Raw genomic sequence first — 54276 nt, 5'->3', positions numbered from 1 at the left:
GCCGGCGGCCCTCGACCCGAGCCTCCTCGATCCCGGGGTGCTCGGACGCATCGTCCTGACCTTCGTCATCGGCTTCTGCGCCTTCTACCTGCCCCGGCGCATCAGGCATTGGGGCACCTACCCGACGGTCATCCTGGTCAGCCTCGTCGGCGTGCATCTCGGCCTTGCCGTGCAGGGCATCGACACGGCCGCCGCGCAGGCGGCCGGATGGCTGATCGAGGCGCTGCCGACGGGATCGATGCTGCAGGCCCCGGCCGCGATGGCGCTCCAGGCCCTCGACCCCGCCCTGCTCCTGCCGATCCTGCCCCGGATCGCCACCGAGATCGTCGTCGCGATCATCATCCAGATCCTCTACGTCATCAGCGTCGAATTGGAGATGCGGCGCGATCTCAACATCGACCGGATGTTCGTCGCGTCGGGGGCGGCCAACCTGGTCGGCAGCCTGTTCGGCAGCCCCGCCATGGGCTTCGGCCGGACCTCGACTCTGCTGCTGCACAATATCGGCGGCAGCCACTGGCTCGGCTGGTGGCTCACGCTCGCCGTGATGGCGGCGCTGCTGGTGTTCGGCGCGAGCCCGCTGGCGCTGCTGCCCCGCCCGCTGGCCGGCGGCGCCCTGATCGCCATCGGCCTCGGGCTGCTGGTCAACCTCGCGCTGGCCTGCCGGACCTTCCCGGTGTGGGAGACCGGCATCGCCCTGGCGGTGTGTGCGGCGACCGCCCTGTTCGGCGCCACCACGGGCTTTTTGGTCGGCGTCGTGCTGGCGATCCTGATCTTCGCAGTCCAGTACGGCCAGATCCCGGCGGTACGCCGGTCGCTGTCCGGTTCGGAGCGGCGCAGCAGCATCATCCGCGCGCCCGACACCGCCGAGCTGCTGCGCGAATCTGGGGACCGGACGCGGATCTACGCGCTGCAGGGCTACCTGTTCTTCCTCAACGCCCAGACGATCTATCGCCGGGCCGCCGCGGAGCCCGGCACCCTGCGCACCCTGATCCTGGACTTCCGCGATTGCGTCGGGCTCGACAGCTCGGCCTTGATCGCGTTCCGCAAGATCGGGCAGCTCGCCGAGCAGCGCGGCTTCGACGTGCTGCTGGTCCATCTGGGGGCCGCGGCGCTCAGGCAGATCGAGCGCGGCGGTCTCGCCGGTCTGCGGCTGCGGACGCGCCACACCCTGGACGAGGCCCTGCGCGAGGCCGAGACGCTGCTGCTCACCGAGACCGGCTCAGCCGGGGAGGGGGCCGTCGCGCACTTTGCCGAGCACATGGCCGACCGTCTCGGTTGCAGTCTCGCGCAGGCCGATTTCGCGCCGTATCTCAGCGTCCGCACCCTGGCGGCCGGCGAGGCGCTGCTCCGCCAGGGCGAGGCGGCCGACACCCTGTACTTCCTCGAGCAGGGCGTCGTGTCCATCGAGATGGAGGTGTCCGGCCGGCCCAACCTCCGCCTGCGCACCACGACGGCCGGCACGGTGATCGGCGAGATCGGACTGGTGAAGGGCGGGCGGCGCACCGCCACCGCCCTCGCCGAGAGCCCCTGCCGGGTGATCGGCGTCGACCGGGCCGCGCTGGCTCGGATGGAGCGCGAGCGCCCCGACCTCGCCCTCGCGCTCCAGCGCTTCCTGATCCTGGAGCTCGCCGGCAAGGTCGCCGACACCAACCTGCTGCTCGAGGCCGAGCTGACCTGAGGATTGGAGCATCGTCCCGAAAGGTGGCCGCCGCCTTTCGGAAAGAGACGATGCGAAGCGAAGACCTCGCGCATCGTGCCGGTGCCGATATCCGGCACGATGCGCTAGGCCGCGGCCAACACGGCGGCGAGACCGATATGGGTGACCTGGTGGAGGAACTGATCGACCCCGATCAGCCACGAGAACCGCGCGTCCGAAGCCGGGAAGCGGGTCCGCTGGCCGATCAGCGCCTTGCCCCGGTCGATCCCCGTGTGGATCGCGAAATCCACGAGCGCCAGCCACCACAGGGCCGGCTCGACCGCCAGGGCGATCAGCAGCGTCCCGAAACCGTGCAGGCCGGTATGGGCGCAGAGCGGCCAGGCCCAAGCCGAGGCCCGGTCCTTGCCATGGGCCATCCAGTTGGTCTGAAGCAGGAAATCCGCCGCGAGGTGCTTCACCGCGAAGGCGACGAGCAGGAGCGCGAAGAAGCCCACAGGAACGGGCGTGTCGACGGACGGCATTCCGGCCCTGTCACTCCTGGCGCGCCCCTGGCGCGACCGCGCGGGACGATCCGCTCCGAGCGTCGAATCGTGCACCGTCCATACACCCGTGCCGCGATTCGGGCAGCGCGACGCCGCACGCGGGCTGTCGATCGACACGCGGAAAACCGGGTTTCCGACGGATCCGCAGCCCTCGGTCGAAGCGGGGCGGAAGGCTCTAAACCGTAAGGATGACGCTGCCCGTGGTCAGGCCGCCCTCCAGGGCGGCATGCGCGCGGGCGGCGTCCCGGAGGTCGTAGGCGGCTCCGATCGGGTTGATCAGGCCGACCTCCAGGGCGGCGATCAGGTCCGCGGCGCCGCGGCGATACAGGTCCGGATCGTTGGCGTAGGCCATCACGCTCGGTCGCATCAACGCGACCGACCGCCCGCCTCCCAGCGTCTCGACGCGGACAGGCGGGATCGGCCCGGCCGGCTGGCCGAGGCTCGCCACGGTCCCGAACGGCCGGACCGCCGCGAAGGTCCGTGCCAGCATGCCGCCGCCGATGCCGTCGATCGCCAGATGCACGCCCTGCCCATCCGCCAGGGACCGCGCCCGCTCGGCCCAGTTATCCGCGCCGTGCAGGAGCACCGCGTCCGCACCGGCCTCCAGGGCCGGCGCGCGCTTGCCCTCGGAACCGACCGTGCCGATGACATGCGCGCCGAGGCGCTTCGCCCAGCGGGTGACGATCTGGCCGAGCCCGCCCGCGGCGGCGTGGACCAGGATCCAGTCGCCGGGCCCGACCGCCCGGACCTTGTGCAGCAGCATGTGGGCGGTCAGGCCGCGCAGCATCGTGCCGCCCATCAGACGGTCGGGGAGGGTGGCGGGCAGCAGCACGAGGCGTTCCGCCGGTAGGATACGCGCCTCGGCATAGGCGCCCATCGGGGCGCCGTGATAGGCGACCCGGTCGCCAGGGCTCGCCGACACGACCCCCGGGCCGACGGCCTCCACCGTCCCGGCCGCCTCGAAACCGAGCACCGCCGGATAGGCGGCGACCGGATAGAGGCCGGTCCGGAAGTAGATGTCGACGAAGTTCACGCCGATCACGGATTGCCGGATGCGGACTTCGCCTGCACCGGGTTCACCGATGTCGATCTCGGCCGCCGTCAGGACATCCGGCGCGCCGGGCCGGGTCATCGTCATCACTGTCGTCATGATCAACCTCCTGTCCCGACAGAGAACCGCGTTTTAGTCTGTGGGAGAATTCGGTGCCTCTTCACGGGCCTCGTGCGAAACTTCACCGATGATCGATTGGCAGGATCTCCACCACTTCGCGGTGCTCGCCCGGACCGGCTCGCTCTCGGCTGCGGCGCGGGACCTCGGGGTCGATCACGCGACGATCGGCCGGCGGGTCGCGTCCCTGGAGGACGCCCTGGCGCTGCGGCTGGTGGAGCGCCTGCCGCGCCGGGTCGCGCTGACTCCGGAGGGGACCGCCATCGCGGCCCTGGCGGCGGAGATCGTCCGAACCGTACAGGCGATCGAGCGCCGCGCCCTTGGCTACGCGGCGGCACCGGTCGCCACGGTCCGGATCAGCGCTCCGCCGGCCGTGGCAGCCCGCCTCATCGCCCCGCAGGTCGCGCGTTTCCACCGGGCGCATCCCGGCATCACCCTGGTCCTGTCCGGTGCCGCCCGGATCGCCGCCCTCGACCGCGGAGAGGCGGAGATCGCCGTGCGTCTGACCCGCCCCGACGACCCGGATCTCCTGATCCGCCGCATCGGGGTGATGCGGTTCGCCCTCTACGCAAGCCCGGACCAGGCCGCGCGGCCGCCGGCGGATTGGACCTTCATCGGCTACGATTCCGCGCTGGACCACGTTCCCCAGCAGATCTGGCTGCGGACCCTGCTGGGGAGCCGTCCGATCGTATTCCAGGCCAGCGACCTGTTCGGCCAGCAGGAGGCGGCCCGGGCCGGCCTGGGCGCCGTCGTCCTGCCCCGTTTCCTGGGCGATGCCGACGGGGTCCTGGCCCGCCTGCCGGCCCAGCCGGAACCGCCGAACCGGGATGTCTGGCTTGCGACCTATCCCGACCTCACGCGCTCGCCCGTGATCCGCGCGGCGCTGGATTTTCTGGCTCGGGTGATCGGCCTGGGATGCCCGATTGCCGCACCGGCGGATCCGGGTCGCGCCGCCGCGCCTGAGAACGCGGTCTCGCCGTAGCCGAGCGGGGGTGATCCGGTCGAGGATCGGCGCGCAGCGTCATGGGCGCAGGCCCCAGGCCGCGGCGTGGAGCCCGCGCAGGCTGCCCGCCGGGACCGCGGCGCGCTTCCGGGGCGCGGGCGGGGCCGGGTCGAGCGCGACCAGGCGGATCACCTCAGCGGCCAGCCGGGTGTAGTCCGCCAGGTGTACGCCGTCCGGGTCGAGGCCCGTGCGGGCGAGACCCGTGCAGGCAAGACCCGTGCAGGCAAGACCCGTGCAGGCGAGACCCGTGCAGGCGAGACCCGTGCAGGCGAGACCCGTCCCGGCGCATCCCGGACCGCCGTCGCGCAAGCCCGCGAACGGGTCGAAGAAGCTGTGGCCGCCGGCCCGGCAGAGGCCTTCGAGGCGGTCCGAGAAGGCTGCGACTGCGGCGGGGTCCCGGCCGGTCGTCCAGGCGCCGATCGGCGGGACGGACGCGACGAAGACCTGGGCCGCCCAGGCGTCCAGAACCCGCAGGATGCGCCGGACCGCAGCCTCGAACCGGCGCTCCGTACCCACCCGCTCCGGATGCCGCCAGCGCATGATGTCATTGGTGCCGATGATCAGGATTGCGGCCGCGCAGCGGGCCGGGGCCCGGAGGCCCGCGAGGTACGTCGCGCAATCGGCCGCGGTGCTGCCGCCGAGGCCGAGATTGATGCTGGGCCGGCCACCGAAATCCGGATGCCCGAGGAACTCGGCATGCGAGTTCCCGACCAGCAGCACGCTCTCGGGAGTGGCTTTGCGGAGTGCCGCCTGCAGGGCCGGGCCGCGCTCGGCCAGACGATTGCGGACGATTCGCCCGTGCCGCCACTGCCGGGCGGAGGTCTCGATCCATGACTCGATCCGTGTCCCGATCCGTGGCGCGTGCATGGTGGTCCTGAGCAGGCATGAGGGATCGGCCGCCCGCGGGAGGGCCCGGGCACGGGGGACATATTGGATCGTATCGAGACCTAGTCTTCGGCCAAATTTTTCGTCTTAAGGCCGCAGAAACACTTCGTTACTTTCGATCATGCGCGCAAAGACAGATTAGAGAACCGCGCTCTGACGCCCGATGACCTTCATCTAAATATGTGGGAATTATTCACACGTCAATGGTGAAGCTGGTCCGGGGCGACGTCGTCGGGCCGGCCTTCCGGACTTCACGATCCCGCGCTACGCCGGGCCTCCGACACACCCGGGGGAGCCAGGATGATCAAGGATCGCGTCTACATCGTCACCGGTGCCGGCTCAGGGCTCGGCGCCGCCGTGGCGCGCAGCCTCGTCGCGGCCGGCGCCAGCGTCGTGGTGGCGGACATCGCCCGGGAGGCCGGGGCCGGGGTGGCGGCGGAGCTAGGCGCGCGGGCGCGCTTCGCGGCCACCGACGTCACCAGCGAGGCGGACGGGCAGGCGGCGGTTCAGGCGGCGCTGGACGCGTTCGGGCACCTGCACGGGCTCATCAACTGCGCCGGGATCGCACCGGGCGAGAAGGTGGTCGGCCGCGAAGGCCCGCACCGGCTGGACAGCTTCGCCCGGGCGGTGACGGTCAACCTGGTCGGCACATTCAACATGATCCGGCTGGCCTCCGCGGCGATCGCCCAGGAGGCGCCCGACGCGGAAGGCGCCCGCGGCGTCATCGTCAACACCGCCTCGGTCGCGGCGTTCGACGGCCAGATCGGACAGGCGGCCTATGCGGCCTCGAAGGGCGGCGTCGTCGCGATGACCCTGCCGATCGCCCGGGAGTTGGCCCGGCACGGCATCCGGGTCGTCACCATCGCGCCGGGGATCTTCGAGACGCCCATGATGGCGGGGATGCCGCAGGAGGTGCAGGACGCCCTCGGCCAGAGCGTGCCGTTCCCGCCCCGGCTCGGCCGCCCGTCGGAATATGCCGACCTCGTCCGGCACATCTGCGAGAACCCGATGCTCAACGGCGAGACGATCCGCCTGGACGGGGCGCTGCGGATGCCGCCCCGCTGAGAGGACACGGGCGCATCGCCTCATCCCGGACGCCGGCAACCCCCATCCGGAGCGCGACTCTAACCGATCGAGACGCTGGTCAGGAGTTCGGCGGCCCGGCGCACCTCGGTGACGATCAGTTCCTCGCTCGGCCCCTCGATCGGCATGTCGGACAGGATCGCGGCGACGTCGCGCTTCACGTCCTCGCGGATCTCCGGGTTCTCCTCGGACAGGCGCCCGATCAGGACGCCCAGGACGATCTCCAGCGCGGAGAGCTTCGCGTGCACGCGGGTGAAGTCGTCCAGCGGTTCCGGCTCGTTCGCGTTCATGAGGTGCTCCCGGTGTCGAGGCACCGCACCGTCCGGATGGCGGGCGACGCCTCGGGCCAGCCATACGCTCCCGCGGCCCGCCGGGTCGATCCCGGGACGCGCCGCGATCAGGCGGCCGGGCTCTCGTTCCAGGCGGCCAGGGCCGCCGCGACGCCGGCGCCCGGCGGAACGGTGAAGCCTTCCGCCCGCAGGACAGCCTCCAGGGCACCCAGGGTGATCAGCACCTTGTGCTTGCGGGCGTTGTAGCCCATCGCGCCGATCCGCCAGACCTTGCCGGCCAGGGGCCCGAAGGCGGTGCCGATCTCGATCTCGAAATCCTCCCGCATCCGGCGCCGCACCGCCTCGCCGTCGATCCCGTCCGGGATGTACAGCGCGGTGACGTTGGTCATCCGGTACCGGTCGTCGCCGAACACGGTGAGCCCCATCGCCCGGATGCCGGCCGCGACCGCGCGACCGGCGGCCGCGTGCCGGCGATAGCAGGCCGCCAGACCCTCGCCGAGCAGGACCCGGGCGCATTCGCGCGCGCCGTACAGCATGGTGGTCGCCTCGGTGTGGTGGTTGAGGCGCTTCTCGGACCAGTAATCCATGATCATGGCGAGGTCGAAGTAGTTCGAGCCGATCCGCACGCCTAAGCCGTCGTCGATGTCGTCCCGGCGGATGCCGTGCTCGACGTGGCGCCGGGAGAAGATCCGCTCGGCCGCCGCCGGCGAGACGGTGATGGGCGACGAGCCCGACGGGCCGCCGAGGCATTTCTGCAGGCCGCCGGTCACCACGTCGATGCCCCAACGGTCGGCGGCGATCTCCATGCCCCCGATGGTCGCGGTGGCGTCGACGTACGAGAGGGCGCCGGCCCGGCGGCAGAGGTCGCCGAGCCCGTCGAGGGGCTGGGCCATGGTGGTCGAGGTGTCGCCATGCACAGTGGCCACGACCTTCGGGCCGAAGCGCTCAACCGCGGCGGCGATCGCCTCCAGGGGCACGACCTCGCCCCAGGGCGCATCCACGGTCTCGACCACGGCGCCGACCCGCTCCAGGATCTCGGTGAGCAGCAGGCCGAACCGGCCGAAATTGACCACCAGCACCCGCTCGCCGGGGGCGACCAGGCTCACCAGGGCGGCCTCGATCCCGGCCCGCGCCGTGCCGTCGACCAGGAAGGTCCAACGGTTCTCGGTGCCGAAGACCGGGCGATAGAGCGCCATCACCTCGTTCATGTAGGCGGTCATCTCGGGGTCGAACTGCCCGAGCAGGTCGGCCGACATGGCGCGCAGTACGCGCGGATGGGCATTGACGGGGCCCGGCCCCATCAGGAGCCGCTGGGGCGGGTCGATCTCGCCGATCTGCTCAAGCACGGGCTGGCTTCCTTCGCTGTCGCGCATTCCGGGCGGGCCGACGCAATCCTTCGGCCAGCCGCCTCCGCCCTGTCGCCTCCGACCCTGCAGCGGTCGAGAGTGGTGCTAGGGACCCGCGGCGCTTCGATCAAGCCAAGCGTTTTTCCTCAGGGCCGGAAACCCCATCCGGGCCGCGGCGTTTCACGGTCCCGAGACAGAACCCGCAAAGGGAAACACGCCATGATCAACCGCCTCGCCACCGCGGCCGGCCTGCTCGCGCTCTCGACGAGCTTCGCCCTGGCCCAGACCGCAACGCCCGCGCCGGCTCAGCCGGCGACCCAGACCGACAGCAGCATGAAGGAGTGGCAAGTCGCCAAGGTCGCCAAGGTCGGCCTCGCCCAGGCCCTGACGACCGCCCAGGCGCAGGGCGACGAGAAGGGCGGCCGCGCCATCGACGCCGATTTCGAGAAGGCCGACAGCAAGAACCCGGCGCACTACGCCATCAAGGTCGTCTACCCGAGCGGCAAGCTGGTGGAATACGGCATCAACGCCGATACCGGCGCCCTGTACAAGACCGAGAACCAGCCGATCGAGCGCTACTTCACCCGGCTGAAGCCCGCCGACTTCCAGAACGCCAAGACCCCGTTGAAGGACGCGCTCTCCATCGCCGAGCAGAAGGCCGGCGGCGGCAAGGCCTACGAGGCCGAGGTCGAGAAGGACGGCTCGACGGTCCAGTACGAGATCAAGGTGGCCGGCGCCGACAAGGAGCAGACGGTGAAGGTCGGCCCGGACGGCAAGGTGGTCGACTGATCCCGTAGGGATGCCATCCGAAGCGGCGGGGCCGCTCCAAGACCGCCCCGCCGCTGCACGGTGTCGCCCCGCCGCCCGGCCGCGGAGCCGGGCGGCCGCTTCGGCGATTGCTCCCGGGTGAGACTGCGGACCGGGAGCGCGAACATGAAATCAGGCACGCAAGACTCCCGAAAAATCCTCGGAACGGCCCATACCCGGGTCGAGGGGGCCGACAAGGTCACCGGCCGGGCGCTCTACGCTTCCGACCGGCCCGGCCCGGAGGCGACCGCCCACGCCGCCCTGGCCACCAGCACCATCGCCCGGGGTCGGATCATCGGGTTCGATCTCGCCGCAGCCGAGCGGGTGCCGGGGATGCTGGCGATCTTCACCCACCAAACGTTTGCCGGGGCGGTGGCGCCGGTGAAGCACCTGATGGCCGGCGGCTACGCCAACAGTTCGCACCGGCCCCTCGACTCCGATGCGGTGGCGTATGCCGGCCAGATCGTCGCGTTGGTAGTGGCCGAGACCCAGGAGGCGGCCGAGGAGGCGGCCGGCGCGGTTCGGGTCTCCTACGCGGAGGAGCCGGCCTCCGGCGGCTTCGACGCCCCCGGGGCCGAGACGGTCCGGCTCGCGGACCTCAAGGCCCAGCACGCCGACATCGCCCGGGGCGACGCCGAGGCCGGGATGCGGGAGGCCGCGATCCGGGTCGAGGCGCGCTACGAGACCCCGATCCAGCACCACAACCCGATCGAGCTGTTCACCACCCGGGCGGCCTGGGACGGCGACCGCCTCACGGTGCACGAGCCGACCCGCTACGTCGGCGCCGTGCAGCACGGGCTCGCCGCGCAGCTCGGCCTCGATCCCGCACAGGTGCGGGTGGTGTCGGGGCTGATCGGCGGCCATTTCGGCTCGAAGTTCGCGCTGTCGCAGCACACGGCCCTGGTCGCCCTGGCGGCCCGCCGCATCGGCCGGCCGGTGTCGCTGGTGCCGACCCGGCGGCAATGCTTCACCATCGCCAATTACCGGCCGGAATCGCGCCATGCCATCCGGCTCGGCGCCGACCGGACGGGGCGGTTCACCGCCCTGGTGCACGAGGCCGAGACCGTGACCTCGCGGTTCGATCCGTTCGTCATGGAGGGGGCCGAGGTGACCGCGGGCCTCTACGCCTGCCCGAACATCCGGACCGAGGAGCGGGCCGTGCGGGTCGACCGCAACACCCCCGGGCCGATGCGGGCGCCCCCGGAGGTGCCGTTCCTGTTCGCCCTGGAAAGCGCTGTCGACGAGGTGGCGGTGGCCCTCGGAATGGATCCGATCGCCCTGCGTCGGATCAACGACACCGCGGTGGATCCCGTCTCCGGCAAGCCGTTCTCGACGCGGCCGCTGATGGCCTGCTTCGATGCCGGGGCGCGGGCCTTCGGCTGGTCGCGCCGGGATCCGCGCCCCGGGGCAATGCGCGACGGCCCCTGGCGGGTGGGCCTGGGCTGCGCGGCCTCGGTGCGGCCGGTGAAGATCGCCGCCGCGACCCTGCGGGTGCGGCTCGCTCCGGACGGCAGCGCGGAAGTCGCCTGCGCGCATCACGAGATCGGCAACGGCATCACCACGCTGCTCGCCATGGGCGCGGCCGAGGGCCTCGGCATTCCGGTGGAGCGGGTCGCGGTCCGGCTCGGCGACACGGCGCTGCCGGCGGCCGGCATCTCCGGCGGATCGAGCACGACGACCAGCCTGATGAACGCCCTCGCGCTCGGCTGCGGTCAGATCCGCGAGGCCCTGGCGCAGGCTGCGACGGGGCAGGGCGGTCGCCTAGCCGGCCGGGATCCGGGCACCTTGCGCCTCGCGAGCGGGCGGCTCGCGGCCCCGGACGGGAGCGGAATCGCGCTGGCCGAGGCGGTCGGCCCCGAGGGCGTCGAGACGCTCGCCGCGTTCGTACCCGCGGGGGCCGACCGGGAGAAGGCGCTGGCGGCCCTGCGGCAGGGTCATATCGGGCTGACCCTCGGCGGGGGCGGGCACGCCGTGTCCTGGGGTTTCGGCGCGCAGTTCGCGGAGGTCCACGTCCACGCCGAGACCGGCGAGATCCGGGTGCCCCGCCTCACCGGCGCCTTCGCGGCGGGGCGGATCCTCAACCCGCTGACCGCCCGGAGCCAGCTCATGGGCGGGATGATCTGGGGCCTCGGCTCGGCGCTCCTGGAGGAGACGGTTCTGGACGGTGCCGCCTATCGCAACCCGGATCTCGCCGAGTACCTCGTCCCGACCTCGGCCGACGCCCCGGCGGTCGAGGCGGTGCTGGTGCCGGACCCCGACGATCAGGTCGACGCCCTCGGGCTGAAGGGGCTTGGCGAACTCGGCATCATCGGGGTCAACGCAGCCATCGCCAACGCCGTCCACCACGCCACCGGGCGCCGGATCCGCAAGCTGCCGATCCGACTGGAGGATGTGGCGTAAGGCGACGCACGGCGTGTCCCTCGGGGAGCGGCTACTCCATCGTCGGCGCCAGCTTCTTCACGCTCTGCACGTCCTCGCCCAGCCAGGCGGCGTTCTTGGCGGTGCCGTCGAAGGTCGCGCTCGTCTTGAACAGCTCGTACTTGCCCTCCAGCGCGTAGGGCTTGGAGCGCGACAGCAGTTCGGCCACCGTGGCCTTGTCCATCGGCTTGAACGTCTTCACCGCCTCGAACGCCTGATCGAGGTCGCGCTGGTTCTGGATGCCGGTGATCACCACCGAGACCGGCAGGTTCAGCGAGAAGTGCAGGTATTCCAGCGGCTTGATCGGCGCGTCGGCCTTCAGGATCACCCCGTCGCCGAAGGTCTTCATGGCGAGCGGCGCGATGCCCTCGGCCACGAGGTGCGGCAGCACGAGATGGCCGAACGAGCGGAAATGCGCATCCATCACGTTGAGCGGCATCTGGCAGGAATCGAAGTGGAAGCCGCGCTCCTGCGCCACCGCCAGCATCTGCAGGTGGATGCGCGGGTCCTTGTGGCCGGTGAAGCCGATGTAGCGCAGCTTGCCCTGCTTCTTGGCCTCCAGGAATCCCTCCATGGCCCCGCCTTCGGCGAAGACGCGGTCGGGATCGTCGTAGCGCAGGATCTCGTGGTGCTGGACGAGGTCGATCCGGTCGGTGCGCAGGCGCAGGAGCGACTGGTCGATCTGCTTGAGCGCCTCCTCCTTGGTCCGCCCGTCCATCTTGGACATCAGGAAGACCTTGTCGCGGTAGCCGCCCTCGGCCAGGGCCGCGCCCATGCGCAGTTCGGAGCGGCCGTCGTTGTAGTCCCAGCAATTGTCCATGAAGGTGATGCCGCGATCGACGCCTTCGTGGATCAGCCGCGTCGCCTCGGCATCCGTCACCGCGCTCTTGCCGAGGTGGAACCCGCCCATCCCGATCGCGGAGATCTTTTCGGACGTCCGCCCGAACGGGCGGTAGAGCATCTCACCCCGGAGTTCGCCGGGATCGGTGACCAGCGGCAGGTCGGCCGGGTCCTGCGGCCGGGTGTTCGGAAGCGGCGGGACGCTCACGGCCGCACCCGCGCTGCCGGCGCCGGCGAGACCGGTGCCCGTAAGCCCCGCGCCGAGCACGGCGCCCTGGATGAAGCTGCGGCGTTCCATCGGATATCTCCGTTCGGGAAGGTGTCTGGTTCGGACGGTAACGGGTGGCGGGACATCATCGTTCGGCCTCCTGGGCGAGGCGGCTCGCCGCGTTGAGCAGGCGCAGGGCCGCGCAGGCGGCCCCGTAGCCGTTGTCGATATTGACCACCACGATCCCGGGGGCGCAGCTCGCCAGCACCGCGTCCAGGGCTGTGCGCCCCCCTGCGGCGACGCCGTAGCCCACGGAGGTCGGGACCGCGATCACCGCCCCGGCGACGAGGCCGCCGACCACGCTCGGCAGCGCCGCATCCATGCCGGCCGCGACGATCACCACCGGATGCGCCCGGATCTCCTCCAGACGCGTGGTCAGACGCCACAGGCCGGCGACACCGACATCGGCGAACAGCGTCGCGGATCGTCCGGCATAGCCGAGCGTCCGTAAGGCTTCCCGGGCGACCGGGACGTCCGAGGTGCCGGCCGCGACCACGGCCACCCGGGCCGGACCGGCAACCGGCGGGCCCTGCCCGAACACCGCCGTGCGCGAGACCGGACAGTAATCGAGCCGCGCCGCGTGCCCGAGCCGGGAGAACTTCTCCGGGTCGAGCCGGGTCAGAAGCAGCGAGGCACCCCGCTCGCGTGCGGCCGCCAGGATCGCGTCGATCTGCTCGGGGCTCTTGCCGGCGCAGAAGATGGCCTCCTCCAGGCCGATCCGCTCGGGCCGGGCGAAGTCGAGGGTGAATTCGTCCGCCACGCTCATGCGGGGAATGCTCCGGTCAGGAAGGCGCTGCCGACCCGGTAGGGTGCGAACCGGACGGCGCCTGAGAGGCGCGGCGGCGCGATCTCCCGGATGCCGGATCCCAGGGCGGCGCGGCGCTCCGCGTCGAGGGCGGCGAGGCTGCCGGGGTCGAGCTCCACGACCACGCCCTCGGCGCGCACCCGGCAGCGAACCGCCCGCTTGGGGCCCGCCCCGGCATCGAGGGCGCCGCCGACCAGACGCTCGACCGCGTGGATGAAGGCCAAGGTCTCCGGCTCGATCGGGATGCCGGTCTCGACCCGGCTCGACAGGCAAGGCGCGGCCGGCAACTCGGCCACCGCGCCGAGACCGAGGTCGCGGGCCAGCGCCCGCACGGCCGCCTTGTCGAACCCGGCCTCGACATAGGGGTGGCGCACCGCATGCTCCCGGGCGGCGTCGAGGCCGGGTCGGTACTCGCCGAGGTCGTCGCGATTGGCACCCGACAGGATCTGCCGGTCGGTGACGTGCCGGACCGCGCCGTACAGATTGGTCTTGCAGAAGAAGCAGCGGTTCACGGGATTGGCCCGGTAGGCCGGGTCGGCGAACTCGCCGGCTTCGATCACCCGCAGGTCCCAGCCCTCCCGGGCGGCCTCGGCCCGGACCCGCGCGGTCGCCTCCCCGGGCACGGCCGGGGAGACCGCGTGGACCACGAGGGTCGCGGCCGGTGCCAGCCGGTGGGCGAGGGTGGCCAGCGTCAGGCTGTCGACCCCGCCGCTCACCGCCACCGCGACGGGACCGAGCCCCGCCAGCACGGCTTCGAGATGCGCGCGCGTCACCGCTCCTCCTTCGTGGTCTCTCGCAGGGCGAGGCGCTCGGCCTCGCGGCGCACATGCGCCCGGGCAGTGTGGTCTCCCTGGCCCAGCGTATCGTCGGCCTCGGCCTTGGCGGTGCGCCCGCCCGGCCGGTCGACCACCTTCACCCGCACCGGCCGGCCCTCCGGCGCGACCGTGACGGCCTCCCGGCCGAGCACCGCGCGCGCGACCCGGTGGTGGCGCAGCCCGATCGTGGTGGTCTCGCGGAAGCAGGCCGCGATCGCCGCCTCCAGGTTCTCGGGCTGCACCAGGGCCTGGATATGGGCCATCATCCGGCCCTTCTTGCCCAGCACCGGCATCTGCACGACGTCGCGCATGCCGGGCTCCGCGCGCAGGCGGTCGAGGCCCATTGCCAAATCCTCCCCCGACTGGTCGTCGATCTCGAATGCGATCACCACCAGGTCGTCCCGGCCGGGATGAGCGGCGGGCGCCTCCTCCAGCACGAGGGCGCGCAGGCAATTGCTCAGGCCCGGCAGGACCCTCGTGCCGAAACCGATCCCGCTGGGCCCGAGCGTGCCGGCGGGCCGGCCGCGCCCGGGCGCCTCACCGCAGAGATGGCGCAGGATCGCCGCGCCGGTGGGGGTCACGCGCTCCCCCGGGATCCCATCGTCGAGGGTCGGAAAGCCTTCGAGCAGGAGCGTGGTGGCGGGGGCCGGCACCGGCAGGGGGCCGTGCTGGGTCCGGACCCGGCCCGAGCCCAGCGGCAGGGCCGAGACGCTCCAGTTGCGCACCTCGAGGGCGGCGATCAGGTGGGCGGCGGCGACGATGTCGGCGATCGAATCGAAGGCGCCGACCTCGTGGAACGCCACCGCGTCGACCGCGATGCCGTGGACCCGGGCTTCGGCCTCGGCGAGGTGCCCGAAGATCGCCAGCGCATGCGCCCGGACGGCCGGCGCAAGGTTCGCCCGGTCGAGATCCCCGCGGATCTCGGACCAGGGCCGGTGGCCGTGATGCGGCAGGTGGTCCGCGTGCCCCTGCGTCGGGTCGTGGGCGTGATCGTGCGTGGCATGGTGATCGTGGCGGTCCGGATGGGCCGCGTGGCCGCCGTGCCGATGCGGCGCAGGCATCTCAGCCTCGGGGGCCGAGACCGCGAAGCGCAGGCCCCGCAGGATGCCGTCGTTGTGCTGCGACGTGGTGCAGGCGATGCGCGGATCGACGGCCCGCACGCTGGCGCGCACGCCCTCGAGATGCTCGGGAAAAGCATCCAGCAACGCGGCGGCGAACATGTCGCCGGCGACGCCGCCGAGTGCGTCGAGATGGATGTGCATGGTCTGTCGGTCGGCTCGAACCGGTTGCCTGATGCGGTTCAGATCGGCCGCCGCCGGCCGAAGGCAAGGGACGCGGACCCATCGCGGCGACGCGGCGTATCGCCGTCGGTCCGGGCGGAGCCGTCGTCCGTCGGCGCGGCGGCTCCGGATTGCGCGCCGCGGAGCGGTTGGAGGGGCCCACCGAGGGTCAGCTCCGGCCGACGCGTCCTGTAGAACCGGGCCGCTGAGGCCTGACGATCCATCTCAGTTCGGGACCAGCCGCCTTATCGTCTTCGCGGGCACGCCACCGACCAAGACTCCCGCCTCGACATCCTTGGTCACGACAGATCCAGCCGCAACTATAGATTGTTCTCCGATCGTAACGCCGCACAAAATGATTGCCCCGGCTCCGATCCAGACACCGTCATGCACGATGATGTCTTTGTGGAATGTCTGACGCGTTATGCTTGTTCTATCGTGGAACGCGTCGATGACGAGATCATGCGTCGATGTTTCGAAGCTTACCCTGGAACCGACCATGCATCGATTACCGATCTCGATCCGCGCGTTCCGGCAGGCAAATCGGACATCGGAATTGATGAATGTTTGATACCCAATCGTAAGACCTCTTATAGCCTCGTCGTTGAGACTTTGTTCAAAAATGATGGGACTGGAAATATGTGATTTTGCTCCGATTCGGACGCCAATATTGCGCAACAGCGCTCGCCGCGCGCCGTTGAGCCCGTAGAAATTCGGAATCCGGTTATATACGATTAGTATAAAATAACTATATAACCGCAATAAGTAGAGCACACTCAATTCAATCGCCCATATATATCCGCCGATTGACGGCATTTGGTTAAATACTATCCTGAAAATCAATCTTTGAGCAAGCGTATCCCGCCATGGCTCAGGCGCGGATCCCGGCAGCTGCCCCGTCCGAGCGCATGTTACAGCCGCCGGCGGGGGTCCGGGCCGGTACGCCGGTCTCATGCCAGGTGTCTCAGGCCAGGTGTCTCAGGCCAGGTGTCTCAGGCCAGGTGTCTCAGGCCAGATGCAGGTAGGCTGGGTCGAACAGGCCGCGCTCCATCAACCCGTCAAGGTCGTGGATCGTCAGGCGCCGGCCCCGCAGAGCGATGAGGCCGCCGGTGCGCAGCGCCTTCAGGGTACGGTTGATATGCACGCTGGTCTGGCCGAGGGCGTCGGCGAGGTCGGGTTGGGTGATCGGCATCGGGATCGTGTTTCCCTCGGCGAGGCCGACCCGGGCGAGCCGCAGGTACAGCTCGCAGAACAGGTGCGCGAGGCGCTCGATCGCCGAACGGCGCCCGACGCTGGCGATCCACTCGCGCTGGAGCGCCGTGGTGTCGCGCATCTCGCGCCACAGGCACTCCTCCACCGCCGGCCGGGTCCGGATCGCCTCGCCGATCTGGTCCGGCGCGATCCGGGCGACCGTGACCGGCGTGATCGCCCCGATGGCGTGGTCAAGGCGAGGCCAGCGGGCCGGGGAGGGGTCGCACAGGTCGCCCGGCAGGAGCAGCGAGACGATCGCTCGCCGACCGTCCGGAAACTGCTTGTAGCGGCAGGCCCAGCCGTCGAGGATCAGGTGGGTGTGGTGCGGGTCTTCGTGCTGCCCGACGATGTCCTGACGCGGCGCGACGGGGCGGATATGCTGTCGGGCGAGGCCGTCGAGGGCGGCGCGGTCCTCGGGCCCGAGCCGGACGTGCCGCTCCATCTTCCGCACGAACGGGTTGTTCACGGCGGCCTCCGGTCAGAGGCCGCAATGCCGATGCGGTTCCGAACCGTCCGTCCATCCGTAGCTGGATCGTCCCGCCCGCGGCCGGCACGCGGCGGGTGGGCGGGCGTGAAAAGAGGGATCCGAGCAGTCGCGGCGCGCCCCAAACCACGCGACGACGCTGCCGATGGATGCCCACCGCACGAAGACGACTGTTGTCACAGGTATATTGCGGCCCGAGCGTCGAAGTCTGGTTGCACGCGACGGCTTATGCCGCGACCGGGCGTGCCCGCGCTAACCTGTGTTAACCACCGCTGAGCCCTTTGGCCGCCCCGTCACGCGGCGGCGGCTCCCACGGAATCGGCCATCTGGGCGCGTCGCGTGCCCAGGGGCTGCGGCTCACCCACGGTGGTGTCCTCGGCGGTCTGATGCTCCATCTCGGCGTTCAGCTGGGCACCGGCGAGCACGATCATGGTCGAGATCCAGATCCAGGTCATGAAGCCGATGGCCGCGCCGAGGGAGCCGTAGGTCTTGTTGTAGCTGCCGAAATGGGCGACGTACCAGGAGAACAGCAGCGACGCGACGAGCCACAGCAGGGCCGCCGCGGCGCCCCCGGGGGTGACCCAGCGCCAGCGCGGCGCGTCCCGGCTCGGACCGTAGCGGTAGAGCAGGGCGAGCCCGAGCAGGACTGCCACGAGCAGCGCCGGCCAGCGCAGCAGGGTCAGCCACCAGGCATCGGTCCCGAGCCCGACATAGGTCAGCACCACCGGCAGCACCACGACCGCGGCCAGAGCCAGGATCAGGAACGCCAGCGCCCCCGCGGTGAAGCCGAGGGAGACGACGTTGAGCAGGACGAAATTGCGCTTCTCGCGCTCGTTGTAGACGATGTTGAGGGCGTCGAAGACGTGCTTCACGCCGCCGTTAGCGCTCCAGACCGACAGGACGATGCTGACGACCAGGCTCAGGCCCAGCGCGGTGTTGCCCTTCTCGTTCAGGCGCTTGACTTGGTCGCCGATGATCTCAAGGGCGCCCTGGGGCAGGACGCCCTGAAGGCTGGCGAGTTGGTCGTTGATGGTCGAGGCGTCGGCCACGAGGCCGTAGCAGGAGACCAGCGCGGCGACGGCCGGGAAGATCGCCAGCAGGGTGAAGAAGGTGACGCCGGCCGCGATCAGCGACAGGCGGTTCTCGCCGATGTCCCGGTAGGTGCGCAGCGCGATGTCCTTCCAGCCCTTGGCGGGAATTTCGGCCGGATGGCTGGCGCCCCGCCCGCGATCGGCCTGGCGGCTCGCGACCGCCCGGGCCTCGCCGCCCTCGTGCGCGGGCGCGGGTTCCGAGGAGCCCGCGAAGGCGGACCGGCGGCCCGGCTCCGCGCCGGCCGGGGCGGAGGCAGGAGCCGGGGCGGCAGACCGCCGCGGGAACGCAACCAGGCCGACGAGCGCGGTGGCCAGCGCCAGGGTCCAGACCGTCGAGGCGTGCCCCCCGGTGTCGCGGGGCACGGTGCGATCGGGATCGGGGGAAGCCATCGACACGCCTCGCTACGGGTTCAGGAACCAAGTCCGGTCGGCCTCCGGAAGGAGACGGATCCGACAGGGAACGCCGTTGCGAGCCCGCCGGTTCGCGGGTCCGTTCGTCTTCGGCCCCGACACCTCGGCCCGTCACGCTTGCTTGTATTGGTTCGTCTCAGTGTCGCGGCAACACGGTCTAAACCCATGTTGGCGCGAGAGCCGCGTGGGCGCGCCACAAGCGAATGCGACGGGCGCGATAGGCCCGCCGTCGATGCCCGGACCTGATGCCAGACACCGAAGGCCACACCCTGCCCGATCCGGCCCGCGACATCCGGCATGGCCTGCCGGACGCGATCCGCATCCACCTCGGGACGCTGCTCGGCCTGACCTACGACGCGGTCGGCCCGACTCCGGCGGCCGCCTCGGATCGCTTTGCCGACCTGTTGGCGCGCCTGGACGCCGCGCTCGCCAAGGACCAGGCCTCAGAGCCGGTCTCGGGGGAGGTCGAACGGGAGGCCGACTTCCGCGCCGGCCTGCTGAAGGTGGTGCCGGCCCTACACCGCTTCGCCGTCTCGTTGACCCGAGACCCCGCCGCGGCCGATGACCTCGTGCAGGACACGCTGCTGCGGGGCTGGCGCGGACGAGCCGGCTTCACCCCCGGGTCCAACCTGGAGGCTTGGCTTTTCACGATCCTGCGCAACGTGTTCTACAGCCAGCACCGCAAGCAGGGTCGCGAGGTCGCGGACACCGACGGCAGCTACGCTGAGCGGTTGACCAGCGTGCCGGAGCAGGGCGGCCATCTCGACCTGCAGGACGTGCGCGCCGCCCTCGACCGGCTCGCCCCGGTGATGCGCGAGGCACTGGTCCTCGTGGCGATCGAGAACCTCAGCTACGAGGAAGCCGCAGCCGTCATGCAGTGTCAGATCGGCACCGTGAAAAGCCGGGTGTGGCGTGCCCGCGAGCAGCTCGCCCGGATGCTGGGCTACACCGGTGCCGAGATCGGCAACGACGGGGTGATGCTGTCGGTGACCGGGACGTCGGCCTGACGCCGCAGCCACGCTCTCCACCGACGAATACCCATCTTCGTCACATCACCCTCTGTATTCGACAGAAAATTTGACTTAGGTGAAGGCGCCCGGGGTCGTTCCTGGGCGACATAGGACGGGTTGGGTCGATTCGTCGTCCCGGCTCAGCTCCCGTCGGTGTGACATCCCCCCGATCCATCGACGGGAGCCCCATCCCGGATCCCCTCAGCGTCCGGTCTCGTCCGCGCGATCGGCGTCGAGCTGCTGCAGCAGCTCCGCCAGCCTCGGATCCAGCACCTCATCGATCACCGGGTCATAGAGCGCGCGCAGCTGGCGCCCCAGGCGCGTCCGCGTCTGCGCATCGAGGACCGGGGCCTCGCTTGAGACCGGGAAGACCCGCAGGGCTGTGGGGGCGGATCGCGGGGCGGCGTGCTGGTGATCGGGACGTGGCATTCCACCTACATCGGCCTGGACCGGCGCGACGGCAACCACACGCCGTCACGAAGTCCCGGGCGGCACGCGATTCCGGCGCATCGTCTTCGTCCGAACGCCGGCGGCTACGGTTCGGGACGAGGCTTCAAGCGTCGTCCTCCGGGGCGAACACTTCGCCCTGCTCGGCCAGCACGGCGTCGGCCTCGTCATGAGCGAGGACATCTGGATCGGCCCGGTCCAGGGCCCGGGCCAGCGCGCGCTCCCAATCCGGCGGCGGGGGGCTGCCCTGCGCGGTCAGGATCTCGGCGGCGCGGGCGCGCAGCCGCGCCCAGGATTCCGCATCCAGCTCGGCAAAACTGCTCCCGAGCCCGAGATCGGCGGCGGCTCGCGCGGCGGCGGCCGTCCAGGCGGGCGGAGCAAGGGGTTCGGTCATAGCGGCCTCCCGTGGCGATCGCGATCCGCTCCGGCACATAGGGCGGCCACACGAAACGACGCGGCCCGGAATTGAGATCGCGGTGCCCTCCGCGGAGGTCAGCGCAGCCCGTGCCGGGCGATCTCCTCCGGCACCAGCTCGGCCGCGTCCTGGCGCGCCAGGATGGCGTCGAGGCCGACCGGGGTGTCGTCCCAGGCATCGACGCCGACATCGCAGGAGCGGCTGGTATCGGGCAGCCAGCCGTGGCTGTGCCCGTAGAGGTGGCGGGTCTCCCGCCACAGGCCCGGCCAGGCCCGGTGCGCGTAGTGCGACAGGAACAGGCGGTGCTGCCGGCCCTGGGAATCCAGGGCCGAGATCCGGGCGCTGTCCGCGGGCGGGTCCGCCCAGGGCAGATCGAGCACGCGGTTGGAATCGTGGTTGCCCCGGATCAGCCGCTTGGTGCCGTTGAGCTGGGCGAACATCGCCGCGCAATGCTCCCGGCTCGCCCCCGCGGCGAAATCGCCGAGATGCCAGACCGCGTCGTCGGGGCCGACCACGGCGTTCCAGGCCGCGGCCAGGGCCGCGTCATGCGCCGCGACGCTGTCGTACCGCGCCTGGCGGTGGCGGAGGATGTGCGGATCGCCGAAATGCGTGTCCGCGGTGAAGAAGAGCGCCATACCGTGAGCTGTCACCGCATCCGAGGGCGCCGTCCATCATGCCCGCCTTCGCGTCCGACGCCGCTCCGAAGTGGATCGGGGCGGGCGCCCAGCAAGGCGCGCGCGGCATCGTGCCCGCCACCGGGGGATCGCACCGATCGCCGCATCGGCGGCCGGTCCCTCGGCGCTGCTCCAGATCGCGTTGCAATCGGGACCGGCTCTCAATCCTTGTCTCAACGCGCTCGCTTGCGCCGAACCGGTCTCCACTTCGGCGGCGCGCGCTCTAATCTTCGCCGCGATGCTCGACCCCACCGCCTACGCGCACCTGCTGGACGCCGCCCGGGCGCATCCACGCCTGGAGGCCGCCATCCGGCAGGCCGGCCCGCTCCGGATCGACCCGCCGCCGCACGCCTGCGTGGCCGACCGTCTGTTCGTCGAGGTCGTGAACCAGCAGCTCTCGACCCGGGCCGCGGCGGCGATCTGGTCGCGGGTCGAGGCCGCCGCGACGGCGGCGGGGTCGAGCCCGCGCGGGCTGTTCGAGGCCGGAGACCCGGCGCTGCTGCGGGGCTGCGGGATCTCGGGCAACAAGGTCCGCGCCCTTCAGGCGATCGTCGCCGCCGAGGCGGCGGGCCTGCTCGGCCCCGAACTCGCTGGACTGCCGCACACCGAGCGCGCCGCGATCCTGTGCGGCATCCGGGGCGTCGGCCCCTGGACCGCCGACATGGTCGGGATCTTCCACTTCCACGACCCGGACATCTGGCCCGAGGGCGACGTGGCGGCGGTGGGCTGCCTGCGCCGGCTCACCGACAGCACCGACACGCGCGCCGTTGCGGCCGCTTTCGCGCCGTACCGCTCGATTCTGGCCCGCACCCTGTGGCGGATCAAGGACACCACCCCGGTGGAGCCCGCAAGTCCGACTGCAAGTCCGACCGCAAGTCCGACCGCACCCCGCCCCCGGCGCCACCGCGCTCCGACGAAATCCGGGTGACGGGCGCCCCCCGATCGGCTATCCGTTCGGCTGGGCGCAGGGCCTGTAGCTCAATGGTTAGAGCCGACCGCTCATAACGGTCTGGTTGCAGGTTCGAGTCCTGCCGGGCCCACCATCCGTCCCGCAGAACCTTGCGGCCCGACAGCCTTTTCGGCCCCCTCGCGCAACCAGCTGTGTCAGCCTCGCCCGGCATCGGCACGGTTTCCAAGGCACGGGCCGGACCATCTGCGACCCTGAGACAACGTCCGCCCGCGGGGCGATCGGAGTGCTCCGGCGTTGGATCAGGGCCTGCACCGAAACCCGGTCGCTGCCGGCCCACCTCTCGTGCTGCGGGCACGGGGTGAGGTGTCGCCCGGCAAACCATGAGCGCTGATCCGATGAGCTCCGACCTGACCGTCTACTACGATGGCGGCTGCCCGCTCTGCCGGGCCGAGATCGGCCATTACCGCGACTGCCGCGGGGCCGAGCGGATCGCCTTCGTCGATATCGGGCGCGATGCGCCGGCGGCCGGCCTGGGGCCGGATCTCGACCGGGGCGACGCCCTGCGGCGCTTCCACGTGCGCGGCGCGGACGGCCGGCTCGTGTCGGGGGCGGCGGCGTTCGCGCGGCTGTGGCGCGTCCTGCCGAACTGGCGCTGGCTCGGCCGCCTCGTCGAGCTGCGCGTCTTCGGGCTGCGGCCCATCCTGCCCGTCGCGGAGGCGGCCTACCGGTTGTCCCTGCCCCTGCGGCCGCGGCTGGCGCGGCTGATCACCCGCCGAGGACGCTCAGACTGCGCGCGCGACCCGCGCGAACCGGCATCGGATCGCCGGTGAACGATGAGGCGCTTCCGCCTCGCCCCGAAAGCTGGCATCCTGACACCGTGATCCTCTGGCTGGCCCTTCGGCGGCTGCTTCCGCTTCTGGCGGTTCTCAGCCTCGCCCTGCTTCCGGTCGCCGCCCCTGCGGCGGTCGCCGGCATGCATGCGCCGACGATGGCCCGAGCGGAGCGGGCCGCGCCGCATGAGCACGGCCAAGCGATGGCGCAGAAGGACTTGGCGCAAAAGGACTTGGCGCAAAAGGACAACATGGCGGGCGCCGCCATGGACGCCATGCCCTGCTGCCCGCCCGAGGCCGCGACCCCGCCGGACCAGCAGCCCGGGGACGGGGACGGGTCCACGGGCTGTCTCAAGGGCTGCCCGCTGATGGCCCTGTGCCTCGCCGGCCTCGCCTCCTTGCCGCCGTCCGGGGTCGGCCTGCCGGTGCCGTTCGCCACCGGAGCGCCTCTGTTCGCCCGGAAGGCGGCACGGTTCGCCAGCGTGACCGGAACGCCGCCGCCCGAGCCGCCCCGAGCCTGAACCCGATGCCGCGGGCCATGACGCCCGCGTGAGGCTGCACGCCCGTGCGGCCGGCCATCGTGTTCAGGAGATTCTGTGTGACCTGCCAATCCGTTGCCCGATCCTTGGCGCGCGCCTGCACGGCCGCGCTCGTCGGCACTGCCCTGTGCGCCCCGGCCCGCGCCGCGCCGGCGGATTACCGGTTCGAACTCGTCACCCGGGAGGCCAAGGTCGGCGAGGCGGTCCTGACGGTCCGCCTGGTCGACACGCGCAGCGGCCAGCCGGTCACCGACGCGGTGATCTTCGCCAAGCGCATCGACATGGCCCCGGACAGCATGGACGAGATGACCTCGACCCTCGCGCAGCTCCCGTCCACGGAGCCGGGCCTCTACCGGTTCAGGACCAAGCTCACCATGGCGGGGGGCTGGCGGCTGTCGCTGGGCGCGAAGGTCCAGGGCGAGGCCGGCACCGTCAGCGACAAGCTCGTCTTCCAGGCCGTGCCGTGAGCCGCCCGGTTTGGCTGGCCGGAACCGTCGCCGCCCTGGCGGCGGGGGGCGCCGGCTATGGGGCGGGACGCATGGGCGGCCCCGATCCGATCCCGCTGTTCGCGCGGGCCTGGGCGGGCTTCGCCGCCGAGCCGTCCGCCGCCACCGGGCCGGTGGTCTATTACCAGGATCCGGACGGCAAGCCGGTCTATTCCCTGTCGCCGATGATGACCGAGGACGGGCGCCTGTTCCGGGCCGTCCAGGCCAGCGAGGATCTCCGATTCGACCGGCCCGCCACGGAGGACGTTCCGGGTCGGGCCGGGCCGGAGGAGGGCGACGGGCCAAAAAAAGATCCCGGCCGGACGGTGCGCTACTACCGCAACCCGATGGGCCTGCCCGACACCTCGCCGATACCCAAGAAGGATTCGATGGGGATGGACTACATCCCGGTCTACGCCGGCGGCGACCCGGACCCGGACACCGTCACGGTCTCGCCGGGCCGGATCCAGCGCACCGGCGTGCGCAGCGCCGTGGTCGAGCGCCGGGTCGTGTCCCGGCCGGTGCGGGTGCCGGGCACGGTGGCGCTCGACGAGCGCCGGGTCACCGTGGTGGCGACCCGCGCGGACGCCTATGTCGACCATGTCGAGGACGTCACCACCGGCGACCGGGTCCGGAAGGGGCAGAATCTGGTCTCGGTCTACGCGCCGGAGATCAACGCCGCCGCCGCGCAGCTCATCGCCAATCCGGGCTTCGACGGCGCCCGGCGCCGCATCCGCAACCTGAACGTCTCCGAGGCCGTGATCGCCGAGATGGAGCGCACCCGGACGGTGCCGCGGGCGATCACCTGGGCCTCGCCCCGGGACGGGCTGGTCCTGGAGCGCCGGGCCGTGGAGGGCATGAAGGCCGCGGCCGGCGACACCCTGTTCCGGATCGCCGACCTGTCGCAGGTCTGGGTGCTGGCCGACGTGCCGGAGCGCGATCTCGCCGGCATCCGCGTGGGCCAGGCCGCGACCGTGCGGGTGCCCGGCCGGACCGCCACCGGCCAGGTCGGGATGATCTACCCGCAGGTGAACCGCGAGACCCGCGCGACCCGCATCCGCATCGCGCTGCCGAACCCGGACGGGCTGCTCCTGCCCGACATGTACGCCGATGTGGAGATCGCCACGGGCTCCACCGAGCCGGTGGTGGCGGTGCCCGAGGGGGCCGTGATCGAGACCGGCGCGCGCCAGGCGGTGCTGATCGAGGCCGGGGAGGGGCGGTTCGCGCCCCGCGCGGTCGAGATCGGGCGGCGCGGCGAGGGCTACGTCGAGATCCGCGCGGGCCTCCGGGCCGGCGAGCGGGTCGTCACCGCGGCGAATTTTCTGATCGACGCCGAGAGCAACCTGAAGGCGGCGCTGGCAAGCCTCGCCGCCCCGCCGGCCGACTGGGAGGCCGGGCGATGATCGCCCGGCTGATCGCCTGGTCGGCGCGCAACCTCGTGCTCGTGCTGATCGGCACCGTCTTCGCGGTAGCGGCGGGAGTCCAGGCCCTGCGCACCCTGCCGCTGGACGCGATCCCGGATCTCTCGGACGTGCAGACCATCGTCTACACCGAGTATCCGGGCCAGGCGCCGCAGGTGGTCGAGGACCAGGTCACCTACCCGCTGACCACCGCGATGCTGACCGTGCCGCGCGCCAAGGTCGTGCGCGGGGTCTCGATGTTCGGGGTCTCGTTCGTCACCGTCATCTCCGCAGACGGCACCGACCCGTATTGGGCGCGCTCGCGGGTGCTCGAGATCCTCAACGGCGCCGGCGGCCGCCTGCCCGCCGGGGTGATCCCGACGCTCGGGCCCGACGCCACCGGGATCGGCTGGGTCTACCAATACGTGATCCTGGCCCGGCAGCGAACGCTCGCCGAGCTGCGCTCCCTGCAGGATTGGGTGGTCCGGTTCGCGGCCTCGCGCGGGGAGGGGGTGGCGGAGGTCGCCCCGGTGGGCGGCTTCGTCAAGCAGTACACCGTGGTGGTCGACCCGAACCGCCTGCGGGCGCAGGGCATCAGCCTGAACCGCCTGCGCGAGGCCATCCGGGCGAGCAACGCCGATGTCGGCGGCCGCACGGTCGAGCTGTCCGAGTTCGAGGTGGTGGTGCGCGGCCGGGGCTACCTCAAGGGCACCGCAGACATCGGCGCCGTCGTGCTCAAGACCGACAACGGCACGCCGGTGCGGGTGCGCGACGTCGCCCGGGTCGAGATCGGGCCCGACGAGCGGCGCGGGATCGCCGAACTCGACGGGGCCGGCGAGGTCGCGGGCGGCATCGTGGTGCAGCGCTTCGCCGCCAACGCCCGCGCCGTCATCGCGAGCGTCAAGGATCGCCTCGACGAGATCGCCAGGAGCCTGCCGTCGGGCACCGAGATCGTGCCGGTCTACGACCGGTCGCAACTCATCGACGCCGCGATCGCGACGCTGACCCACACCCTGGTCGAGGAATGCGCGATCGTCGCGCTGGTCTGCGTCGTGTTCCTGCTGCACCTGCGCAGCGCGCTGGTGGCGATCCTGATGCTGCCGGTGGGGATCCTGATGGCGTTCGCGGCGATGCGGGCGCTCGGGCTCGGCGCCGACATCATGAGCCTGGGCGGCATCGCCATCGCGGTCGGGGCGATGATCGACGCCGCCATCGTGATGATCGAGAACGCCCACAAGCACCTGGAGCGCGCGCCGCCGGGCCGGCCGCGCGCCGAGATCCTGGTCGGGGCCGCCGCCGAGGTCGGGCCGTCGCTGTTCCTGTCGCTCCTGGTGATCACCGTCTCGTTCCTGCCGATCTTCAGCCTGGAGAGCCAGGAGGGCCGGCTGTTCGGGCCGCTCGCCGTCACCAAGACCTTCGCGATGGCGGCGGCGGCGCTGCTGTCGGTGACCCTGGTGCCGGCGCTGATGATCCTGTTCGTGCGCGGCCGGATCGTCCCGGAGCACCGCAACCCGGTGAATCGGCTGCTGATCGGGGTCTACCGGCCGCTGATCGCCGCGGTGCTGCGGGCGCGGATCCTGACGCTCGTCCTGGCGCTCGGGATGCTGGCCGCCACGATCTGGCCGGCGCGCCAGCTCGGCTCGGAATTCATGCCCGAGCTCAACGAGGGCACGCTGCTCTACATGCCCACGACCCTGCCGGGCCTCTCCATCACCAAGGCGGCCGAGCTGCTGGCGACCCAGGACCGGATCATCAAGACGTTCCCGGAGGTCGCCTCGGTCTACGGCAAGGCGGGACGCGCCGGCACCGCGACCGACCCGGCGCCGCTGGAGATGTTCGAGACGATCATCCGGCTCAAGGCCCCGGAGGCGTGGCGGCCCGGGGTGACGCTGGCGAGCCTGCGGGCCGAGATGGACAAGGCCCTGCAGTTTCCCGGCGTGTCCAACGCCTGGACCCAGCCGATCCGGGCCCGGATCGACATGCTGGCCACCGGCATCCGCACCCCCGTGGGCGTCAAGCTGTTCGGCCCGGACCTCGCCGCCCTGGAACCGGTCGCCCGGACGGTCGAGGCGGCAATCCGCACGGTCCCGGGCACCGCGAGCGCCTATGCCGAGCGGGTGGTGGGCGGCACCTTCCTCGACATCACCCCCGATCGGGATGCGCTCGGCCGCTACGGGCTCACCGTCGGCGACGTCCAGGACGTCGTTGCCACCGCGCTCGGCGCCGCGACCGTCACCACAACCGTTGAGGGGCGCGAGCGCTACGGCGTCAGCGTGCGCTACCCGCGGGCCCTGCGGTCCGACCCGCAGGCGATCGCCGATGACGTCCAGGTGGCGCTCCCGGGCGGGGGGACCGTGCCGCTCGGGGCGGTCGCGACGATCCAGCTCGTACGCGGGCCGACGTCGATCCGGAGCGAGAACGGGCGGCCCGCGCTCTACCTCTACGTCGACATCGCCGGGCGCGACCTCGGCGGCTACGTCGCGGAGGCGCGGGACGTGGTGGCGCGCGCGGTACCGCTGCCCGAGGGCGTGACGCTCCAGTGGAGCGGCCAGTTCGAGGCCCTGGAGCGGGCCGAGGCCCGGCTGCGGATCGTCGTCCCGGCGACCCTGCTGGTGATCGTGCTGCTGCTCTACCTCGTGTTCCGCCGGGTGACCGAGACGCTGATCGTGCTGCTGTCGCTGCCCTTCGCGCTGGTCGGCGGCGTCTGGCTGATGTGGGCGATGGGGTTCCACCTGTCGGTCGCCGTGGCGGTGGGCTTCATCGCGCTGGCCGGCGTCGCCGCCGAGACCGGGATCCTGATGCTGGTCTATCTCGACCAGGCGCTCGCCGAGCGGCGCGCGGAGGCGGCCCGCGCCGGGCGGCCCCTCACCCGCGCGGACCTGCGCGCGGCCATCATGGTCGGGGCGGTGGAGCGGGTCCGCCCGAAGATGATGACCGTCGTGGCGATCATGGCCGGCCTCCTGCCGATCCTGTGGAGCACCGGCGCGGGCTCCGAGGTGATGCAGCGGATCGCCGTGCCGATGATCGGCGGCATGGCCTCCTCGACGATCCTGACCCTGATCGTGATCCCGGCGGTCTACGCCCTGGTCAAGGGCAGGGGCCTGCCGGCGGAGGCCGACCCGCCGGGTGCGGAGGCGGTCCGGGCCGCGGCGTGATGGGGTTCACGCCGCCTGGATATCCCGCAGGAAGCCGTCGACCGCCTGTTTGACCTTCAGCGATTGCGCGGTCAGTTCGGCGGCGGCGTTCAGCACCTGTGCGGCCGCGCTGCCGGTCTCGCCCGAGGCGGAGAGCACCCGGGCCACGTTCGACGAGACGTCCTGCGTACCCCGGGCCGCCTCGCCGGCATTGCGCGAGATCTCGCTCGTCGCCGCGGTCTGCTGAACCACGGTCGAGGCGATCGAGCCGCTGATCTCGTTGACCGTCGCAATCGTGCGGGCGATCTGCTCGATCGCCTCCGCGGCCTGTCCGGTAGCGGCCTGGATCGCCGCGATCTGGCCGCTGATCTCCTCCGTGGCCCTGGCGCTCTGCCCAGCCAGCTCCTTGACCTCGGCGGCGACCACCGCGAAGCCGCGGCCCGCCTCCCCGGCCCGCGCCGCCTCGATGGTCGCGTTGAGCGCCAGCAGGTTGGTTTGCCCGGCGATACCCGAGATCGTCGTCACCGCGGCGCCGATCTGCTCTGCGGCGAGCCGCAGGCTGGCCATGGCGGCGTTGGTGGTCTCGGCCTCGTGCGCGGCGGTACCGACGACCTCGCTGGCGCGGACGACCTGGCGCTCGATCTCCTGCAGGGACGAGACCATCTCCTCGGCGGCCGCCGCCACGGTCTGGACATTGGCCGAGGTTTGCTCGGCAGCGGCGCTGGAGGCCACCGCCTGGCTGTTGGTTTCGTCGGCGACCTGGGTCATCGAGCGCGCCGTCGCGTCGAGCTCGGTGGCGGCCCCGGTGACCACCTGCAACGCGGCGGACACGTCCTGCTCGAAGGTCTTGACCAGTTGATCGACCCGCTCGACCCGGCTCAGGCGGGCCGCCTGCTCGGCCGCCTGGGCGGCCTCCAGCTCGGCCCGGGCGATGGCGTTCTGGCGGAACACCGCCACCGCCTTGGCCATGGCGCCGATCTCGTCCGTGGCGTCCTGAGACGGCACCGCGACGGCGGTGTCGCCCTCGGCCAGACGGCGCATCGCCTGCGTCATCCCGGCCACCGGGCCGATGATGCTGCGCCCGATCACGAGGCTCAGCCCGCCGCCCAACACCAGCGCAAGCCCGACGAGCACCATCTGGACGGCCCGCGCCCACGCCACCGCGGCGTCCACGACGCGAGCATTCTCCGCGACCGCGGCGTCGATCATGGCGCGCGCGGCGTCACAGCGCTCGCCGATCGTGGTTGCGGACGGCTTGATGCTGGTCTCGAACACCGTCTTCAGCCCGTCCAGGGCCGTCACGGTCGTCTGGAAGTTGGTGCGATAGGCCGTCAGATTCTCGATCACCGCCTTGGTCAGGGGGGCGAAGACGACGGCGCCCTCGGCCTCTTGGAAGACCTTGAGGGCCACCTCGGCCGTCTCGACATTCTTCGCGAAGGTCGCCGGCCCCACCGGATCGAACGTCGCCAGGAAGCGCCAGTTGGCGACGCGGACCAGGAGCACGGCGCTCTCGACGGCCTGCGCCCGGACGAGCAGCGATTCGCTGGCCCGCGCGCGCACCGCGGCCACCAGGGTGTTGGTCGCGCTGGTCAGCGCGTCGCCGCCGGTGAACAGGTGCGCCTTGGCCTGGGTCAGGGAGCCCCCGGCCGTCGCGAGGCGATCCAGCTCCGGCTTCAGGGCGCGGGCATGGTCGCGGATTTCGCGATAGATCTTTCGACGCGTCTCCACGAGCGAGCTTTCGATGAGCTTCTCGCCAGTCTCCTCAATCTCGCGCCGCGTCTGCTCCAGGACGGTGATTTGCTCGGGCGAAGGCGCGAGGCGGTACTGCTCGGCGAGGGCGGTCAGGCGTCCGGAAAGGCCATTATCCACCAGGATCAGGCGCGCGATCTGCTCCAGGTGGCCGCGGGCAGCATATTGCTCGTTAACGAGCCCCTGCTGATAGATGGAGTATCCCCCAATAGAGCCAGCGATCAAAACGATGAGTGCGAACCCCGCATAGAGTCTCCGCCGAATACCGAATCTCATTGGGAATTTACTCTGAAGACTACCGCAGCTTATTCGCGATTCGCTTAGAATATTTCACGCTAATTTGACAACTTGTCAAGTCCCAGACATGACTTTGTGAAATTTTGATCATTCCATCTGAGTTTCGTTACGACCATTTTTCGCCGTGTTAAATTTAGACAATTCACTATAGATCCGAATCATTAAATATATTCAGAAAAAATCCCAATATTCATACAAATATCCGGACCGGCACCGGCGGATGCAGGGTCAGTGCATGCCTCCTTTGATCGCGTCGTCCGTCCTATGCTTCGTAGGGCCTGAACCATCGCCCCGGCCGAATCGCGCGTAGAGGGCCGGCAGGACCACCAGGGTCAGCAGGGTCGCGCTGATCAGGCCACCGATCACCACCGTGGCGAGCGGCCGCTGCACCTCGGCACCCGTGCCGGTGGCGAGCGCCATCGGGACGAAGCCCAGGGACGCGACCAGGGCGGTCATCGCCACAGGCCGCAGGCGGGTCACGGCCCCCTCCAGGATCGCCGCCCGCAGGGGCCGGCCCTCGGCGACGAGCTGCTTGATGAAGCTCAGCATCACCAGGCCGTTCAGCACCGCGACGCCCGAGAGCGCGATGAACCCGACCGCGGCCGGCACCGACAGCGGCATGCCCCGCAGCCACAGGGCCGCGATCCCGCCGGTGAGCGCCAGCGGCACCGCGGAGAACACCAGGAGCGCGTCGCGCGCGCTGCCGAGCGCCGAGGTCAGCAGCAGGAAGATCAGGCCGAAGCAGACCGGCACCACCAGGGTCAGGCGCCGCCGGGCCGAGGCGAGGTTCTCGAACTGGCCACCCCAGGTCACGTAGGAGCCGGCCGGCAGCGCGACCTGCTCGGCGACCTTCGCCTGCGCTTCGTCTACCAGCGAACCGATGTCCCGGCCGCGCACGTTGGCGGTGACGACGACACGCCGCTGGCCGTTCTCCCGCGAGATCTGGTTCGGCCCCTCGGTCACCGAGAAGCTGGCGACCTGCCGCAGCAGCACGGAGGCGACCTTGCCGTTCGGTACCGGGGGGAGGGGGACGGGCAGGTTCTCCAGGGCCTCGCGGTCCTCCCGGACGGCGTCGGTCAGGCGCACCACGATCGGGACGCGCCGGTCGCCCTCGAACACGGAACCGGCCTCCCGGCCGCCGATCGCGGCGCCGATCACCTCCTGGATCGCTCCGGTGCTGAGGCCCAGCCGCGCCGCCTCGGTCCGGTCGATCCCGATCTCGAAGACCGGCAGGCCGGCGATCTGCTCGACCTTCACGTCGTCGGCCCCGTCGATGCCACGCAGGATCGCGGCGATCTGGTTGGCGGTCTTGAGCATCGGCTCGAACGCGTCGCCGAACACCTTGACGGCGAGGTCGCCCCGGGTCCCGGCCAGCAGCTCGTTGAAGCGCAGCTGAATCGGCTGGGAGAACTCGTAGATGTTGCCGGCGAGTTCGCCCACGGCCGCCTCGATCTGCGCCTGCAGGGCCGCCTTGGTGAGCGTGGGATCGGGCCACTCCGCCTGCGGCTTCAGGATCACGAAGGTGTCCGAGGCGCTCGGCGGCATCGGGTCGGAGGCGATCTCGGCGGTGCCGGTCTTCGAGAACACGGTGGCCACCTGCGGGAAGCCCGCCACGACCTCCTCGACCTTGAGCTGCATCGCCTGCGACTGGGTCAGGGAGGTCGAGGGGATCCGGCTGGCGTTGAGCGCGATGCTCTTCTCGTCAAGGAGCGGGATGAACTCGGTGCCGAGCCGGGCCGCCAACAGGCCGGCCCCGGCCAGCAGCAGCAGGGCCGCCCCCAGGAACGGCGCCGGCGCCCGGATCGCCGCGGCGAGCAGCGGCCGGTAGGCCGCCTTCAGGCCCCGGATCAGCGGGTTGTCGGCCTCGGTGACCTGGCCGGTGATCACGATGGCGATCATGGCCGGCACGAAGGTCAGCGACAGGACGAACGCGCAGGCCAGCGCGAGGATCACGGTCAGCGCCATCGGCTCGAACATCTTGCCCTCGACCCCCGTGAAGGTCAGGAGCGGCCCGTAGACCAGGATGATGATCGCCTGCCCGTACAGCGACGGCCGGATCATCTCCTCGGCCGAGGCCCGGACCGTCTGCAGGCGCTCCTCCAGGGTGAGTCCGCGGCCCAGCGCCTGCTGGCGCTCGGCGAGGTGGCGCAGCGCGTTCTCGGTGATGATCACCGCGCCGTCGACGATCAGGCCGAAATCCAGGGCGCCGAGGCTCATCAGGTTGGCCGAGATTCTGGCCTCGACCATGCCGGTCACCGTCATCAGCATGGCGACCGGGATCACCAGGGCCGTGACCAGGGCCGCCCGGATGTTGCCGAGCAGCAGGAACAGGACCGCGATCACCAGGGCCGCGCCCTCGGCGAGGTTCCGGGCCACCGTGCGGATCGTGGCCTCGACCAGGACCGTCCGGTCGAGCACCGTCCGCACCACGATCCCGGGCGGCAGCGTCCGCCGGATCTGAGCCATGCGGGCCTCGACCGCGGCCGCGACCGTGCGGCTGTTCTCGCCGATCCGCATCAGGGCGGTGCCGATCACGGCCTCCCGGCCGTCCACGCTGCCCGAGCCGGTTCGCAATTCGCGCCCGAACCGCAGGGCTGCCACGTCCCGGACCCGCACCGGCACGCCACCCCGCGTGGCCACCACCACGTCGGCGATCGCCTCCATGCTCTCCAGCCGGCCCGCGGCGCGCACGACGTAGCCCTCACCGTTATCCTCGAGGTAGCGGGCGCCCTGGTTGGCGTTGTTGGCCTCGAGCGCCCGGACGACGTCGCCGAAGGACAGGTCGAGAGCGGTCAGCTTCGTCGGGTCCGGCTGGACGTGGTACTGCTTCTCGTAGCCGCCGATGCCGTCGACCCCGGCCACCCCCGGCACGGTGCGGATCTGGGGCCGGATGATCCAGTCCTGCACGGTGCGCAGGTAGGCGTTCCGCTCCAGCTCGGTGGCGAGACTCTGGCCCTCCGGGGTCAGGTAGCTCCCGTCCGGTTGCCAGCCCGGCCGGCCCGCGGGGGCGACCGTCCGGCCGCCGGGCTTGGCGTACTGGACCGACCACATGGTGATCTCGCCCAGCCCCGTGGAGATCGGGCCCATATGCGGCTCGGCGCCGGGCGGCAGGTCGCCCTTCACCTGCGACAGGCGCTCGGCGACCTGCTGGCGGGCGAAGTAGATGTCGAGCCGCTCGTCGAAGACCGCGGTGACCTGCGAGAAGCCGTTGCGCGAGAGCGAGCGGGTGTGGTCGAGCCCCTTGATGCCGGCGAGCGCGGTCTCGACCGGATAGGTCACCTGACGCTCGATATCGACCGGCGACAGCGACGGCGCCAGGGTGTTGATCTGCACCTGGTTGTTGGTGATGTCGGGCACCGCGTCGATCGGCAGCCTGGTCAGCGCCGTGGCGCCGAAGCCGGCCGCCAGCAGCACGAGGAGCAGGACCAGCCAGCGCTGGCGGATCGCGACGTCGAGGATGCGGCTGAGCATGTCCGGCGCCTCAATCGTCGTGGCCGGCTTCGGCCTTGCCGAGCTCGGCCTTCAGCAGGAAGGTGTTGCCGACCGCGATCTCGGTGCCGGCTGCGAGGCCCGCGGTGACCGCGTAGGATTCGTCGTCGGAGCGCCCGAGCTCGACCGAGCGCATCGCGAAGCCCTCCGGCGTGCGGACGAAGACCACACGCGCACCCGCCACGGTCTGGAGCGCCGCCTTGGGCACCCGGACCGGCACGGGATCCCGGTCGATCTCGATCTCGGCGGTGACGAAGGTACCGGGGCGCCAAGCCAAGTCGGCGTTGGGCAAGGCGACCACGACCCGGGCCGAGCGGGTCTCCGGGTTGAGGAACGGGCTCACGAAGATCACCCGGCCCTCCTGGTGGCGGCCGCCGCCCTCCCGGCCCGGGGTGACGGTGACGCGGGCGCCCTCCTGCACCCGGGCGAGGTCGAGGGTCGGCACCGACAATTCGATCCAGACGGTGGAGAGGTCGGCCACCAGGTAGATCTCGGCCGGGTCGCCCTCCTTGCCGACCGCCGAGCCGACATCGACCTTCCGCTCGACCACGCGACCGGCGAACGGCGCGCGCAGCTCGTAGCGGCGCAGGGTCGAGAGCATCGGGGTCGCCTCGTCGCGCTTCTGCGCGGCCGCGACCGCGGTGGCGTCGAGCCCCAGCGCCGACAGCTTCTGGCGCGCCAGGTCAGCCCGCAGCCGGGTCTCGAGGAACGCCGCGCGGGCGCTCTGGAACGCCGATTCCGAGGCCGAGCGCGAGGCCAGCAGCTTCTGCTGGCGCTCGAAGTTGATCGTCTGGAGTTCGACCTGGACCAGGGCGGTCAGGTACTCGCTCTTGGCGTCGGCGACCTCCCGGCTGTCGAGCACGGCCACGACCTCGTCCTTCTGGACGGCGTCGCCCAGGCGCTTGCGCATCTCCGCGACGGTCCCGACCACCCGGGCGGGAACCCGGGCGATCCGGTCGGTATCGGGGGTGATGGTGCCGGGGACGAGGAGGTGTCGGGCCAGCGTGCCGCCGGTGACCGGCGCGACCGCGATGCCCTGCGCCGCGACCTGTTCGGGCCGCATCCGGATCACGCCCGCCTCGGCGTGCTCGTGGTCCGGATGCCCTTCACTCTGGTGCGCCTGGTTCTGGAATTCTCGCCCTTCCGGCGCGGCGGCCCGCGTCGGGCCATGATCGTGATCGTGCCCGGCGGGCTCGGAGCCGGGATGGCCGGTGGCTCGGGGCAGGCCGACCGCCCCGAGGCTGTCCCGGACGAAGCCGGACACGCCCGGAACCGCGGCCCCGACGACGATGCCGGCGGCCAGGAGGAGAGCGGAGAGGAGGAGAACGGACATACGGAGACGCATGGAGGCCTGCTCGGCCGGGACCGCGGCGCGCCGCTCGGCGGCGTCCGGGGAATCCCGTTCAGATGACGCGTGAGGGCGAGCCGGACGCCCGCGCGGGCAGGCCGGCCAGGACGCGCGCCGAGACCGGCGGCGTCGGCTCAGGCGCGGGGGGGCCGGGGCAGGCGGTCGGGCACGACCGAGGGGAGGGCGCCGGAGATCCGGACCGCGACCGGACGGACGGGAACCACCGGCGGCGCCAGGGCTCCGGTCTCCAGGGGCGCGACCTGGTGGCAGCCGCAATGGAGGTGCTCGGTCACGCCGGGATCGACGCTGGTGCCGGCCTCCGCGAGCGATGGCCCGTCGACGCGGTCGTGATGGCCGCCGGCATGGAACGCCAGGTCCGCCGCGAGGCCGACGCCCGGTCCGGCCAGGCAGAGGGTCAAGACGAGCGCGAGCATGCGGGCGGCGATCGCCCACCAGCCGCGCCCCGAGCGCCCGTGCCGAATCCGAGACTTCATCGGGGCCGTTATGGGCGATCCGGCCCCGGGCGCACAAGGGCCGGCGCGATCGAGGTACCGTTCGGCCGTCCCGCGCCCCGAAGGAGCGGGGCGAGGCGGCTCACGCCGACAGCCGCAGGATCCAGTCGTAGAAGTCGGCCCAGCCCTGGCGCGCCGGGAGCGGGGCGGGCGGCGCGCCGGCTTGGATCTGGGCGCGGGTCTGGGCGCGGACGTCCCGGGGGGCGCAACCGAACGCGTCCCGGAAGGCCTGCGTGAAATGCGCGGGGTTCTCGAAATGCCACCGGTAGGCGACCTCCGAGATCCGCGCGAAGCGGCCGTCCCCGGGGCGGGCGAGGTCCCGGTAGGCGCGGTCGAGCCGGCGCTGGCGGATGTAGCCGGCCACGCCGCCCATCGGGGCGAACAGGCGGTAGAGCGTGCTGCGCGAGACGCCGAACCGCCCGCAGAGCGCCTCGGCGGTCAGGCCCGGGTTGGCCAACTCGGCCTCGATCACCCGCCGGATGACGAGGAGGATCGGTGCGCGCTCCGGCGCCCGGTCGGTCCGCTCGCCTCCGGACAGGCGCGGCACGGCAGCGCCGAGCAGCGTCGCGGTCGCTTCCGCGGCCGCCCGGGCCTCGCGTTCCGAGAACCCGTCGGCATGGGCGCTGAGCGAGCGGAGATGGTCTGCGAGCAACTTGCCGAACGGCGTCGTGCCGTGCAGGACCGTCCCGTGCAGCGTGTCGAGATCGACCGCCCCCGCGCCGAACAGCGGCCGCGGCAGGACCAGCGTCAGGGCGCGGTAATCCGTGGAGCGGGCCGCCAGGGGCCGGGACAGGTCGAACAGGCACATATCGCCGGGCCCGCAATCGTATTCGCTGCCGTCGATCTCGATCCGGGAGCGGCCGGAGACGCGGACATGCGCCAGGATGTGATCGACGCCCATCCGGGCGACCAGGGCGCGCGAGCGCTCGAACCGCAAACCGGAGGCCCCCGCCCGGCACAGGATGGCGTTGCCCAGGTGCCGGACCTGCGACTGCCCGCGGAAGTCGGCGACATCCTCCGGCCGGATGGCGAACTCCCAGAACGGCGCCACGGCCTCACGCCAGGCCGCGGCTTGAAGCAGACCAGGCCCGTCCCCGCCCATCTCCAGGACTGATTTCGACCGCATCGCCCGAGTCGTGCATCCCGACATGCGCGTGCGCAGCCGGCCACGTGCTGATGTCACGTGCTGGTTTGCAGATGAAAGGTCAAGCTTCCACGATTGGGATACCGGATTTATGCAGCGATACCAGGACGTAGAATATAATCCTCGAGAACGCCGGCATCTAAGGGATCGAACCTCAGTCCATCGCGCAAGACAAGCGAGCCTTCGTGTCACGGATTCCGAATTCGGGCCGATCTCTATCGGGAGCCGACGGGCGCTCGCTCGCTTCCGCAGGCGGATGGTCTCGCGGCGTGTCACGCCAGGCGCGCTCCGCTCCTCCGGGGCCGGCGCACGAAAAACCCCGCGGACCCGGTCGGGCTGCGGGGTTGAAGGCGGCACGGTCGTCGGAGCACGGGGCTCCGGGATCGACCGATTACATGGCGCTCAGGGTCGAGGCCGGGTCACTTTCCGCTGGGCGCCGCACCGCTGCCCGTGGCCCCGTTCCCGGTGCTGTTGCTGCCGGCCGGCGAGCCGGAGGTCGAGGTGTTGCCGTTGGGCGTGCTCTGGGCGGCCGCCATCCCGGCGCTGCCCGCGACGAGGGCGAGGGCGAGAAGCGTGGACTGAAGGGTACGGCTGGTCATGAAACGCTCACATCCCGAAGGACCGGCCGGGGCCGGCATGACCTGGACAACGGTGACGGCGCCGGGGCTGTTCCGGGGCCCCGCCCCCCGCCGGAGGGCACAGACCCGCAGCGCGGCGGCTCTGACGGGCTTGCGGAGCGGGCAGCCGTTCTGCGCAGCACGGAATCCCGCCGAGGCCGGGTAGACTGCCCGGCGCGCCCGCATGATCGAGCCGAGCGGTCGGAGCGCCGCCAGCCCGTGCCACGGGCTGAAGACGGGGCCGTCCGTCGTCCAGGCCCGAAAACCCCGTTCCGTGCCGTCCTGGCCATGTTCAACGACAAACGCCCCGGGCGCGGAAGCACCCGAGGCGTTTGCCGGCACAATGTCCGCCCGGCCTGATCGGCCGGGCGGCGTTGGTCCTAGTACGAGCCGAACTTGTAGTTCAGGCCGGCGCGGACGACGGCGAACTCGTCGTCGCGGCGGCCGATGGCGCTGTAGAAGGCCGGAACGTTGTTGGCGGCGTTGATCACGAACGCACCCTGGTTGCGGGTGTTGCGGTCGAGGTTGACGTACAGGCCTTCGACCTTGAGCGTCACGGCCGACGAGCGGAAGAAGTTCAGGAACGAGTCGACCGGGAGGGCGTATTCCATGCCGCCGCCGACGGTCCAGCCGGTGCGGAAGCTGTCGTTGCCGGCGAAGCCGCCGAACGAACGGTCAGCGCTGCCCGAGCCGTAGGCGAAGCCGCCGGTGCCGTACACCAGGACCCGGTCGAAGGCGTAGCCGAGACGGCCGCGCACGGTGCCGAAGAAGTCGAGGCTCGACAGGCCGCGCGGGTCGGTCACGTAGAAGCCCGGACGCAGCCCGCCACCGGTCACGAAGGCGTTGTTCCGGCCACGGCCGAAATCGAGGTACTGGGCGTCGGCCTCGACGCCGATGACCACGCCCGAACCCGGGGTGAACTGGTAGTTGTAGCCGACCTGGCCACCGCCGGAGAAGCCTTCCTGGTTCCGCTGGCTGAAGTTCGCCGTGGCGACGCCGGTGGCGAACGCGGCCGGGATGCCGAAGCTGGAGGTGCTGTTGCTGCTGGCGTCGAACGCGTAGCCGGCGTTGATACCGAAGTAGGCGCCGGTCCAGGTGAACACGGGCACCGGGGTGAAGATCGGCGGCGGGGCGGCGCGGCGCGGCAGGTCGGCGGCCGAGGCGGCGGCGGTCAGGGCAGTAAAGGCGGCCAACGAGGCCAGAAGCGTCTTCATAACTGGTCTTTCCCCAGCGAATGTTCCTATCGAGCGGGAAATTACCCGGTTTTCCACACTCAAGCTGTATCGCCACGGCCACAGGTGCCGCGGAAGGGAATTTTGGCGCCATCGGGCCGCCGACCTGAACCATCCTGCCACCGGCCCGTTGGCGCCGGACGCTCTCGGGAACGACGGTGCGTCGCCCCACGCGGAGGCCCCATGACGAAGCTGTTCATCGCCCAGATTCGCGACGCGGACGGAGACAAGCCCCTCGTGACGGTGCGGGCGGAGGCCGAGGGCGAGGCGCGCCTGTTCCTGGCGGCGGCCTACCCGGAAGCGGAGATCGCCGGCCTCACCGAGCCCAGCGACTGGACCAGCGACGCCGATACCGGGTCCCGGGCCGGCGACATCCGCGAGCATCCCGGCACCGCCTGGCAGACGCCCTCCAGCCTGGCGGATTGACTCGCATTCGAGTGATTCCTTTCACCGGCCGTCAGTCCGCCTCAGTGAGGATGGAGCGGTGATGTCCGGTGATCCCACGCCCCGGCTGCTCGCGGCCGCTTCCGCCCTCACGGGCGCCGCCTCCCTGATGGTCCGGTCGGAACCGTCCTGGACGGGCGTGCTGGTCGGCCTGTCGTGCCTGGCGCTCTGGGCCGCCGGCACCCTGGCGTCGAGACCCGGCAAGCCGCTCGCCCTGACCAAGCCCGCCCGACCGGTGGTATTGGAGGCGGTGATCGTCGAGCGGCCCCGGCCGCCGCTGCTGCCGCCGCCCCCTCGGGTGGCGGATGGGCATGCGGCGGATGTTGGGCAGGTGCCGACGCATCGCCGAACCCGCGGCTAGCGTTGGCCCCGCTCCGCGCGGCGCCATCAACGCGAGCTTCTGCCGCAGCACCAAGGCTCGAGGATCCGCGTTGCCCGCAGCCAACACGGAGACAGGCATGGCCGACACCGCTGACGTGACCACCTACACCATCAAGCAGGCCCTGGCCGCCCAGGTCGGGGACCATATCGAAATCGCGGTCGAGGCCGAGGACGGCACCAAGCTGAAGCTGAAGGCCACCGCCGACCAGCTCGACGCCCTGGTGGGCGACCTGGAGACCATCCTGGACGCGGACGATTCGGACGGCGAATCCGCCTGACCTCACATGCGGGGCCGCCGGCCCTTCGGCGGCCCTCCCGGCGATCCGGGCCTATCGCTTCGCTTCGAGGGCCGGCGCCTCGATCAGCGGGATCAACGGCTTCAGGTCGATGACCGGTCCGCCGATGTCGAAGTAGTCGTTCTCGCAGGCCAGTTCCTCGTCCTCGTCCCGCCGCCCGGACGGCAGGATGGACGACAGCATTCCGAGGCACAAAGCACCGGCGATGAGGGCAACAAGGATCGCGACGCTCATGGCGGAACACTCGGACGAAGCGGACGCGTAGAATCAGGCACCCTCGAGATTAAGACGAAGTTCCTTTGCCGTGCAATGCGAAAGACGAGCCGGTCACGATTGGGCCGGGACCTTGTCCTGCTGGTGCTCGACTTCGTCGCGCACGCCGTGACCCGCCATCAGGATCTCGGTCATGAACGCCCCGATCGCAGCGACCGTGCAGACCAGTGCCGCACCGAAGCAGGCGAACAGGATCGAGGCGGTCGCCGCATCGCGCATCGCTCCGACGAACAGCGTCAGCACCGCCATCCCGATCAGGCAGGCGCCGAGCGAGGCGAGGACCACGGCGACATCGAGCACGAAGGAGCGCCGCCGCAGGAAGGTCAGCCTGCGGGACAGGCGCGCGGCCTCCATGTCGGTCGCCTTGGCGATCTGTCCCGAGAGGGCATCGACCTTGTCGGAGATTCGGCCGAGACGGGCGGAGAACACGTTCAGCAGGGTTGCGAGCGCCGACAGGAGGAAAGCCGGCGCCAGGGCGACCTGGATGATGTGGGCGATGCTGTCGGGCTCGGTGGAGCTCAAGGAGAAGCCGAACATGGGCGCGCTACGCTCGCGGACGTGGCGCAACCGCCCGGTCTCTGGCGCCGCCCCGCGCGACGGCGGATGATCTCGGGTTCAGCATGCCGGGAGCGTCACCACAGGATGGCGTCCGAGCGCAACCCGCGGACCACGCCGCGGGGCCGGGGCATGCCCGCGCCACGCAGACTGTTAGCGGGATGGCGGTTATTCACCGAGGGTTTACAGCCCCCGCACAGGCGGCAGGGGGCTTTAATTAATCTTAACACCCATCAATAGTCCCGGACGGGCTTGCGAGGCGCCGGCCACTCCGATCTAAGTGAGCACGAAGCTTCCTGGTTGGTCCTGGGAATGTTCTCGAGCAAACTAAAGCCCCGTCTGCCTCGTGCGGCGGGGTTTTTTGCTGCCGGAAACGTCGAGATACAAATCTTCGGGCTCAAGTGGCATTCTTGGGCGCGGGATGTGCTCAATCGCACGGACCCAACCACCGGTCCGGGACCCTGGAGGCGCTGTTGCAGCGCTGCACTATCGCGTTTCCCCGACCTGCCGTCTCTGTTGCCGGGCACACATCCCGCCGAACGGGAGACAGAGGACCCGATGATCAAGAAGCTTCTTCTCGCGAGCGCCGCCACGGCCCTCCTGACCGGCGCTGCCTCGGCCGCCGACCTGCCGCGCCGCGCCGCCCCGCCGCCGATCTTCACCCCGGTGCCCGTGTTCACCTGGACCGGCGCCTACTTCGGTATCAACGCCGGCTACGCGTTCGACGCCAGCAGCCGCTCCAACAACTCGGTCTTCGGCATCCCGGCCCCCTACGCCGCCGTCGGCACCACCGCCACCTTCCGCGACCGCAGCCAGGACGGCTTCTCGGGCGGCGCCCAGGTCGGCTACAACTATCAGTTCACCCCGGGTTCGGGCGTGGTCGTCGGCATCGAGGCCGACGCCCAGTACCTCGACTTCGGCCGCAACCGGAACAACGCCTTCATCAGCGGCGCCGTCGCCCCGGGCCTCTACGTCACCGACCCGCGCGGCCTGTCGAGCCTCGACTACTTCGGCACCGTGCGCGGCCGCCTCGGCTACGCCTTCGACCGTACCCTCGTGTACGGCACCGGCGGCTTCGCCTACGGCTCGGGCAGCGCCGACCGCTCGTTCGGCGGCTACGCCGGCAACGACAGCTTCCGCACCGGCTACGCCGTCGGCGGCGGCATCGAGTACGCGCTCCCCACAGACTCGTTCCTGAACTTCTTCCGTTCGAGCGCCGTGACGCTCAAGGTCGAAGGCCTGTACGTCAACCTTGATCGCGGCAACCGCAACCAGGGTGCCCTGGTGGTCAACGCCGCCAACCTCGTCCCGGCCTACTACAGCCCGATCGGTCGTCGCGACGACGAGTTCGCCGTCGTCCGCGCCGGCCTGAACTACAAGTTCGGCTCGTACTGAGCAGCGCCGCCGAAACCCCTTGACCTAAGCATCCCCAGCCCGATCAGACTGGCCGCTTGGTCGAGAAGCGTCCCGGGATCACATCCCGGGACGTCTTCATCTGTGCGGTCCCGGTCAGGCCTGGACGGCGTGCTCCAGTTCGGCCTTCGACATCCGCGAGCGGCCCGAGACGTTCTGCGCCCTGGCCTTGCGCATCAGCTCCGCCTTCGTGGTGCCTTCGCGGCTGCCCTTGCGCGCCGCCGCCGCCTTCTCGGCCGCGGCCTTGGGCTGCTTCGAGAACTGCTTACCCTTGCGCGTGTCCGCGCGCTTCTTGGCGGTGCTGGCCGCATATTCCGCATCGGTCAGGCTCTCGCGGGCCTTCCTGGGCAGGTAGCGCTCACCGGTCTCGCCGCTCTCGGCGCCGGACTTCGTGCCCCATTCCTCCTCGGTCCACTGCGTGAGGTGGTTGTCGGACGCCTTCTTGCCGGCGTAGCCGCCGCCTTCCTTCTTGTATTCCGCGGTCGCCATCTGAGCCTTGCGGGCCGACCATTGACCGGGCTTGCCGCCCTTGTCGGATTCGGTGACCGCGTGCTTGACCGTCTCCCACAGCTTCGGATCTGTCTTCTTGGCGGTTCCTGACATCGCTGCGCCTCGCGATTGTAGATTTGGCCGTCAACACCACGGCTGTCGCGGTGTTCCTGCATGCGCATCCGGCACGCTGCGACCGAACGTCGGGCGCGCCGCGCCGACATCCCGGCGGCCCCGGGCGAAGCGGCCGGATACCGGAGGCGTCTCGGGCGGTTGCCTCCGAAAGGGAGCCCCGCATGCCCGACGGACCGACGGCCGACACGCAAGACCTCGCCGAGACCGAGTATGACGCCCACCGCCGGGCGCGGGCGACCGCCAGACATCAGCCCGCCCCTCCGGCTGCCGCCAGCCCCGACCGGGCAGCCCCGGACGAGGGCCCGAAGGTCAGCTCGCCCGACGCGAAAGGATCCCAGCATGGCTGACGTGCCCGCCGACACGCAGGCGCAGCGGATGCCCCACGGCAAGCCGAAGAGCGAGGGACTGGCCAACGCCCCGCTCGATACGGCCACCGGCACGGTCAAACCCCAGGACGGCCCGATGGATCGAGCCGGCACCGAGGCGGAGGAGGCAGCCCGGGGTGGCACCAGCCTTGGAGCGGAGCGCGACAAGCCCAGCGGCCGTTAAGCCGGCCCCGGACCCGCGGACTCATTCATGTTTCCGGGCGGTCAAAGCGGGGGTCAGCCGGCATTCAGGCCGCAGGACCGATCTCACCCTCAGCCTGCGCCGGGCGGACCCGGCGCAGGTTTGCACAGAGGGTCTGATCATGATGCACGTGAAGATGCTCGCGGCGGTTGCAGCCGTGGCCGGCGGTCTCGGCTTGGCGTCCGCCGGCGCCGCGCCGCTGGCACCGATGGCCGCCGACGCCATCACCGGCACCGCCCCGATCACAGCGATCGCCTACGGGTGCGGCCCCGGTTTCGCCCCCGGGCCCTACGGCCGCTGCCGCCCGATCTACCGCCGGCCGCGCTTCTACGGTCCCCGCTGCTTCTTCCGCCCGACGCCCTTCGGCCCGCGGCGCGTCTGCCGCTACTGAAGCTGCCGCGCGCCGGGGCTCGACGCCCCGGCCGCACCGTGACCGGGATTTATTTCCGGCCGTCGAAAAAGCGCAGCGGCGCCGGCACCGAACCCCGGGCCGCCTCGGCGGTTGGACCTGAGGTCAGGAGTTTGTCATGGCCCGGGATCAGAGCGGCAGCGCCCAACCCTCTCCGGAGGACCGGAAGGCGAGCGCGCGCGCCGGCCGGAAACGGCTCGGCGCGAACGGCTATCCGCAGGCGGCCCCGGCCGCCGAAGGCCGGGACGCGGCCGAGCGCGGGACGGAATGCAGGGCGCCGGAACCAGCCCCCGCCGCGGTCGAGGACGGCACCGAAAAGGCGTTGTAGCACGTCACGCAAGCGGCCCAGGGACCGCGCGGACCGGCAACCGTCGCCCGCGGAGGCTCGTGTCCGGTCCTGCCCCGACCCTTCGGCCTCCCTCCGAGGCAGCCGAACGGAGCGACGCCGGTCTGGCGCAAGGAACGCATAGAAACGCATCCCGAGGGCGCCCCGGTCGGGATCCGGGCCGTTATCGCGGCTTGGCGCGTTTCTTCCATTCGGAGCCGGTGGGCAGGCCAGGCATGACCGGGCAGTTGCGCCTCCGGCGTGGAGCCGGCTTTCGCGGAAAAGGCGTCGCAGGCCATGACAGGGCCCCGCGGCCGGGACAGGCAAACCGATGTTTCTGAGCGTGTTCGACGTGTTCAAACCGGGCCTCGGCCCCTCCTCGTCCCACACGATGGGGCCGATGACGGCTGCGGCCGACTTCTTGGACCTGCTGCGCCGGCATGATTCGCACGCAGGGGCGGCCGCCCTCCGGGCGACACTGCACGGCTCGCTGGCGTTCACCGGGCGGGGACACGCCACCGACCGCGCCGTCGCGCTCGGTCTCCTCGGTTTCCGGCCGGCCGATATCCCCATGGACGACGCCGAACGCGCGCTCGAGGCACTGCGCGTCGAGAAGCGCCTCGCTCCGGCGGGCCTGCCGGTCCTCGCCTTCGATCCGGCGACGGCGATCATCTTCGATTACGGACCGCCGCTGCCCGGTCACGCGAACGGCCTGGTGATCACCGCCCTCGACGCGGCGGACGCGCCGCTCGTCTCCGAGACCTACTACTCGATCGGCGGCGGCTTCGTCGTCACCGCGGCCCAGCGCGCGGCCGATGTGCCGCCCCCCACCGCGGCCGCGGACCTGCGGCTGTGGCCGTACCCGTTCGAGACCTCGGCCGCGATGCTGCGCATGGCCCGCGACAGCGGCCTGTCGGTGGCCGCGATGAAACGTGCGAACGAGGCCGTCGGCCGCTCCGACACGGAGGTCGATGCGGGCCTCACCCGGATCTGGCAGGCCATGAATGCCTGCGTCGAGCGGGGCCTCGCCCGCGAGGGCGAATTGCCCGGCGGCCTGCGGGTCAAGCGCCGTGCCAAGCGGATCCGGGACCAGCTCGACCGCGAGCACGGCTCGAATACCGCCCAACCCCACGTCATGGCGGACTGGCTGAGCGTCTACGCCATGGCGGTCAACGAGGAGAACGCCGCCGGAGGACAAGTCGTGACCGCGCCGACCAACGGTGCCGCCGGCGTCGTTCCGGCGGTGATTCGGTACTACATCGACCATTGCATCGGCGCGGATCCGGGCCGGATCCCGGAGTTCCTCCTGACCGCCGCGGCCATCGGCGGGCTGATCAAGCACAACGCTTCGATCTCCGGGGCGGAGGCCGGCTGCCAGGGGGAGGTCGGCTCGGCCAGCGCCATGGCGGCGGCCGGCCTCTGCGCCGTGCTCGGCGGGACGCCCGCCCAGGTCGAGAACGCCGCCGAGATCGCCCTGGAACATCACTTGGGGATGACCTGCGACCCGGTGGCCGGCCTGGTGCAGGTGCCCTGCATCGAGCGCAACGGGATCGGTGCCACCAAGGCGGTGGCGGCGGCCTCGTTGGCGCTCCGCGGCGACGGCTCGCATTTCATGCCGCTGGACAATTGCATCGCGGCGATGCGGCAGACCGGCGAGGAGATGAGCGCGAAATACAAGGAGACGAGCCTGGCCGGGCTCGCGGTGAACCTGCCGGAATGCTGACCGGGCCAATCCCTAAACAAGCGGCACCCGCGTCAGGCGGCGATCAGGATTTGAGATCGGCGGTGACACGGCCGGCGCTGCGCACCGGGCCGTCTCGGCCCTCGACCAGCGCGCGCAGGTCCGCCTCGTCCAGCGGCTGCCCGTCCGGCCCGGTGATGCTGATGCTGTCGTGACCGGCGGCCCGAAAATCGCCCAGCTTCTTGAGCGCCCATTCCGGCGTCGGGCAATTGTACGTCGCGGTCCCGTGGGGTTTCCTCGCCCGCACGACGAAGAGCGGTGCGGCCGTCATTCGAGTTCGATGCCCGCCGCGCCGAGGATGACGCGCTGCTTCAGGATCGCGATTCGATGGGTCCGGATCGTGTGCTCGATCTGGGTGACGCCCGGATCGTCATCGGTGGCGTTCAGCAGCACGAGCGCGTCCGACAACGCGGCGATCGCGAACTCGTCCAACAGGATGTTGAACGCGAGGCGTTCCCGCAGGGTCGCGCAGGTGCAGTCAGGCTGGTCTTTCCGCTGCGGCATGTTCGATAACGAGCGGGACCGCCGTTGGTTCTCCGGCCGTCGCCCACACACCACCCGGCCACGCCCTGCAAGGCAGGCGAACGCAGGTGCGCCGGCAGCCCGACGCAAAGCGGGCTGCCGGCATCGTCACCGAATCAGTGCGGCGCGCCTCAGATCAGGGATCGTGAGGTGCCACCGCCCGGAATCATGCGTTTTTAGCGACGGCCGCCGTCGGCGCCCGGCTTCATGGCGCGCTCGATGGCCTCCATGGCGCTCTCGAACGCCTTCGCCTCGCTGCGGTGCGGACGATCGGATCGCTCGATCAGCTTGCCGCTCCGGCGGATGGCCCATTGGAAATGGCCCTCCGGCTTGGCGATGGGGGAGACCTCGATGGAGTAGGGGTGTGGTACGTCTGACATAAGTGCCCTATGCCAGCCTTGCCGCGCGGATGCCAGTCACCTGCGGGCATTCCGCGGCGCAATCTGTCATGGGCTGGGGGCAACGGACCGGTACGGCACCGCGGGCCCGGGCATCCGGGCGGGCGCGTCGGGCCGGGCACCGCCCCGGCGGCGGCCCCGTGGGATCCGTCTCGGTCGAGGCGGGTCACCGGGCGCCGTCCTGTGCTACACACCCTGAAACCACGCCGGCGATCCGGCATCGATCACGTTCTTAAGGAGAGTTGCAGTGGCGCGTCCGGACCTTGGTACAAAGCGGATCTGCCCGACGACGGGGAAGAAGTTCTACGACCTCAACAAGGATCCCGTCGTCTCCCCCTACTCGGGCGAAGTCGTCCCGACCGCGGTCGCGACCTCGTTCGGCCGGACGGCCGCGCCGGTCGTCGCCCGCAAGGAGGCGCCGGTCGAAGAGGAGGACGAGGCCGAGGGCCCCGAGCTCGTGTCCCTCGATGAGGTCGAGGCCGAGGAGGCCGACAAGGACACCGATACCGAGGGCGACGACGCCCTGGACATCGAGGACGACGGCGAGACGGTCGAGGACGACACCCTCGTGGTCGACGAGGACGACGACAACACCTCCGACCTCGTCGAGGTCAACGACGACGACGACGAGTAGGATCGTCCGAACGCGATGACGCCGTCGGGGCGTCATCGCGTCGTGGCCGGCGCGAAGGCGTGCACCATGTTGGCCGCGGCCGGATCCGGGACGTGATCCGGCCCCGAGGCGTGTGTCCGCGTCGCGGGCTCCGCGAAATAGGCGTCGACCGCACGGCCGACCGCCTCGATCGCGATGCGCTCGTCGGTCACCAGGTCCCGGAGCGTGGCCGTGCCGGGCATCGGCAAGGTCCTGCACCGCGGGCGGTGGGTCCGACACGCAAGCGACGTTCCGAAAGGAGGCCCCCGCCTTTCGGAAGAAGACGATGCGGATCGAGGCGCTCGCGCATCGTGCCGGGTCCGATATCCGGCACGATGCGCGATGTCGCAGCCCGGGCGGCCGTGCCTGCGGCACCCGCCCCCGACAGGATCGACAGCGATGGCAATTCCGGCCACGGCACCCCGCGCTTGACGGTCCCGCACGCCACGGGAGCGCTCGTTCCCGGCAGGTCCTGCGGATCATGCACGGCCTGCTGCCGCATCCTGGAGATCAAGGCCCTGGCCAAACCGGCGGGAATCCTGTGCCGGCACAATTCCGGCCGGGACTGCGGGATCTACCCCGAGCGTCCCGAGGCCTGCGTGCAATGGCACTGCCTCTGGCGCCGGATCGCGGCCCTGCCGGATGCGCTGAGGCCGGATCGCGCAGGCGTCGTCTTCGCGCTCGAGCGTCGCAATCCCGGCGCGTCTCCTGGCAAGCGACCTGGCGCGGACGCCCCGGAGGGCGCCTGTATCGTGGGTCGTGCCCTGGACGGCGCGGACGCGTTCGAGCGCTGGGAGGCGGTCGAGGCCTTCGCGATGTTCGTTCGGGAGGGTTCGTTGCCGGTGTGGAAGGCGCATGACCGGCACGCGACCTTGCTCTACCGGGGTCCGGCGGTCGCCCATTCGTCCGAGGACGAGACGTGACACGCCCCCCGCGCCCAGATCCGATCACCGGGCAGCGGGGAGGTCGTGGATCTCACCGGCGCGAGCCGATACGCAACGCGGCTCGCAGGACCGGTGATAGCCGGCTCCGGTTAGCCAAAGCGCAAGCGGACGCGCGCGCTTCGGTCCCGGATCGGGAAAGCTCAGTCGGCCTTGAGGTTGGCCGCGCTCTCCTTGCCGCTGCGCCGATCGGCCTCGACGTCGTAGGAGATCTTCTGTCCCTCGATCAGGTTGCGCATCCCTGCGCGCTCGACAGCCGAGATGTGGACGAAAACGTCCTTGCCGCCATCATCGGGCTGGATGAAGCCGTAGCCCTTGGTCTCGTTGAACCACTTCACGGTACCGGTAGCCATAGAGTTGTCCTAGTCGTCTCCGGCTCGCCAAAGCGACGTGCCGCAGGGGCCGAACGAGCCGCCTCGGCCGACTGTTCCCAAAGTTCCGCACGCGCGTGACGGGCGGGCCATCGAAAACCGCCCGTCACGGCGCCGCCCGCCGCCGCAACCGGCCGCTGCGCGAGGTACGCGAAAGGCCGTGCGGCGTCTTGTTCCAGCGCACCGGCGCGCGGACCAGCTCGATCAGGGCGAGCCAGGCGGCCAGGCTGACGAGCAGGAAATAGAGCGGCATCCAGGGGGCCGACTGCGCCAGGTCGCCCCAGCCGCGCCGGGCGCAGCCGATCAGGGTCGGCAGCACCATGGCGGCGAACCCCACGCCGAACAGCGTCATGGCGATCCCGGCCACGAGGTTGTCCGGAAAGGACGGCGCGGCCGGGATCTCCGCGACCAGGTAACGCCAGGCGGCGTAGGCGAGGCAGACGGGATAGGCGAGCGCCGAGGCCACCGTGCCGGGTACCAGCGCCGCCGCGCAGAGCGCCTCCAGGGTGCCGAGGCGGCGGGCATTGTCCAGCGGGCGGCGACCGTGGGCGAGGCTGGTCTGCATCAGGCCCTTCAGCCAGCGGGTGCGCTGGGCCAGCCAGGGGCCCAGCCGGGCCGGCGCCTCCTCGATCGTGGCGCTCGGCAGGTCGCCGACCGCGTAACCCGCCAGGGCGAGCCGCATCCCGAGGTCGGCATCCTCGGTGACGTTCCAGGGGTCCCAGCCGTGCAGCGACCGCAGCACCCGTGTGCGTAGGTGCATCGATGTGCCCCCGAGGGGGACCGGCACGTCGAGGCGCGCGAGCGCCGGGTTCAGCACGTCGAACAGGCCCGCGTATTCGAGCGCGAAGGCCCGGGCCAGACGGGAATCGCCGGCATTGTCGATCACGAGGCGGCCCTGCAGGCAGGCGGTCCTCTCGGGCAGGCGCGCGAACAGCGTCGCGGCCAGCCTCAGCTGCCCGGGATCGGGCACGTCCTCGGCGTCGTAGACCGTGAGCAGGGCGCCGCGGGCGAGCGGCAGGGCGGCATTGAGCGCCCGCGGCTTGGTGCGGGGTGCCCCCGGCGGCACCGTGATCACCTCGAACCGGGCCGGCAGGGCGATCGGCGCCAGGGCCGCCGCGGTCTCGGCATCGTCCGCCTCGATCAGCAGCTTGATGTCGAGCTTCGCCGCCGGATAGTCGAGGGCGGCGAGTCCCCGAATCAGGTCGGGCACCACCGCCGCCTCGCGGTGGAGGGCGACGAGCACCGTGTAGACCGGCAGGTCGGCGTCGGCGAGCAGGTCAACGGCCTCGGCCGCCACCGGCGCCGCGATGATCGCCGCGGCGAGCCGGACCGTCGTCATCGCCAGGAACAGGGCCTGCCCGGTCAGCGTCACGGCGCGGGCGATGGGCGGCGGCAGCACCGAGAACAGGCAGAACCCCGCGATCAGCACGAGCACGAGGAGCAGCAGCCACCGGCTCGCGGGCTCGGACGGCACGGACCGTTCGGGCGCGTGCCGCCGCAGATCCTGCGCCGCGTGATCCGCCACCGCCCCCGGAATCGCGGCGAACACCGCCTCGCGCAGGTGCGTCGGGCTGGTGATCGCCGGCATCGCGACGCGGCGCGGCCCGTCGAGAAGCTCGGCGATCAGCCGGCCACGGGGCGCCAGCACGCAGGCGGCGACGGACCCGAGGGCCAGGGGCGCGAGCCCGGCGACCAGGCTGTCGGGGAAGCGCAACCCCAGGCCGAACGGGATCGGACCGCCGAGGAACGGGGCGCCGAGGCGCCGGGCCAGGGCGCGGTAATAGGCCGTCTCCTCCATCAGCCCGGAATTCAGCAGCGCGGTCGCCGCATCGGTCCCGGCGGCGGCGGCGTCCCGGGCCGCCCGGGTCAGGAGGCGGGCATCGATCCCCTCGGCGCGCAGGAACGCGATCTCCGGCGGCAGGGACATCGTCGGGGCGATCGAGGCCGTGGGCAGGCGCTGCACCGACATGCCGACGCTCCCCCGGCAGCCCCAGGACGTGGTAGGGGAGGGGCGTGAGCCAGACCCCGTTCCCGTCCTCCGAAAGGAGCATCGCCGCATTTCCGCCGTCAAGGGCGGGCGGAGCGCGATCCGCGCTCGCTTTCGCCATGCTCGCCTTGGCTGCGCTCGCGGCCCTGGATTGGGGCGGATCGCGGCCCGCCCGTGCGGCGGCGACCGCCGCGCCGCAGGAGGCGACGCCCTCCGTGACGGTCCCGGATTTCTGGAATCCGCGCAGCCGCGGCGAGCGGATCGAGGCGCCCCAGACCGGCCGCGCCGTTCGATTCCTGACCGACGACGAGTTCCCGCCGCTGCACTTCGCAGGCCCGGACGGCAACCCGACCGGCTTCGTGGTCGAGCTCGCCCGGGCGGTATGCGAGAAACTGACGATCACCTGCACGGTGCAGGCGCGCCGCTTCGACACCCTGCTGGACGCCCTGGACAGCCGCCAGGGCGACGTGATCGCGGCCGCCATCCCGCTGACCGCGCCCGTGCGTGAGAAATTCCTGGCGACGCGCCCGTATTTCCGCTGGCCGGCGCGCTTCGCCGCGCGGGCCGACAAGGGCCTGCCGGTCCCCTCGGCGGCGGCGCTCGCCGGACGCAGCGTCGGAGTGATGGGCGGCAGTGCGCACGCGGCCTACCTCAAGGCGTTCTTCCCCAAAGCCGTCCCGAAGGAGTTCCTCGACCTCGCGGCCGCCGAGGGCGCGCTCAAGCGCGGCGAGATCGACTACCTGTTCGCCGACGGCCTCAACCTCGCCCTCTATGTCGGCGGCCAGGAGGCGGAGGCTTGCTGCGCCCTGATCGGCGGCGACTACCTGGAGAACCGCTATTTCGGCGAGGGCATCGGGCTGATCACCCGCCCGGAGGACGCCGCCCTCTCCCGGGCGCTGGACGACGCGCTCCAGCGGGTCTGGGACGACGGAAAGTACACCGAGCTATACCTGCGGTTCTTCCCGGTGAGCCCGTTCTGAGGGGCTTCCGTCGCGGCAGCGCATCGGTGACCCTGCCCGGCAACGGGTTCGCCGAAAGGACTGAGGCATGACGGATCTGCCGGATAAGGCGGTAGCGCAGGCTCAAACCCTCGCCCCGGAGGTGCAGGACGAGATCGCCCGCCTGATGCTGGCCTTCGTCGGCGAGGACGCACCGCTCGACCGGTTCACCCCGGAGGAGGCGGCGGAACTCGACGAATCCGAGGCGGCGGCGGCGGGTGGCGACCTCGCGACGGAATCGGAGGTACGCGCCATCTGGGACAGACATGGCCTGTGAGGCTGCGCCTCACCCAGACCGCGGCATCGCAACCCGGCAAGGCTCTGGCCTACCTTGACCAGAAGAACCCGCAGGGCGCGCGAAAGGTACGACGGCGGCGTTGGGCAGCCATGGACCTTCTCCTGCGACACCCTTTGCAGGCTCCGTGACGTCCCGGCCCGGTGTCCGACGTCTCCAGGTACGTCCATACCCCTACGCGATCACGTATCACGTCGCGACAGATGAGATCGTCATCCTCGGCAGCCGGCATGCCGCGCGCCAGCCGCAGTCCTAAGAACCCACACGCGCCCCGAACGCCGCCGGGACGCCGGATTGCGCCGGCAGGCGTTCCGCTGGGGCTCGAACCGCTCTAGGGTGCGCGATCCCAGCGTACCTCAGTCCCCAGATCATGCCCGCCGCACCTGCCCTGACCCTCGACCCCGACCTGATCGAGGCGGCCGCCACCGCCGCCGCCTGGCCCTTCGAGGAGGCGCGCAAGCTCGTCGCGCGGCTGGAGAAATCCGGCACGACCGAGGTGGTGTTCGAGACCGGCTACGGGCCGTCGGGGCTGCCGCATATCGGCACCTTCGGGGAGGTCGCCCGCACCTCCATGGTCCGCCACGCCTTCCGGGTGCTGACCCGGGACGCGGTGCCGACCCGGCTGATCGCCTTCTCGGACGACATGGACGGGCTGCGCAAGGTCCCGGACAACGTGCCCAACCGCGAGATGCTGGCCGCGCATCTCAACCAGCCGCTCACCCGCGTGCCGGACCCGTTCGGCACCCACGACAGCTTCGGTGCGCACAACAACGCCGAGTTGCGCCGCTTCCTGGACGCCTTCGGATTCGCTTACGAGTTCCGCTCGGCGACGGATTGCTATCGCTCGGGCGTATTCGACGCGGCTTTGATGCGCGTTCTGGAGCGCTACGACGCCGTGATGGAGATCATGCTGCCGTCGCTGCGCGCGGAACGATCGGCCTCCTACTCGCCGTTCCTGCCCCTGCACCCGGTCACCGGCCACGTCATGCAGGTGCCGATCGACGAGGTGCGGGTCGAGACCGGCACGCTGGTCTGGCGCGACCCCGCCACGGGCGAGCGCTACGAGACCCCGGTGACCGGCGGCCACGCCAAGCTGCAATGGAAGCCCGACTGGGCGATGCGCTGGGTCGCGCTCGGCGTCGATTACGAGATGGCCGGCAAGGACCTGATCGATTCGGTCAAGCTGTCGGGCAAGATCGCCCGGGCGCTCGGCGGCGAGCCGCCGGAGGGGTTCAACTACGAACTGTTCCTCGACGAGAAGGGCCAGAAAATCTCGAAGTCGAAGGGCAACGGCCTGACCATCGACGACTGGCTGAAGTACGGCACGCCGGAATCCCTAGGCCTGTTCATGTACAACAAGCCCCGCGAGGCCAAGCGCCTGTTCTTCGACGTGATCCCACGGCACGTCGACGAGTATATCGGCTTCCTCGACCGCTATGCCGGCCAGGACGCGAAGCTGCGCCTCGGCAACCCGGTCTGGCACCTGCATGCCGGGAATCCGCCCGAGCCGGAGCGGGTCGAGGGCGCGAGCCTGACCTTCGCGATGCTGCTGAACCTCGCCGCGGTGGCCAACACCGAGGATCCGGCGGTGCTGTGGGGGTTCATCCGCCGCTACGCGCCGCAGACCGGGCCGGAGACCCATCCGGGGCTCGACCGGCTGGTTGTCCACGCGCTCACGTACTTCTCGGACTTCGTGCGCCCGGCCAAGACCTACCGCGAGCCGAGCCAGGAGGAGCGGACGGCCCTCGAGGACCTGTCGGAGACGCTCGGCCAGCATGCCGGCTCCACCGATCCGGAAGCCCTGCAGGCGGCGGTCTACGAGGTCGGGCGGCGCCACTTCCCCGATACGTCCGGCAAGGCCAAGAGCCCGGACGGGCGCCCGGGCGTGTCCCAGGCGTGGTTCACGAGCCTGTACAACGTGCTGTTCGGCGAGGCGCGGGGGCCGCGCTTCGGCTCCTTCGTGGCCCTCTACGGGGTGGCGGAGACCCGGGCGCTGATCGCAGCAGCCCTCTCGGGGGCCCTGGTGGCGGAGCACGCCGCCTTCGTGGGCCGCCCCGCCGACGTCGTCGCGTGAGCGCGATGATCGTCGACAGCATCGCGGCGCTGGAGGCGATCTACGCGCCGTCCCTGGCGCCCGCCTCCGTGGCCAAGGTCACGGCGGCGATCACGCCGGACTACGCGGCGCTGATCGCCGCCGCGCCGTTCGCAGTGCTGGCGACGAGCGGTCCCGAGGGGCTCGATTGCAGCCCCCGGGGCGACCGGCCGGGCTTCGTGCGGGTGGCCGGCCCGCGCACGCTGATCCTGCCCGACCGGCGCGGCAACAACCGGATCGATTCCCTGCGCAACGTCGTGCGCGATCCCCGGGTGGCGCTGCTGTTCCTGATCCCGGGCTCGGGCACGACCTTCCG

58 protein-coding genes and 1 tRNA gene (2 of these 59 running past the window's edge) are annotated in these 54276 nt (G+C 71.2%); 28 read left to right on the top strand and 31 right to left on the bottom strand.

Translation table 11 applies throughout. The annotated features are described in order from the left end of the window. A protein-coding gene (locus tag AC0IY0_RS19550; RefSeq protein ID WP_471765065.1) for a cyclic nucleotide-binding domain-containing protein crosses the window boundary here: on the top strand, nt 1–1678 show its 3' portion. Its footprint begins 575 nt before the window's first position; 1678 of the gene's 2253 nt are visible here — the last part of the coding sequence; its start codon lies off the left edge, out of view; its stop codon occupies nt 1676–1678. 104 nt (nt 1679–1782) lie between these two features. Here the strand turns inward: AC0IY0_RS19550 and AC0IY0_RS19545 are convergent, their stop codons facing one another. Then, nucleotides 1783–2178 (bottom strand): DUF3307 domain-containing protein, encoded by a 396-nt coding sequence (locus AC0IY0_RS19545; RefSeq protein ID WP_471765064.1) that lies wholly within the window; start codon nt 2176–2178, stop codon nt 1783–1785. Between the two features lie 196 nt (nt 2179–2374). Next, nucleotides 2375–3349, bottom strand: coding sequence for a quinone oxidoreductase family protein (locus AC0IY0_RS19540; protein ID WP_147910697.1), 975 nt, complete (start codon nt 3347–3349; stop codon nt 2375–2377). 88 nt (nt 3350–3437) lie between these two features. Here AC0IY0_RS19540 and AC0IY0_RS19535 point away from each other — a divergent pair, with 88 nt between their 5' ends. Next, complete coding sequence (locus tag AC0IY0_RS19535) at nt 3438–4349, top strand: LysR family transcriptional regulator (RefSeq protein WP_147910696.1); 912 nt, start codon at nt 3438–3440, stop codon at nt 4347–4349. Nucleotides 4350–4388: 39 nt separating this feature from the next. Here the strand turns inward: AC0IY0_RS19535 and AC0IY0_RS19530 are convergent, their stop codons facing one another. After that, nucleotides 4389–5237 carry an SGNH/GDSL hydrolase family protein gene (locus tag AC0IY0_RS19530; protein ID WP_471765061.1) on the bottom strand — a complete coding sequence of 283 codons (849 nt, stop codon included), beginning with the start codon at nt 5235–5237 and terminating at the stop codon, nt 4389–4391. A gap of 318 nt (nt 5238–5555) precedes the next feature. Between AC0IY0_RS19530 and AC0IY0_RS19525 the strand changes: the two genes are divergently transcribed. After that, entirely contained in the window at nt 5556–6320 is a 765-nt protein-coding gene (locus AC0IY0_RS19525; protein ID WP_419828388.1) for a 3-hydroxyacyl-CoA dehydrogenase, read from the top strand. 59 nt (nt 6321–6379) lie between these two features. Here AC0IY0_RS19525 and AC0IY0_RS19520 read toward each other — a convergent pair whose 3' ends face one another. Further along, a complete protein-coding gene (locus AC0IY0_RS19520) occupies nt 6380–6628 on the bottom strand; it encodes a hypothetical protein (protein WP_147856313.1) in 249 nt (82 codons plus the stop codon). A gap of 107 nt (nt 6629–6735) precedes the next feature. Next, nucleotides 6736–7974 (bottom strand): pyridoxal-phosphate-dependent aminotransferase family protein, encoded by a 1239-nt coding sequence (locus tag AC0IY0_RS19515; RefSeq protein ID WP_210248961.1) that lies wholly within the window; start codon nt 7972–7974, stop codon nt 6736–6738. A gap of 219 nt (nt 7975–8193) precedes the next feature. Between AC0IY0_RS19515 and AC0IY0_RS19510 the strand changes: the two genes are divergently transcribed. Both AC0IY0_RS19510 and AC0IY0_RS19505 read left to right on the top strand, forming a co-directional pair. Next, the gene (locus tag AC0IY0_RS19510; RefSeq protein WP_147909427.1) at nt 8194–8763 is read left to right on the top strand and encodes a PepSY domain-containing protein; all 570 of its coding nucleotides are present in this window, start codon (nt 8194–8196) and stop codon (nt 8761–8763) included. Nucleotides 8764–8907: 144 nt separating this feature from the next. Further along, nucleotides 8908–11181 carry a xanthine dehydrogenase family protein molybdopterin-binding subunit gene (locus AC0IY0_RS19505; RefSeq protein ID WP_471765058.1) on the top strand — a complete coding sequence of 758 codons (2274 nt, stop codon included), beginning with the start codon at nt 8908–8910 and terminating at the stop codon, nt 11179–11181. A 31-nt stretch (nt 11182–11212) separates the two neighbouring features. On the opposite strand, the gene AC0IY0_RS19500 is transcribed toward AC0IY0_RS19505, so the two are convergent. The 7 genes from AC0IY0_RS19500 to AC0IY0_RS19470 form a co-directional block, all read right to left on the bottom strand. After that, the gene (locus tag AC0IY0_RS19500; protein WP_147941013.1) at nt 11213–12337 is read right to left on the bottom strand and encodes an aldo/keto reductase; all 1125 of its coding nucleotides are present in this window, start codon (nt 12335–12337) and stop codon (nt 11213–11215) included. Between the two features lie 55 nt (nt 12338–12392). Beyond that, entirely contained in the window at nt 12393–13073 is a 681-nt protein-coding gene (larB, locus tag AC0IY0_RS19495; RefSeq protein WP_147909424.1) for a nickel pincer cofactor biosynthesis protein LarB, read from the bottom strand. Further along, nucleotides 13070–13885: an ATP-dependent sacrificial sulfur transferase LarE gene (larE, locus tag AC0IY0_RS19490; protein ID WP_147941015.1), complete on the bottom strand. Its 816-nt coding sequence runs from the start codon at nt 13883–13885 to the stop codon at nt 13070–13072. Before larE ends, larB begins: the two co-directional genes overlap by 4 nt. Continuing rightward, nucleotides 13882–15189: a nickel pincer cofactor biosynthesis protein LarC gene (gene larC, locus AC0IY0_RS19485; RefSeq protein ID WP_471765056.1), complete on the bottom strand. Its 1308-nt coding sequence runs from the start codon at nt 15187–15189 to the stop codon at nt 13882–13884. The genes larE and larC overlap by 4 nt, the downstream gene beginning before the upstream one ends. A gap of 243 nt (nt 15190–15432) precedes the next feature. Continuing rightward, a complete protein-coding gene (locus AC0IY0_RS19480) occupies nt 15433–16023 on the bottom strand; it encodes an acyltransferase (protein WP_471765054.1) in 591 nt (196 codons plus the stop codon). Between the two features lie 190 nt (nt 16024–16213). Continuing rightward, the gene (locus AC0IY0_RS19475; protein ID WP_147909421.1) at nt 16214–16924 is read right to left on the bottom strand and encodes a Crp/Fnr family transcriptional regulator; all 711 of its coding nucleotides are present in this window, start codon (nt 16922–16924) and stop codon (nt 16214–16216) included. 311 nt (nt 16925–17235) lie between these two features. Further along, complete coding sequence (locus AC0IY0_RS19470) at nt 17236–18423, bottom strand: YihY/virulence factor BrkB family protein (RefSeq protein WP_147909420.1); 1188 nt, start codon at nt 18421–18423, stop codon at nt 17236–17238. 266 nt (nt 18424–18689) lie between these two features. On the opposite strand from AC0IY0_RS19470, the gene AC0IY0_RS19465 reads away from it, so the two are divergent. Then, on the top strand, nt 18690–19451 hold the full coding sequence (locus tag AC0IY0_RS19465) for a sigma-70 family RNA polymerase sigma factor (protein ID WP_147909419.1): 762 nt from the start codon (nt 18690–18692) through the stop codon (nt 19449–19451). 204 nt (nt 19452–19655) lie between these two features. Here the strand turns inward: AC0IY0_RS19465 and AC0IY0_RS19460 are convergent, their stop codons facing one another. The 3 genes from AC0IY0_RS19460 to AC0IY0_RS19450 all read right to left on the bottom strand — a co-directional run bounded on the left by AC0IY0_RS19460 (nt 19656) and on the right by AC0IY0_RS19450 (nt 20951). Further along, nucleotides 19656–19883 carry a hypothetical protein gene (locus tag AC0IY0_RS19460; protein WP_147909418.1) on the bottom strand — a complete coding sequence of 76 codons (228 nt, stop codon included), beginning with the start codon at nt 19881–19883 and terminating at the stop codon, nt 19656–19658. A gap of 124 nt (nt 19884–20007) precedes the next feature. After that, nucleotides 20008–20295: a hypothetical protein gene (locus AC0IY0_RS19455; protein WP_147941831.1), complete on the bottom strand. Its 288-nt coding sequence runs from the start codon at nt 20293–20295 to the stop codon at nt 20008–20010. Between the two features lie 98 nt (nt 20296–20393). Next, a complete protein-coding gene (locus AC0IY0_RS19450) occupies nt 20394–20951 on the bottom strand; it encodes a metallophosphoesterase (protein ID WP_471765051.1) in 558 nt (185 codons plus the stop codon). A gap of 277 nt (nt 20952–21228) precedes the next feature. Here AC0IY0_RS19450 and AC0IY0_RS19445 point away from each other — a divergent pair, with 277 nt between their 5' ends. The 7 genes from AC0IY0_RS19445 to AC0IY0_RS19415 all read left to right on the top strand — a co-directional run bounded on the left by AC0IY0_RS19445 (nt 21229) and on the right by AC0IY0_RS19415 (nt 28309). Beyond that, nucleotides 21229–21918 (top strand): DNA-3-methyladenine glycosylase family protein, encoded by a 690-nt coding sequence (locus AC0IY0_RS19445; protein ID WP_471765049.1) that lies wholly within the window; start codon nt 21229–21231, stop codon nt 21916–21918. 39 nt (nt 21919–21957) lie between these two features. Then, nucleotides 21958–22033: transfer RNA gene (locus AC0IY0_RS19440), tRNA-Ile, on the top strand. A gap of 262 nt (nt 22034–22295) precedes the next feature. Continuing rightward, a complete protein-coding gene (locus AC0IY0_RS19435) occupies nt 22296–22730 on the top strand; it encodes a thiol-disulfide oxidoreductase DCC family protein (protein WP_471765048.1) in 435 nt (144 codons plus the stop codon). Beyond that, nucleotides 22727–23251 carry a hypothetical protein gene (locus AC0IY0_RS19430; RefSeq protein ID WP_471765047.1) on the top strand — a complete coding sequence of 175 codons (525 nt, stop codon included), beginning with the start codon at nt 22727–22729 and terminating at the stop codon, nt 23249–23251. The genes AC0IY0_RS19435 and AC0IY0_RS19430 overlap by 4 nt, the downstream gene beginning before the upstream one ends. Before the next feature lie 77 nt (nt 23252–23328). Next, nucleotides 23329–23736: a FixH family protein gene (locus AC0IY0_RS19425; protein WP_471765046.1), complete on the top strand. Its 408-nt coding sequence runs from the start codon at nt 23329–23331 to the stop codon at nt 23734–23736. Continuing rightward, nucleotides 23733–25157 carry an efflux RND transporter periplasmic adaptor subunit gene (locus AC0IY0_RS19420; RefSeq protein ID WP_471765044.1) on the top strand — a complete coding sequence of 475 codons (1425 nt, stop codon included), beginning with the start codon at nt 23733–23735 and terminating at the stop codon, nt 25155–25157. Before AC0IY0_RS19425 ends, AC0IY0_RS19420 begins: the two co-directional genes overlap by 4 nt. After that, a complete protein-coding gene (locus AC0IY0_RS19415; RefSeq protein ID WP_471765043.1) occupies nt 25154–28309 on the top strand; it encodes an efflux RND transporter permease subunit in 3156 nt (1051 codons plus the stop codon). Before AC0IY0_RS19420 ends, AC0IY0_RS19415 begins: the two co-directional genes overlap by 4 nt. A gap of 6 nt (nt 28310–28315) precedes the next feature. On the opposite strand, the gene AC0IY0_RS19410 is transcribed toward AC0IY0_RS19415, so the two are convergent. The 7 genes from AC0IY0_RS19410 to AC0IY0_RS19380 form a co-directional block, all read right to left on the bottom strand. Next, nucleotides 28316–30313, bottom strand: coding sequence for a HAMP domain-containing methyl-accepting chemotaxis protein (locus AC0IY0_RS19410; RefSeq protein ID WP_471765041.1), 1998 nt, complete (start codon nt 30311–30313; stop codon nt 28316–28318). Between the two features lie 249 nt (nt 30314–30562). Then, nucleotides 30563–33805, bottom strand: a complete 3243-nt coding sequence (locus AC0IY0_RS19405; protein WP_471765040.1) for an efflux RND transporter permease subunit — start codon at nt 33803–33805, stop codon at nt 30563–30565. Nucleotides 33806–33815: 10 nt separating this feature from the next. Further along, nucleotides 33816–35168, bottom strand: a complete 1353-nt coding sequence (locus AC0IY0_RS19400) for an efflux RND transporter periplasmic adaptor subunit (RefSeq protein WP_471765038.1) — start codon at nt 35166–35168, stop codon at nt 33816–33818. Between the two features lie 137 nt (nt 35169–35305). Continuing rightward, nucleotides 35306–35665 carry a hypothetical protein gene (locus tag AC0IY0_RS19395; protein WP_419828397.1) on the bottom strand — a complete coding sequence of 120 codons (360 nt, stop codon included), beginning with the start codon at nt 35663–35665 and terminating at the stop codon, nt 35306–35308. Nucleotides 35666–35765: 100 nt separating this feature from the next. Then, nucleotides 35766–36809 carry an AraC-like ligand-binding domain-containing protein gene (locus AC0IY0_RS19390; RefSeq protein ID WP_471765035.1) on the bottom strand — a complete coding sequence of 348 codons (1044 nt, stop codon included), beginning with the start codon at nt 36807–36809 and terminating at the stop codon, nt 35766–35768. Between the two features lie 437 nt (nt 36810–37246). Beyond that, nucleotides 37247–37426: a hypothetical protein gene (locus tag AC0IY0_RS19385; RefSeq protein WP_147910778.1), complete on the bottom strand. Its 180-nt coding sequence runs from the start codon at nt 37424–37426 to the stop codon at nt 37247–37249. A gap of 398 nt (nt 37427–37824) precedes the next feature. After that, nucleotides 37825–38658, bottom strand: coding sequence for an outer membrane protein (locus AC0IY0_RS19380; RefSeq protein WP_147910775.1), 834 nt, complete (start codon nt 38656–38658; stop codon nt 37825–37827). 201 nt (nt 38659–38859) lie between these two features. Here AC0IY0_RS19380 and AC0IY0_RS19375 point away from each other — a divergent pair, with 201 nt between their 5' ends. The 3 genes from AC0IY0_RS19375 (at nt 38860) to AC0IY0_RS19365 (ending at nt 39779) form a co-directional block, all read left to right on the top strand. Continuing rightward, nucleotides 38860–39102: a hypothetical protein gene (locus tag AC0IY0_RS19375; protein ID WP_147856356.1), complete on the top strand. Its 243-nt coding sequence runs from the start codon at nt 38860–38862 to the stop codon at nt 39100–39102. 61 nt (nt 39103–39163) lie between these two features. Beyond that, complete coding sequence (locus AC0IY0_RS19370; protein WP_471765033.1) at nt 39164–39481, top strand: energy transducer TonB; 318 nt, start codon at nt 39164–39166, stop codon at nt 39479–39481. A gap of 97 nt (nt 39482–39578) precedes the next feature. Beyond that, complete coding sequence (locus AC0IY0_RS19365) at nt 39579–39779, top strand: hypothetical protein (protein ID WP_147856358.1); 201 nt, start codon at nt 39579–39581, stop codon at nt 39777–39779. A gap of 51 nt (nt 39780–39830) precedes the next feature. On the opposite strand, the gene AC0IY0_RS19360 is transcribed toward AC0IY0_RS19365, so the two are convergent. Together AC0IY0_RS19360 and AC0IY0_RS19355 are read right to left on the bottom strand one after the other, a co-directional pair. Continuing rightward, the gene (locus tag AC0IY0_RS19360) at nt 39831–40031 is read right to left on the bottom strand and encodes a hypothetical protein (RefSeq protein ID WP_147910776.1); all 201 of its coding nucleotides are present in this window, start codon (nt 40029–40031) and stop codon (nt 39831–39833) included. A 93-nt stretch (nt 40032–40124) separates the two neighbouring features. Next, entirely contained in the window at nt 40125–40607 is a 483-nt protein-coding gene (locus AC0IY0_RS19355) for a DUF2721 domain-containing protein (protein ID WP_147910777.1), read from the bottom strand. A gap of 576 nt (nt 40608–41183) precedes the next feature. Here AC0IY0_RS19355 and AC0IY0_RS19350 point away from each other — a divergent pair. Next, nucleotides 41184–42020 (top strand): outer membrane protein, encoded by an 837-nt coding sequence (locus AC0IY0_RS19350; protein WP_471765032.1) that lies wholly within the window; start codon nt 41184–41186, stop codon nt 42018–42020. Nucleotides 42021–42134: 114 nt separating this feature from the next. On the opposite strand, the gene AC0IY0_RS19345 is transcribed toward AC0IY0_RS19350, so the two are convergent. Next, on the bottom strand, nt 42135–42641 hold the full coding sequence (locus AC0IY0_RS19345; protein ID WP_471765031.1) for a hypothetical protein: 507 nt from the start codon (nt 42639–42641) through the stop codon (nt 42135–42137). Between the two features lie 182 nt (nt 42642–42823). Between AC0IY0_RS19345 and AC0IY0_RS19340 the strand changes: the two genes are divergently transcribed. From AC0IY0_RS19340 to AC0IY0_RS19320, 5 genes are all read left to right on the top strand, one after another. Beyond that, nucleotides 42824–43009, top strand: a complete 186-nt coding sequence (locus AC0IY0_RS19340; RefSeq protein ID WP_147939540.1) for a hypothetical protein — start codon at nt 42824–42826, stop codon at nt 43007–43009. Then, a complete protein-coding gene (locus AC0IY0_RS19335; RefSeq protein WP_147939539.1) occupies nt 43002–43211 on the top strand; it encodes a hypothetical protein in 210 nt (69 codons plus the stop codon). Before AC0IY0_RS19340 ends, AC0IY0_RS19335 begins: the two co-directional genes overlap by 8 nt. A gap of 139 nt (nt 43212–43350) precedes the next feature. Next, nucleotides 43351–43620 carry a GCG_CRPN prefix-to-repeats domain-containing protein gene (locus tag AC0IY0_RS19330; protein WP_147907858.1) on the top strand — a complete coding sequence of 90 codons (270 nt, stop codon included), beginning with the start codon at nt 43351–43353 and terminating at the stop codon, nt 43618–43620. Nucleotides 43621–43756: 136 nt separating this feature from the next. Beyond that, nucleotides 43757–43966 carry a hypothetical protein gene (locus AC0IY0_RS19325; protein ID WP_147939538.1) on the top strand — a complete coding sequence of 70 codons (210 nt, stop codon included), beginning with the start codon at nt 43757–43759 and terminating at the stop codon, nt 43964–43966. A 328-nt stretch (nt 43967–44294) separates the two neighbouring features. Then, on the top strand, nt 44295–45686 hold the full coding sequence (locus AC0IY0_RS19320; protein WP_147907856.1) for an L-serine ammonia-lyase: 1392 nt from the start codon (nt 44295–44297) through the stop codon (nt 45684–45686). 43 nt (nt 45687–45729) lie between these two features. On the opposite strand, the gene AC0IY0_RS19315 is transcribed toward AC0IY0_RS19320, so the two are convergent. From AC0IY0_RS19315 to AC0IY0_RS19305, 3 genes are all read right to left on the bottom strand, one after another. Beyond that, nucleotides 45730–45975 carry a hypothetical protein gene (locus AC0IY0_RS19315; protein ID WP_147907855.1) on the bottom strand — a complete coding sequence of 82 codons (246 nt, stop codon included), beginning with the start codon at nt 45973–45975 and terminating at the stop codon, nt 45730–45732. After that, nucleotides 45972–46208: a hypothetical protein gene (locus AC0IY0_RS19310; protein WP_147907854.1), complete on the bottom strand. Its 237-nt coding sequence runs from the start codon at nt 46206–46208 to the stop codon at nt 45972–45974. The genes AC0IY0_RS19315 and AC0IY0_RS19310 overlap by 4 nt, the downstream gene beginning before the upstream one ends. A 194-nt stretch (nt 46209–46402) precedes the next feature. After that, entirely contained in the window at nt 46403–46606 is a 204-nt protein-coding gene (locus tag AC0IY0_RS19305; protein WP_058192874.1) for a hypothetical protein, read from the bottom strand. A gap of 265 nt (nt 46607–46871) precedes the next feature. Between AC0IY0_RS19305 and AC0IY0_RS19300 the strand changes: the two genes are divergently transcribed. Next, entirely contained in the window at nt 46872–47258 is a 387-nt protein-coding gene (locus tag AC0IY0_RS19300) for a TIGR02300 family protein (RefSeq protein WP_147907853.1), read from the top strand. A gap of 32 nt (nt 47259–47290) precedes the next feature. Here AC0IY0_RS19300 and AC0IY0_RS19295 read toward each other — a convergent pair whose 3' ends face one another. Beyond that, nucleotides 47291–47479 (bottom strand): hypothetical protein, encoded by a 189-nt coding sequence (locus AC0IY0_RS19295; RefSeq protein ID WP_471765028.1) that lies wholly within the window; start codon nt 47477–47479, stop codon nt 47291–47293. Between the two features lie 132 nt (nt 47480–47611). Between AC0IY0_RS19295 and AC0IY0_RS19290 the strand changes: the two genes are divergently transcribed. Then, a complete protein-coding gene (locus tag AC0IY0_RS19290) occupies nt 47612–48199 on the top strand; it encodes a hypothetical protein (RefSeq protein ID WP_246692721.1) in 588 nt (195 codons plus the stop codon). A gap of 161 nt (nt 48200–48360) precedes the next feature. On the opposite strand, the gene AC0IY0_RS19285 is transcribed toward AC0IY0_RS19290, so the two are convergent. After that, complete coding sequence (locus AC0IY0_RS19285; RefSeq protein ID WP_007563113.1) at nt 48361–48570, bottom strand: cold-shock protein; 210 nt, start codon at nt 48568–48570, stop codon at nt 48361–48363. 124 nt (nt 48571–48694) lie between these two features. Beyond that, entirely contained in the window at nt 48695–50557 is a 1863-nt protein-coding gene (locus AC0IY0_RS19280; protein ID WP_471765027.1) for a glycosyltransferase family 2 protein, read from the bottom strand. 137 nt (nt 50558–50694) lie between these two features. On the opposite strand from AC0IY0_RS19280, the gene AC0IY0_RS19275 reads away from it, so the two are divergent. From AC0IY0_RS19275 to AC0IY0_RS19260, 4 genes are all read left to right on the top strand, one after another. Further along, a complete protein-coding gene (locus AC0IY0_RS19275; RefSeq protein ID WP_471765025.1) occupies nt 50695–51555 on the top strand; it encodes a transporter substrate-binding domain-containing protein in 861 nt (286 codons plus the stop codon). Nucleotides 51556–51622: 67 nt separating this feature from the next. Continuing rightward, nucleotides 51623–51850 carry a hypothetical protein gene (locus AC0IY0_RS19270; RefSeq protein ID WP_471765023.1) on the top strand — a complete coding sequence of 76 codons (228 nt, stop codon included), beginning with the start codon at nt 51623–51625 and terminating at the stop codon, nt 51848–51850. Nucleotides 51851–52238: 388 nt separating this feature from the next. Beyond that, nucleotides 52239–53942, top strand: coding sequence for a lysine--tRNA ligase (locus AC0IY0_RS19265; RefSeq protein WP_147907846.1), 1704 nt, complete (start codon nt 52239–52241; stop codon nt 53940–53942). A 5-nt stretch (nt 53943–53947) separates the two neighbouring features. Next, on the top strand, nt 53948–54276 hold the 5' portion of the coding sequence (locus tag AC0IY0_RS19260; protein ID WP_471765104.1) for a pyridoxamine 5'-phosphate oxidase family protein. It continues 283 nt past the right edge of the window; the window shows 329 of its 612 coding nt (coding positions 1–329); its start codon is at nt 53948–53950; the stop codon falls past the right edge of the window.

Source organism: Methylobacterium sp. AC315, assembly GCF_979253755.1.
Note: the sequence above shows the minus strand (reverse complement) of the source record. Positions and strands in the feature narration are given on the sequence as shown.

Bases quoted from the DNA above. Each gene is read 5' to 3' on its own strand.
- AC0IY0_RS19545 (WP_471765064.1), bottom strand. From the start codon at position 2,178: ATGCCGTCCGTCGACACGCCCGTTCCTGTGGGCTTCTTCGCGCTCCTG.
- AC0IY0_RS19540 (WP_147910697.1), bottom strand. From the start codon at position 3,349: ATGACGACAGTGATGACGATGACCCGGCCCGGCGCGCCGGATGTCCTG.
- AC0IY0_RS19535 (WP_147910696.1), top strand. From the start codon at position 3,438: ATGATCGATTGGCAGGATCTCCACCACTTCGCGGTGCTCGCCCGGACC.
- AC0IY0_RS19530 (WP_471765061.1), bottom strand. From the start codon at position 5,237: ATGCACGCGCCACGGATCGGGACACGGATCGAGTCATGGATCGAGACC.
- AC0IY0_RS19525 (WP_419828388.1), top strand. From the start codon at position 5,556: ATGATCAAGGATCGCGTCTACATCGTCACCGGTGCCGGCTCAGGGCTC.
- AC0IY0_RS19520 (WP_147856313.1), bottom strand. From the start codon at position 6,628: ATGAACGCGAACGAGCCGGAACCGCTGGACGACTTCACCCGCGTGCAC.
- AC0IY0_RS19510 (WP_147909427.1), top strand. From the start codon at position 8,194: ATGATCAACCGCCTCGCCACCGCGGCCGGCCTGCTCGCGCTCTCGACG.
- AC0IY0_RS19505 (WP_471765058.1), top strand. From the start codon at position 8,908: ATGAAATCAGGCACGCAAGACTCCCGAAAAATCCTCGGAACGGCCCAT.
- AC0IY0_RS19500 (WP_147941013.1), bottom strand. From the start codon at position 12,337: ATGGAACGCCGCAGCTTCATCCAGGGCGCCGTGCTCGGCGCGGGGCTT.
- larB (WP_147909424.1), bottom strand. From the start codon at position 13,073: ATGAGCGTGGCGGACGAATTCACCCTCGACTTCGCCCGGCCCGAGCGG.
- larC (WP_471765056.1), bottom strand. From the start codon at position 15,189: ATGCACATCCATCTCGACGCACTCGGCGGCGTCGCCGGCGACATGTTC.
- AC0IY0_RS19480 (WP_471765054.1), bottom strand. From the start codon at position 16,023: ATGCCGTCAATCGGCGGATATATATGGGCGATTGAATTGAGTGTGCTC.
- AC0IY0_RS19470 (WP_147909420.1), bottom strand. From the start codon at position 18,423: ATGGCTTCCCCCGATCCCGATCGCACCGTGCCCCGCGACACCGGGGGG.
- AC0IY0_RS19465 (WP_147909419.1), top strand. From the start codon at position 18,690: ATGCCAGACACCGAAGGCCACACCCTGCCCGATCCGGCCCGCGACATC.
- AC0IY0_RS19460 (WP_147909418.1), bottom strand. From the start codon at position 19,883: ATGCCACGTCCCGATCACCAGCACGCCGCCCCGCGATCCGCCCCCACA.
- AC0IY0_RS19455 (WP_147941831.1), bottom strand. From the start codon at position 20,295: ATGACCGAACCCCTTGCTCCGCCCGCCTGGACGGCCGCCGCCGCGCGA.
- AC0IY0_RS19450 (WP_471765051.1), bottom strand. From the start codon at position 20,951: ATGGCGCTCTTCTTCACCGCGGACACGCATTTCGGCGATCCGCACATC.
- AC0IY0_RS19445 (WP_471765049.1), top strand. From the start codon at position 21,229: ATGCTCGACCCCACCGCCTACGCGCACCTGCTGGACGCCGCCCGGGCG.
- AC0IY0_RS19435 (WP_471765048.1), top strand. From the start codon at position 22,296: ATGAGCTCCGACCTGACCGTCTACTACGATGGCGGCTGCCCGCTCTGC.
- AC0IY0_RS19415 (WP_471765043.1), top strand. From the start codon at position 25,154: ATGATCGCCCGGCTGATCGCCTGGTCGGCGCGCAACCTCGTGCTCGTG.
- AC0IY0_RS19410 (WP_471765041.1), bottom strand. From the start codon at position 30,313: ATGAGATTCGGTATTCGGCGGAGACTCTATGCGGGGTTCGCACTCATC.
- AC0IY0_RS19405 (WP_471765040.1), bottom strand. From the start codon at position 33,805: ATGCTCAGCCGCATCCTCGACGTCGCGATCCGCCAGCGCTGGCTGGTC.
- AC0IY0_RS19400 (WP_471765038.1), bottom strand. From the start codon at position 35,168: ATGCGTCTCCGTATGTCCGTTCTCCTCCTCTCCGCTCTCCTCCTGGCC.
- AC0IY0_RS19395 (WP_419828397.1), bottom strand. From the start codon at position 35,665: ATGAAGTCTCGGATTCGGCACGGGCGCTCGGGGCGCGGCTGGTGGGCG.
- AC0IY0_RS19390 (WP_471765035.1), bottom strand. From the start codon at position 36,809: ATGCGGTCGAAATCAGTCCTGGAGATGGGCGGGGACGGGCCTGGTCTG.
- AC0IY0_RS19385 (WP_147910778.1), bottom strand. From the start codon at position 37,426: ATGACCAGCCGTACCCTTCAGTCCACGCTTCTCGCCCTCGCCCTCGTC.
- AC0IY0_RS19380 (WP_147910775.1), bottom strand. From the start codon at position 38,658: ATGAAGACGCTTCTGGCCTCGTTGGCCGCCTTTACTGCCCTGACCGCC.
- AC0IY0_RS19375 (WP_147856356.1), top strand. From the start codon at position 38,860: ATGACGAAGCTGTTCATCGCCCAGATTCGCGACGCGGACGGAGACAAG.
- AC0IY0_RS19370 (WP_471765033.1), top strand. From the start codon at position 39,164: ATGTCCGGTGATCCCACGCCCCGGCTGCTCGCGGCCGCTTCCGCCCTC.
- AC0IY0_RS19365 (WP_147856358.1), top strand. From the start codon at position 39,579: ATGGCCGACACCGCTGACGTGACCACCTACACCATCAAGCAGGCCCTG.
- AC0IY0_RS19360 (WP_147910776.1), bottom strand. From the start codon at position 40,031: ATGAGCGTCGCGATCCTTGTTGCCCTCATCGCCGGTGCTTTGTGCCTC.
- AC0IY0_RS19355 (WP_147910777.1), bottom strand. From the start codon at position 40,607: ATGTTCGGCTTCTCCTTGAGCTCCACCGAGCCCGACAGCATCGCCCAC.
- AC0IY0_RS19350 (WP_471765032.1), top strand. From the start codon at position 41,184: ATGATCAAGAAGCTTCTTCTCGCGAGCGCCGCCACGGCCCTCCTGACC.
- AC0IY0_RS19345 (WP_471765031.1), bottom strand. From the start codon at position 42,641: ATGTCAGGAACCGCCAAGAAGACAGATCCGAAGCTGTGGGAGACGGTC.
- AC0IY0_RS19340 (WP_147939540.1), top strand. From the start codon at position 42,824: ATGCCCGACGGACCGACGGCCGACACGCAAGACCTCGCCGAGACCGAG.
- AC0IY0_RS19335 (WP_147939539.1), top strand. From the start codon at position 43,002: ATGGCTGACGTGCCCGCCGACACGCAGGCGCAGCGGATGCCCCACGGC.
- AC0IY0_RS19330 (WP_147907858.1), top strand. From the start codon at position 43,351: ATGATGCACGTGAAGATGCTCGCGGCGGTTGCAGCCGTGGCCGGCGGT.
- AC0IY0_RS19325 (WP_147939538.1), top strand. From the start codon at position 43,757: ATGGCCCGGGATCAGAGCGGCAGCGCCCAACCCTCTCCGGAGGACCGG.
- AC0IY0_RS19320 (WP_147907856.1), top strand. From the start codon at position 44,295: ATGTTTCTGAGCGTGTTCGACGTGTTCAAACCGGGCCTCGGCCCCTCC.
- AC0IY0_RS19315 (WP_147907855.1), bottom strand. From the start codon at position 45,975: ATGACGGCCGCACCGCTCTTCGTCGTGCGGGCGAGGAAACCCCACGGG.
- AC0IY0_RS19310 (WP_147907854.1), bottom strand. From the start codon at position 46,208: ATGCCGCAGCGGAAAGACCAGCCTGACTGCACCTGCGCGACCCTGCGG.
- AC0IY0_RS19305 (WP_058192874.1), bottom strand. From the start codon at position 46,606: ATGTCAGACGTACCACACCCCTACTCCATCGAGGTCTCCCCCATCGCC.
- AC0IY0_RS19295 (WP_471765028.1), bottom strand. From the start codon at position 47,479: ATGCCCGGCACGGCCACGCTCCGGGACCTGGTGACCGACGAGCGCATC.
- AC0IY0_RS19290 (WP_246692721.1), top strand. From the start codon at position 47,612: ATGCGCGATGTCGCAGCCCGGGCGGCCGTGCCTGCGGCACCCGCCCCC.
- AC0IY0_RS19285 (WP_007563113.1), bottom strand. From the start codon at position 48,570: ATGGCTACCGGTACCGTGAAGTGGTTCAACGAGACCAAGGGCTACGGC.
- AC0IY0_RS19280 (WP_471765027.1), bottom strand. From the start codon at position 50,557: ATGTCGGTGCAGCGCCTGCCCACGGCCTCGATCGCCCCGACGATGTCC.
- AC0IY0_RS19275 (WP_471765025.1), top strand. From the start codon at position 50,695: ATGCTCGCCTTGGCTGCGCTCGCGGCCCTGGATTGGGGCGGATCGCGG.
- AC0IY0_RS19270 (WP_471765023.1), top strand. From the start codon at position 51,623: ATGACGGATCTGCCGGATAAGGCGGTAGCGCAGGCTCAAACCCTCGCC.
- AC0IY0_RS19265 (WP_147907846.1), top strand. From the start codon at position 52,239: ATGCCCGCCGCACCTGCCCTGACCCTCGACCCCGACCTGATCGAGGCG.